The following is a 57671-nucleotide window of genomic DNA, read 5'->3' as shown; positions in this document are numbered from 1 at the left end:
CCACTTTGAATTTACAGCCTGGTGAGTACCGCCTGTACACCACTCAAAAAATTGAAGTGCAAAATGATGTGTCATTGGGTGAAAATCCACTCTTCACTGAGCAATTACTGGTATACCCAAATCCTGCTGAAGACCGCATCATCATCGAACTTAATGGTCGCGGAAAAGAAAATGCCCAATTAAGCATTTACGACCTCAGCGGAAATCTATTGCTTCAAAACAGTTTAGAAAAAACTGCGGTGGGCGAATACCTAGAATTAGAAGTAAGTCATCTCCCCAAGGGAATGTATCTGGTTCAGGTAGAACGAGACGGTGAAAGCTTCCACCAAAAGATTATGCTGCGTTAAGAACAGCCTACTAATGAGCGAAAAGCCCCGAGCCCATAGGTATCGGGGCTTTTTTATTGCCGCTAAACACCTCATGATCAGAGCTCTACCAAAGCCAGACTCCTGAAACTAATTATTGCAGCCAAAATTCTGATTGCCAATTACTTAGTAAAGCAATAGGTATTTTATACTACCGCATCAGTCTGATTGATAGTCGTTTTGTATGTGAAAAGCCTATATTTGTATCTGTATAGAGGGATTTTTTATGGTAATAGACAAGGAAGAAGCCTTGGAACTATTAACCGCAAGATTTGATCATGTGCAAGCAATACCAAAGCTTTCACGCCAGGAAAGAGAAGCGGAACTCATTGGAGGCAAAATGCCTCGCTACTCTTTTTATCAGGTGAAAGACCGCAGTGGTGATCAAACTTACGAGATGGTAGTTCGGCTCAGAGAATTCAGGAGTGGTGATCACCATTTTGAATTCAGCGTTTCACAAAATGAACCATTGTACCACCGTTTGGACATTGAAATGCCAGACCAGGACCTCGTGTTCCAGGTGCAAATGTTGCTGGATTCAATGAACCGCATCCTATTGCGTCCCGCAGTATAAAACTGCAGAAATACCTGGTCTGCCTTGTGCAGGCCTTGAATGTCGAGTTCGTTTAGTGGGTAATAGATAGTCGGACTTGAAAAAACATTCGAGGGGGTATTCTCTAAAAACGCGTCAGTTTACTGGCGCGTTTTCTTTTTAATTATAACCCGCCAACATCATCATTTTCTGATAAATGCTGTTGTTCTGATAAATCCCACTGAAGATTTGACTTCCAGGTCCATAAGCCAATACCGGAACCATGCTTGAAGAGTGTCCACCACTACCGAAGCTAAAGCGCAAGGAATCGTAATCATTTTGCTTGCCGCGGAAAGGCACTTCCACCTCTTCACTTACCATTGCGAAACCACCACATTCGTGATCAGCAGTTACAATAACGATCGTATTACCATCCTTCTCAGCGTAATCGAGAGCCACGCCAATTGCCTTATCAAAATCCAGCATTTCATTAACCAAATATTCGCCATTGTTAGCATGACCACCCCAGTCAATTTGAGAACCTTCTACCATCATAAAGAAAGGCTCATCCGCTGCCGTAGCATCAAAATAATCCAAAGCCATAGCAGTAGCATTTGGTAAAAATTCATCCCGACCTTGATAAACAGGAGTCATCCCATCTTGAGCCAACAAATAGGCATAACGCTTATCCTTCTGCCATTGCTTAGCCTCTAAAGCAGTGGTATCTACTTCGATTCCCACCTTGGCAAAATCTGGAAATAAATTGCGCTCATCCAAACGATTGAAGAAAAAGCGCTTCCCCCCTCCTGCTGCGAAATCAACCTGAGAGCTTAGGAACTGCTCCGCGATTTCAAATTCCTGCTTACGCATTGGAACATGGGCATAAAAAGAAGCCGGAGTTGCATGAGTTATAGAAGAAGTAGCAATTAGGCCTGTCTTCCAATTTTCTTTATCCAGATACTCTAAAATAGTTTCCAAGGCAGTGGTATCTGCCGCCATTCCAATAGATCCATTATAGGTTTTAACTCCGCAACTAAAGGCGGTTGCCCCGGCTGCCGAATCAGTAATCTTATGGCTGCTGCTGGAAGTACGACTTAAACCTACAATCGGAAAGCGTAGGTATTGCGGCTCCTTATTGCCATAAAATAGCGCCGTAGATAATTGTGCATGGCCCATACCATCTCCAATCATCAGGATAATATTAGGACGCTTGGCTTTGGGCTTCTTCGCCGATTTAGCTTGAGGCTGATTGCCATCTGCCACGAAAAACAAGGTCAGTAAGCTGAGGATAAGAGCATTGAAGTTCATCAATAGAGCTTTTTACGTTTAAGTAAGTAGGATTGTAAAACTTTAGAATATCCATCTTTCACATCCACCTCATGCAGGTCGATGCGATATTGCAAGCATTTCCGTCTTAAAAGATCGCGGAATGCATTCATTTGTTCTTGATAAGCCCCTTGAATATCGGCTGGATTGAGGCGCAGTTCTTGCCCGGTTTCCAGATCCACAAATTTGTGAGGGCCCGATTGAAAATCAAAGTCTGTTTCTGTCTCACGATCTAAGGTGTGAAACAGAACCACTTCGTGTTTGCCATGCTTCAAATGTTGCAGGGCATCTAAAAAAGCTTGGGGATCATCTTGCACCTCCAATAGATCACTGAAAATGATAATTAGAGAACGACGCTCTGTGCGCTCTGCCATTAAATGCAGTTGATCACTCAGGCTCACCTGCTCCTCTCCTTTTAACGATTTCTCCTCTAAAATTTGAGAAAGCTTGGTGGCTAAGGCCTTATGATGCTGATAGGTTGAACCTACCTGACTGTGAAAATCCTCTCTACCAAATAAACTCAGGGCAACGGCATCACGCTGACGCTTGAGCAAATTCATCAAGGCCAAAGTGGCGGTAGCACTAAACAGAAATTTGGAAGGATTTTCCACCTGGCGCATGCGCTCCCGAGGGTAGAACATACTCCCAGAAGTATCTAAGAGAATCCGACAGCGTAAATTGGTTTCCTCCTCATAGCGCTTGGTGTACAAACGATCGGTACGGGCAAAGAGCTTCCAGTCGATATTACGAATGGATTCGCCAGGATTGTAAATTCGATGTTCCGAAAATTCTACCGAGAAGCCATGAAAGGGACTTTTATGTAATCCGGTAATAAAACCTTCTACCACTTGCTTAGCCAGGAGCTCAAGCTGCTCAAAATCGCGGTAATGAAAAGGTTCTAATGATTGAATTTCAGCCACTTTACAGGATAAAAGGGTAGATAACAATGATACTAAAAAGCCTTCGATTGCCCATAAAAAAACCCCGCTAATAAGCGAGGTTCTTCTTCTGGTAGAATATCTTACATCTGAGCGTCCAGCTTAGCTGCCAAAGCAGTTTTAGGAGCTACTCCTACTTGCTTGTCTACTACTTCTCCGCCTTTAAACACCAATAAGGTTGGAATATTACGGATACCGTATTTCATGCTGATCTCGCCGTGTTGGTCTACATTCACTTTGCCGATTACTGCTTTACCGTCGTATTCTTGAGACAGTTCTTCTACAATCGGGCCTACCATACGACAGGGACCACACCATTCTGCCCAAAAATCAACCAATACGGGTTTGTCTGAGTTCAGTACCAATTCTTCGAAATTGGCTTCGGTAAATTCTAATGCCATTATTTAATCCTTTATTGAGGGTTACAAAATTAGTTTTTCATTCATAATACGAAGCAATCCCATTATCCTTAATCGGCCTTTAATTGCATTCGCGCAAAGGGTAAGGCTTTCAGAGCATCTAAACTCTGTTTATGCAATGCGATGCCAGCCTTGCTACGACGCGGCATACGCAGATTTATCTTCGGATTCTCTGCATCAAAAATCAAAAGATTCAGCGACTTCTCCCCTTGATATTCATTTATAATGGCATTGATTGCCTCTATATTTTCGGGGTTTACGGATTGCACTGCCAGCTGCAATTCTACTCCACGAGCATGGCGTTCCAATACATCCTGGATCAAGCTTACCTGGCTAATTTTCGCTTCGATCCTTTCGGTAGCGCCTTCCCAACGCGGCGTATAGCGAGAGATTTTACCACGAATTAAAACCAGCAAATTGGTTTCGATATAAGACTTGAATTTCAGGTAATCATCTCCAAAGAGCGCAAACTCATGCTTACCGCTATAATCTTCAATGGTAAATCGGCCGAAAGGTTTGCCACTACGCGCTGTGAGGTGCAAGGCATCCGAGATAATTCCGGCCACACAAAAATCATTCATCCGCTCCATCATTTGGAATTCCGACAAACGATTGGTCACCACATGATCCATCTCGTACTTAAAATCATCCAGGGGATGCGAGCTTAAGTAAAGACCATTCACCTCTTTCTCCTTACCCAATAAGAACATCCGTGGCCAGGGCTGCACCACCGGAACTTCGGGTTCGGGCATGTCTACTTCCTGGCTTTCGCCGAAAAGCGATACCTGCGCAGATTCTTCCTGAGCCTTATGCATTTGGGCATAACGGAGGGCACGTTCCAAAAAGGTCTTACCATCCTGTCCTTCGCTAAAGAAGGTAGCCCGGTGTACCTTGGGGAAATTATCAAAAGCCCCACCTAAGGCCAGGCTCTCCAAGGTTTTCTTGTTTACTGCTCTTAGGTCAATACGCTTTAATAAATCGAAGAAGGTATTAAAGGAACCGTTTTCAAAGCGCTCATTAACAATCGCCATTACCGCACCTTCACCAACGCCCTTCATTCCTCCTAAACCGAAGCGAATAGCGCCTTCATCGTTTACGGTAAACTTAAATTGGGATTCATTTACATCCGGACCCAAAACCGGAATTTCCATACGCTTACACTCCTCCATAAAAAAGGTCACCTTCTTTATGTCGTTCATGTTATGGGTAAGCACCGAGGCCATATACTCGGCCGGATAATTCGCTTTAAGATAACCCGTATGGAAGGCTACTACCGAATAACAAGTAGAGTGCGATTTGTTAAAGGCATAGGCCGCAAAAGCTTCCCAGTCCTTCCAAATCTTATTTAGTTTTTCTTCGTCGTGCCCACGTTCTTTCCCCTGATCAATAAACTGGGGCTTCATCTTATCCAGCACGTCTCGCTTCTTCTTACCCATGGCCTTCCGCAGTACGTCGGCCTCACCCTTGGTAAAGCCCGCCAGACTTTGGGAAAGAAGCATTACTTGCTCCTGATAAACGGTAATCCCATAAGTTTCCGCCAGGTACTCCTCCATTTCCGGGAGGTCGTAAGTGATTTCCTCGGTGCCGTGTTTACGGGCAATAAAGTTGGGAATGTATTCCAGAGGCCCCGGACGGTAAAGGGCGTTCATCGCAATAAGGTCTGCAAACTTATCCGGCTTTAAAGCCTTCAGGTGCTTTTGCATACCCGGACTTTCAAACTGGAAGGTACCATTGGTTTCACCCCGCTGGTAGAGCTCAAAGGTCTTGAGATCATCCAGTGGAATTTCGTCGGTATCAATCTCCACTCCATGCCGAGCTTTCACAATGGCAATGGCATCTTTGATGATACTCAGGGTTTTCAAGCCCAGGAAGTCCATCTTCAGCATCCCGGCGCTTTCTACCACCGAGTTATCAAACTGAGTTACATAGAGATCGGAGTCTTTGGCTACCGAAACCGGAATAAACTTGGTAATATCATCAGGGGTAATAATCACCCCACAGGCATGAATTCCGGTATTTCGTACCGAACCCTCTAATATACGGGCCTGGTTTACCACCTGAGCTTCCAGGCTATTTTGATTGGAAAGTTCCTTCAATTGTTTCCCCAAAGGCAAAAGATCGCCATTGAGGTTTTCGCTCATCTCCTTATCACTCCAGGCAAAGAGCTTATTGAGTTTTACATCGGGTACCAATTTGGCCACACGATCGGTTTCGGAGAGCGGTAATTGCAATACCCGACCGGCATCACGAATCGCCGACTTACCAGCCATGGTACCGTAGGTAATAATCTGCGCTACCTGGTTTTGACCGTATTTATTTACTACCCAATCGATAATCTTACCCCGACCTTCATCGTCAAAGTCGATATCAATATCCGGTAGCGACACCCGATCCGGATTCAGGAATCTCTCAAAAAGTAAATCGTACTTAATGGGATCCACATTGGTAATACCAATACAATAGGCCACCGCCGATCCAGCGGCCGAGCCCCGTCCAGGACCTACACTCACTCCCATTTCACGGGCCTGCGAAGTAAAATCCTGCACAATGAGGAAGTAGCCCGGGTATCCGGTATTGGCGATGGTATCCAGCTCAAAGTCGAGACGCTGCTTAATATCATCCGTAATCTCACCATAGCGAGATTTGGCTCCTACATAAGTAAGATGCCGCAGGTAATTATTCTCCCCGCGCTTACCTCCATCCTTTTCATCTTCCGGATCGCGAAATTCATCCGGGATATCAAAGGCGGGTAAGAGTACATCCCGAGCCAGGTCGTAAGCTTCAATTTTATCTACTATTTCTTGAGTGGTGGCAATGGCCTCCGGACGATCTGCGAAGAGCTGTTTCATCTCCGCGTCGGTCTTAAAATAGTATTGATCATTGGGGAAGCCGTAGCGATATCCACGTCCCCTTCCAATGGGTGTACTTTGGTATTCGCCCTCTTTTACGCAGAGCAAAATATCGTGGGCATTGGCATCACCCTCACCCAAATAGTACACATCATTCGATGCAAAATATTTTACGCCATGCTTTTGGGCAAAGCGAATCAAAGTTTGGTTTACCACTCGCTCTTCTTCCAAGCCATGGTCTACCAACTCTACATAAAAGTCCTCACCAAAATGCTCGAGGTACCACAAGAAGGCTTCCTCGGCTTGCTTCTCACCCACGTTCAAAATCAATCGTGGAATTTCGCCATTGAGGCTGCCTGTTGTTACAATGAGGTTTTCCTTGTATTGTAAAAGCAAATCACGATCAATACGGGGCACATAGTAATAGCCATCCGTAAAACCATGAGATGAAAGCTTGGCCAAATTATGGTAACCCGCCTTATTCTTGGCTATGGCAACTATTTGAAAACCATTATCCTTAACCGACTTATCCTTATGATCGCGGCAGAGGTAAAATTCTACACCCACAATGGGCTTTAAGCCTGCTGCTCTGGCGGCCGAAACGAATTTAAAGGCGCCGTATAAATTGGCAATATCGGTCATGGCCACCGCAGGCATTCCCTCCTCCTTGGCCTTATTTATTAAGGCATTCACATCGCAGGTAGCCTGCAAAATAGAATATTGGGTATGGACATGCAGGTGGGTAAATTTCAAATCGGCATCGAGAACGATGTCCTGGCTTTCGCCTGATCTGCCACCAGCGGCTTGCCGAGCTTCCAGTTCTCGGGCCAGTTCTTTAAAGCTTTGAACCTTGAGGCCAATCGGCTTTATCATGGCGGGATTTGCCGCTGCAAAAGCATCACGCTCCGCTTCAGTCCACTCTAAATGTTTATCGGTAAAAATCCCGAGGCGCACTGCTTCGAAGAAACAGCGTGTGGTAGCCTCCACATCAGCTGCGGCATTATGTGCCTCAGCGAATTTGTGTCCGAAGAGCTTTTCATGCAGCTCCTCCAAACGAGGCATTTTATAGCCCCCGCCTCGACCACCAGCCAATTGGCAATATTCACGGGTTTCCTCACCTGTATCCAGTACAGGAAGGCCTTCTAAGATATTCTCTTGCTCCAAGCGCAGGTATTCGCAACCCAGAATATTGTTATCGAATTGAAGGTTATGCCCTACCAGGAACTTGGCCTTTTTTACCGCCTCACTAAAGTGGTGCATGGCTTCTTCTAGGGGTACCCCGTATTCTTTGGCAACCGCGGTGGTAATACCGTGAACCTTGGCAGCATTAAAGGGAATATCAAAGCCATCCGGCTGAATCACAAAATCCTGGGCCTCCACCAGATTTCCCTGCTCATCATGCAACTGCCAAGCAATCTGAACCGCACGGGGCCAGTTCTCAAAATCACTTAAGGGCGCATCATCGCGGATGGGTAAACCGGTTGTTTCGGTATCAAAAATTAAAAACACTGGGCCTGAGAATTTTAAATGTCCTGCAATCGAAGCTTAAAAATACTAAGCTTTTCGAGGCAGCGCTATGCTTGTTTATAAGATTGGATAACTCCACAGATTAAGCAATAAATGTCTATCAATCAAAGCAATACCCTGAAATATCCACTGAATTTTGCTTGCTTGCAGAGCAAGAACGATTCGTCAACGCCTTAATCGAAAAACACCCTGATTTAGCCCTTAAAGTAGAAAAACGACTATTGAACCACTGTCTTCATTGAGATAACGAAAGACAGCCTTGATAAAAACTAAATCCTATCGGCTACTCATATAGCCATTGATTAGAATCACTTCCTATTTCAGAAAAATTATCCTTTTCTACTTTTAGGCAAAATCAACTTAACATGCTTAAAGGAACTGCCAAGCATAGACTTCTTCTTTTGCTTTCATTTTTATCGACCGGAATTCTAAATGCCTCACATAATGATGATGGCTGGATTCATTTTAAACACATCAGCGGCACCCAAAACGACTATGTAATTACCCTGTATCAGGTACTCATGTTGCCTCGAGACTCCAATACACTCTACATAAATGACATCCACATTTCGGATGGCAATCTCTACGATACCACTGTAACCCTTCCTTTAGTTAATCCCCCTGCTGCACTCACCCATTTTAAGGGACCACAAGCTTGGTGGGCAGCCAGTTACAACTGCCTTTCTATAAACGGCAGTGCGCAGCATTATGAAAACGATTACTATGTTTATCGCGACACCATAAGGCTACCACATAGTGCTCGCTTCACCCTAACTAAACTCTTAAACCCCACATCATCCAAAGCAAACATTGTTGACAATTCAGGGCATCAAATAATCACTGCGGTCATTGACAATCGATTCGGACCAGTGAGTTTGCCCTTAATGAGTCGCGATATGTTGGATCGATTCTTACCAGAAGATCAATGGCTATGGAAAGGCCATATAGACACTTCCTACCTTAGTCCAGGTGATAGCTTTTCGCAAGCGTTCTATCATGGCTATTTTGACGATGGAGGTTCCTACAATCCTTTACCCTACAAACCGGGCTTTACTGAGCAACAACCATTGGGTCCTAATCGTAGTTTGATCCAAAATAGAACCACCTTTCCCTTTCGGTTTAAAATCATAGATGACGAACGATACATGGTCATTGTGCGCATGAGTGTAAAACGCTTTTCTACTCAAAGTCAAACTTGGATTGAAGTGGGTTCCAGCGAGCATGATTTCACCTTCATAGGTCGGGATAGCACCAATAATATTTCGAATCAAGTTCAATTCTCAGATTTAAGTACCGGTGGTCTTAGTCCAATTTGTGGTGACTCATTGATCTACCTTAAAACCAATGCCACAATTTATCCTCCCAGCCTCGATAATCAGGGGACTCAGTTTTGGCTTCAAGGCGCAAATGGCCAGGTTCATCCGATAATTGAAGCGCAGCAATTGGGGCCAGATAGCATCCGCATTCGCACCTTACAAGCTTTGAATACCAATCAAAATTACAGCCTGCAAATTCGTCCAGATTTAAACTCTGGTCAGCAAATTCAATCCGTTTGTGGCATTGCCTTTCCACTCGACACCCTGAATTTCACCATTCAAGATTGCGCGCTTGGTTTAGAAACTGAGGAAGCACAATTAAAGCTCTACCCAAATCCTAGCCAGGGACTTCTCAAAATTGAAAATGCTCCCGTGGGTAGCCAATATGAAATATGGACCCTTAATGGGATGACAGTGGCAGAAGGCTTGGTAGAAAATCAACTAGACTTAAACTTAAAACCCGGTTTATACCTTATCCATATTAAAAAGGCATCAGGCGAAAGCCTCGCCAAAAAGAAGCTTCTGATTAGGAATTAAGAAGCCAGACTCGCTCTTTATATTGCGCTTATAATCAGTTACATTAGAGCCTCCATCAATTTAGGTAAATAACTTTGTGTATTTTGTACACTTAACTAAATTTGAGGCAAGCAATTGTCTATGAGCACAAAACCCAAACAAGGGCGCAGTCGCGTTCTGATTTCCGATATAAAGCCCCTGGTTGATTGCGGGCGCTACCCCATTAAACGAGTGGTTGACGAAGCCCTAAAGGTTGAAGCCACCCTAGTTGCTGACGGACACGATGTTTTATCCGGAGCCCTGGCTTGGCGTAAAAAAAATGCCGGTAAATGGCAAAGAGTAGCCCTTAAGCCCATTGAGAACGATCAGTATAGCGCCGAACTTTCCTTTTCGGAAATCGGTGCCTATGAATATAAAATTGAAGCTTGGATTGACTATGCCTTGACCTGGCTCCATGGCTTGGAGAAAAAATTTAAAGATGGTCAGGATGTAAGTGTGCATCTGGCAGATGGCATTCCTCATTTGGAATTCCTAAAAGCCAAAAAGCTCAAAGAAGCGGCCAGCCTTATTGAGCTTATAAGTAAGGATCCCAATGCCGCCGCCGAAAAAGCCTTGGAGCCATGGCTGGAAGAAGCCTTTCATAAACATCCGGAAAAGCAATTGCTCAGCGAATCGGATTTACTACCGGCCTATTGCGATCGTAAAAAAGCTAATTTCTCAGCTTGGTACGAGTTTTTCCCTCGTAGTGCTGCCGCCGAAGGACATGGTACTTTACAGGATGTAATTAAGCTTTTACCGCGCGTGGCCGATCTGGGTTTTGATGTGCTTTACTTACCGCCCATCCACCCAATTGGGGAAGTGAATCGCAAAGGCAAAAACAATAGCACCATTGCCGAGGAAGGAGATGTAGGCTCCCCCTGGGGTATTGGCTCCAAAGAAGGTGGACATAAAAGTGTGCATCCCGAATTAGGCACTTTAGACGATTATAAAGAGCTGATTCAAAAGGCAAATGCCCTCGATATTGAAATTGCTTTTGACCTCGCCTATCAGGCCGCTCCAGATCACCCTTGGGTTAAAGAACATCCGGAATGGTTTAAATGGCGCTCAGATGGTACTGTACAATACGCAGAAAATCCACCCAAGAAATACCAGGACATTTTACCGATCTATTTCGAAAGTGAGGACTGGGAAAATTTATGGGATGAGCTCCTCTCCGTAATCCTCTTTTGGGTCGATTGTGGAATAAAAATATTTAGGGTCGATAATCCTCACACCAAGTCCATTCGCTTTTGGGAATGGGCCATTGCCGAAACTCAGAAGCTTCATCCCGAGGTAATCTTCCTGGCAGAAGCCTTTACCAAACCCGCCTTAATGCATGCCCTGGCGAAAGCCGGATTCAGTCAGAGCTATAGCTATTTTACCTGGCGGAATTTCCGTCATGAATTAATGGACTATATGGAGGAAGTGAGTCAGGGCCCTGGTGCTGATTATTTCCGACCTAATTTCTGGCCTAATACTCCAGACATTCTTCCCTACGGTTTACAAAGTGGCAATGAATCCCTATTCATGACCCGCCTCTTTTTAGCTGGAACTCTGAGCTCCAATTACGGAGTTTACGGACCGGTATATGAGCAATTGGCCCATGAATCGGTACCTGGAAAAGAAGAGTATTTCAATTCTGAAAAATACGAGGTGCAGCATCACAATTGGGAAGCTGAAAACAAGATTACCTGGCTGATGCGTGTTTTGAATAAGGCCCGAAAGGAGGAAAAAGCCTTACAACAAAATCGGAATTTCCAAAGTTTGGAAATTGAAAACCAAAGCTTATTTGCCTACCTTAAATGGGATGGTGAGGAAAAAACAGTTTGCGTGGTAAATCTCGACCCCTACAATATGCAAGAAGGTTGGTTACAGCTACCTCATGATTTTATGCCTCTGAGCGAAGGTGGCTATCGTATGTATGATTACATTTCTGGAGCCGAGTATCGCTGGCGTGAAGAATGGAATTATGTGCGCCTCGATCCTGCTCGACCTTTCCACCTATTTAAAGTTATTGGCTAAAATGAATCTGCCGAAGTTGCAAAGTGCCCAAAGCTGGGATCAACTGCGAAAGGATGAATCCTTTTGGGAAGCGCTTCGTCAGGATATTCTACCTCAACATCTCTACCATTGTCGCTGGTTTGGAGGTAAGGCTTCAGTAGTTCAGCAGGTATTCTTCAGCCAAAAGCTTTTATTGAAAAGTGGCTTTCAGCATTATTACCTGCTCTTAATTGAGGTCTTCTTCCGCGAAAGCTATGCGCATAATTATTTCCTACCCCTGGCGATTGCCGAAAGCAGGGAAAAGCTGCCCGCCCAAGCCGTTTTAGCGGAAATTCAATTGGCAGACGGCTCCTTTTACCTGATTGATGCCGTTCATGATTCGGGCTTCCATGCCGCGCTTTTTCGAAAAATTGTGAACCACGAGATGCTGATGGAAGGAAACAATCGCGTTTTCTTTCGCGCCCATCAGGAATTGGAAATGGAGCCAGAAGGATTTCGCTCTCAATTGTTAAATGCCGAACAAAGCAATAGCACCCTGATTATTCAGGATCGCTATTACCTCAAGATCTTCCGTCGTCTGTTTCGGGATAAGAACCCCGATTTCGAGATGAATGAGTTTTTGGCCCAACAAAAGCTCTTCGAGAACTACCCCAAATTGGCCGGATTAATTTGGTGGGAACCCGGACCGGGAGTGAACATTTCGCTAGGCTTAATGCAGGAGAAAGTTCCCAATGAAGGCGATGCCTGGCCTTGGATGTTAAAGGAAGTAGAACAGTATTTTAAAAATGGGGATTTAGCAGGACTCAGTGCCATCGATAAATGGCCGCTGGTAAGTCCTTTAAAAATCAGCAAGCTCCCGGCAGCCCTGCAACAAAATCCGGGTCTCGACTTTTTTAAACGCATTCGCACCCTAGCGCAAAGGACAGCCGAAATGCATTTGGCCCTGGCTGCCGTTAAAAGAGACCGCCATTTTGCCCCGATCAATTACAATGGTGATTTTACCGTTTGGCTTAAAAACCGCTTGATCTATCAGTTTGATGCCCGCTATAATCTCCTCAATAAAAAACTGGAAAGCCTGCCCGAAAATGCCCGCCTTTTAGCGGAGAAGGTACTGGAACAGAAAGACCTAATTATAAATTTCATCTTGGGCTTTGATGAGGAACAATTGCGAAGCTTGCGCATCCGCATTCATGGCGATTACCATTTAGGGCAAATCTTGATTCAGGGCCACGATTTCTTCATCCTCGATTATGAGGGCGAACCCGAGAGCACCATTCGCGATCGTAAGGTGAAACAATCACCGCTTAAGGATGTTGCCGGGCTTTTACGCTCTTTTCATTATGCTATTCATGCGGTGCAGAAAAATCAAAATCTGCGTAGCTTAGAACATCAGGCCGCTGGCCAAAGTTTATATCAAGCTATCAGCGGGGTTTTCCTGCACAGCTATTTTAAGATCGCCTTTCAGCAGCAGCTGGATATTGGCTATCGCAAAGAAATTACCTATTTACTCCATTACTTCCTGCTCGAAAAAGCCATTTACGAATTGGGCTACGAGTTAAATGGGCGTCCGGATTGGGCGATTATTCCCCTGGAAGGAATTCTGGATATTACCGACGAAATAAAACGACATGCCTACTAAAACTCAAGCACACAGCCTTTTTAGTGATCAAGATATTCACCTTTTCCGCGAGGGTCGCCATTATCGACTCTACCAACATTTTGGCTCCCATCCGCTCGAGCTCAATGGTGAAGCAGGGGTTTATTTTGCGGTCTATGCTCCGGCTGCCGAAAAGGTAGAAGTGATTGGCAATTTTAATCATTGGCAGGGAGAAGATTACCCCCTAATGGTGCGCTGGGACTCTTCCGGTATTTGGGAAGGATTTATTCCCGGAGTAAAGGTGGGCGATTTGTATAAATACAAGATCAGTCATGCTGATTTAGTAGATCCTCTGGAAAAGGCCGACCCCTATGCTCGCCAAGCAGAACATCCACCCCGCACTGCTTCCATCATTTGCGATAATAAGGAGCATAAGTGGGGCGACAGCAAATGGATGAAGGCCCGCTACGAGCATAATAATCTGGAAGCCCCTATGAGCGTCTACGAAGTGCATTTAGCCAGTTGGAAACGCAAGGAAAATGGAGACGTGCTGGGCTATCGGGAATTGGCAGAAGACTTGGTGCCTTATGTTAAAAATGCCGGCTTTAGTCATGTAGAGTTTATGCCCATCATGGAGTATCCCTACGAACCATCCTGGGGCTATCAAATTACGGGCTATTTCGCGGCCAGCAGTCGCTTTGGTCCGGCAGAAGATTTAAAATATTTGATCGAAGCTTTCCATAAGGAAGGCATTGGAGTGATTCTCGATTGGGTACCCTCTCATTTCCCAGATGATTTACACGGACTCGGCAAATTTGATGGCTCCTGTGTTTACGAGCATCCCGATCCGCGCAAAGGTTATCATCCGGATTGGAAGAGCCTAATCTTTAATTATGGTCGACCAGAAGTGCGCTCCTTTTTAATTTCCAATGCTCTCTTTTGGCTGGATCAATACCATGTGGATGGCTTGCGGGTAGATGCCGTGGCTTCGATGCTGTATTTAGATTATTCACGCCAGGATGGTCAATGGGAGCCTAATCATTTAGGCGGGAATGAGAATTTGGATGCCATTGCCTTTATCAAGGATTTTAATGAGGCTGTTTATAAGAATTACCCGGATGTGCAGACCATTGCCGAAGAATCTACTTCCTTTAATCGCGTAAGCTACCCCACTTATGATGGTGGTTTAGGCTTTGGCCTGAAGTGGATGATGGGTTGGATGAATGATAATTTGGAATACTTCAAAAAGGATCCCATTTACCGTCGCTATCATCAGAATGAAATCACCTTTAGCCTAGCTTATGCTTTTACTGAGCACTTTATGCTACCGCTTTCGCATGATGAAGTGGTGTACGGGAAGAAATCACTCCTAAGCAAAATGCCCGGCGATGCTTGGAAGCAATTCGCTAATCTGCGCCTTTTACTTTCGTGGATGTATTTGCATCCCGGAGCGAAATTGCTCTTTATGGGAGGTGAATTTGGTCAGCGTAAAGAATGGCAATTCGAAGAAGGCCTGCAGTGGCAAGAGTTTGAAATGGAGTCCCATCAGGGCGTATTCCAAAGCTTAAAGGCCTTGAATGCTCTGTATCGCAAAGAGAAGCCTCTATACAAAAACAATTATGCCTACGAAAGCTTCGAATGGTTAGAGCATAATGATGCGAACAATTCTGTGCTCAGCTTTATCCGCAAGAGCGGCAAAGAAGAATTGGTATGTGTACTCAACTGTACTCCTCAGCCTCATGATGAATATCGCATCGGCGCCCCAGCCCCCGGACAATACGAACTCATATATAATAGCGACCAGGAAGAATTTTGGGGCAGTAATTATCCCTTAAAGCAATCTCTTAAAAGTGATAAGATTGCCTGGCAGGGACGAGAGCAATCTTTGGACTTGATTCTCCCACCATTGGCTGCAGTGGTTTATAAAAGGAAAGGCAAAGCCTAAAGTCGTACTACCGAATTATCGCCGGATATGCCATTAGGTATATAGGAATCAGCCGCCTCGTCATTCTCCCAAAGCTCGCCATCAAAGCGATAACGGAATTGATATTCGCTGCCGGTTTCCAAATCCAAAGTGCGGGTATAAGCCCCTTTTACTTTGCGCATCGGAATGGGCTCCCAATTACTAAAGGAACCTAAAAGTTCAACCGTCTTGGCATCTTCCGGTAAACGATTTTCAGCGAGGTCAAAACTTACTTTACAGAGGGGTTTCGACTTTAAAAACTTCTTTCGTAAGGCCATTTTCAAAAATTTTCAATCAAAGATAGTGTATTATTCACACTAAGCCTTAGCGCTTGATTAAGTTTTGATTATCAATTAATTGTAAGCATGACACTTAATAATTTTTAGTAGATAATCGTAAAAAATTCTAAGTGTACTTAATACACGAAGGTGAATTTTAGTACTTTCGTTCCCTTCATGCAATCCGATATGCAAACCCTCATTAACGAACAATTCCCAAATCACCTGCTCAAGGCAGATGTGAATGGCTCTTCTGTGGTTTTCCATAGCCACAATGGAGTGATGTTATGGGTAGAGGCTATCACCAATCATGTGATGCGCTTCCGTTACAGTGCCAAGGGTTATTTTTCGCCAGACTTCTCCTATGCCATGGCTAAAGACCACCGCAGTGGTTTCGCTTATTTTAAGGTAGAAGAGCTGGATAGCTATTATGAGTTGCGTACCCCCAAGCTTAGTTGCAGAGTTCAAAAAATTGACCTGAAAGTAAGTTTGTACAATGAAGAGGGTAAGCTGCTGAATGAGGATGAAAAAGGTTTTCATTGGGAAGAAGATTCACAGCGTGGCGATAACATCGTGAAGATGAGTAAGCGCTCCATTAACGGGGAGCATTACTTTGGTTTGGGCGACAAACCCAGCAACCTCAACTTACGCGATCACCGATTCCAGAATTGGGGAACGGATGAATACGGTTTTGCCAAAGACGCAGATCCCCTATACCGTAATATTCCCTTCTACTATGGTCTACATAAGGAAGGTTGCTACGGTGTATTCTTCGATAACAGCTATCGCACTTTTTTCGACTTTGCCTCCGAGCGTAAAAACGTTACCAGTTTTTGGGCCGAGGGTGGTGAAATCAACTATTACTTTATTGCAGGCTCCAGCCTGATGAATATTGCGCAACGTTATGCGCGCCTTACCGGTAAACCCGAGATGCCTCCCAAATGGAGCTTGGGCTACCATCAATGCAAATGGTCATACTCTTCGGAAGAAGAAGTAATGGAAATTGCGCATAAGCTACGTGAGCTAAAAATCCCGGCCGATGCCATTTACCTAGACATCGACTATATGGATGGCTTCCGCTGCTTTACCTGGAATAAGGAAAATTTCCCCGATCCCAAAGGCATGGTGCAAAGGCTCAAAGACATGGGCTTTAAGACTGTTGCCATTATTGATCCGGGTATTAAAATCGACATGGACTATTCGGTTTGCAAGGAAGGTTTCGAAAAGAACTATTTCTGCAAGCATGCCGATGGCCCCTTATACAAAGGCAAGGTATGGCCGGGCGATTGTTATTTCCCCGACTTTACCAATCCTGAGGTTCGCGAATGGTGGAGCGGACTTTTCAAAGAACTAATCGAAGACATTGGCCTGGCAGGTGTGTGGAACGATATGAATGAGCCGGCCATTATGGACGTGCCCACCAAGACCTTCCCTTTGGACATCCGCCATAATTACGATGGCAATTATTGCAGTCATCGCAAGGCCCACAATGTTTACGGCATGCAAATGAGCCGGGCGACCTACAAGGGGGTGAAGAAATTTGCCTTCCCCAATCGCCCCTTTATCATTACCCGCAGCACCTATGCCGGCGGTCAGCGCTACAGCTCTGTTTGGACCGGCGATAATATTGCCACCTGGGAGCACTTATGGGTTGCCAATGTGCAATGTCAGCGCTTAAGCATTAGCGGTTTCTCTTTTGTAGGAACCGATATTGGCGGCTTTACCGAGCATCCTACCATGGAACTTTATGTGCGTTGGATGCAGTTAGCGGTATTCCATCCTTTAATGCGTACCCATTCTTCGGGCGATCATGGTGATCAGGAGCCCTGGAGTTTTGGCGAAGAAGGAACTGATTTGGTACGCAAGGCAATTGAATTGCGTTATCAACTGCTCCCCTACCACTACACTAATTTCTACCAATACAGTCGCGACGGCAAACCGATGATTCGTCCGCTGTCCTTCTACGATCATCAGGATCCGCAAACCTGGTACCGTCAGGATGAATTCGTATTTGGAGATCATATTTTAGTTTGCCCGGTTTTGGAACCCGATCGTCAAGGTCGTCGGATGTACCTACCTAAAGGACATTGGTACGATTTCCATACTAAGGAATTAGTAGAAGGAGGCAAAGAGATTTACATTGAAACCAGCCTGGAGGAAATCCCTATGATGGTGAAAGCCGGAGCGATTATCCCCATGATCCCAGTAGAACAACATGTGAGCAATTCTTATTCTGAATTGGAACTGCATGTTTACCGTGGAGAAGAAAGTGTGGAGAGCTTACTCTATGATGATGCTGGCGATGGCTATAATCACAATCAAGGCTATTTCCTGAATCGCAATTTTACGGTTCTCCCATCCGACGCTAAATACCGCATCACGCAACATCAAGAAGGCCGGATGCCTAGCTCTGTTAAAGAAGTTACCTTGGTTTATCACGGCTTTAAGAGCCTACCAAAGGTGGTAGAGCTTGACTCAGATCCTTTTGAGGTGACTATACAAGAAGAAAAAAATGGAAGCTTCAGCTTTAAGGTAGCTGAAGACTTTAAACAGATAACCCTGCGCTGGGGTTAATTAGCGCGCTTTTTTGAGAGGTGAGGGCCGGTTCCGCAAGGGGCCGGCTTTTTTTTTACTTCTCAAATAAAGTAGCTAGAGCTTGATAACCGCTTTTGGATACAGGCAATTCTTCACCACCAATATCCACCGTACTGCGATTGTAACGCTTGATGATGCGGGTATTCACTACTCGGGCCCGATGAATCTTAAGAAAGTCCTTATCCGCCACCTGATCGTAAAACCAGCTAAGAGAATAGCGGATTAAATAGCTGCGTTCGGTGCTGAATAATTTGATGTAATTGCCATCGGCCTCTGCATAGCGAATGGATGCAATGGGCAGTTTAACAGTGGTCCAGCCATCTTTAAACACCAAATCTCCCAGACCTTCATCTTCATTTTTAAGTGCCAAGCCAACGGCCATGCTTACTTCAATATCCTTAAAAGGCTTAACCAGATAGGCTTTGGGATGTAGTTTTCGTGCTTCTTCCAGTACTCCTTTATCCGTTTGCGCGGTGAGGAAAAGATAATCGCCCCAGGCATATTCTTCAATTTCTGCTGCCAGCTCCAAACCACTGCGCTCACTTTCCAAGTTGATATCCACCAGGATCAAATCATAAGTCTTCTCCTGCAACATTTTACGCGCGGCTTTCGCCTTGTAAGCGATATCAGCATCAATCCCCAAATCCTTCGATAGAATTAAATGAAGGTGTTCAGCAATCAGCGCCTCATCCTCAACTATAAGTACTTTATTCATTTTCTACGTTCCCTGTTTATTAAATGTACTCAATCTTCCCAGTAAGCCAAATTAAAGTAAAAGCGATCTTTAGTATCCAAGGTGGATTCGCCTTCGAGTTGCCGCGTAAAGAGCATTATTAATCGATTTCCCATGCCCATTTTGCTATGATCATCGTAGCCCTTTCCATTGTCTTCATAACTAAACTCTACGCGATTGCGCCCTTCCAGAAATTCCTTGTGAACCTCAATTTTTATCTTGGGTTTACCTTGCATAACAAATGCATACTTCAATGAGTTCGCTACCAACTCAGAAAGTATCATCCCTAGTGCAATTCCCTGTGAAACCTCCAAGATAACATCCTCTGCAACAACCTCAATTTCGAGCGGATTACTGAAGGTACCTCCCAAAGTTTTAAGCTCTTCCATTAACTCCGAAAAATACTCACGGGCCCGCAATTGCGTAATATGTTGCTGAGCATAAAGCTTTTCGTGTACCACCGCCATGGCGCTTACGCGATTTAAAATCTCGTTCACCATTTGCCGCGACTCCTCCGTCATTTGATCCTGCTGCTGAAATTGCTGCACCCGAATTAGGGAAGTGATCAATTGCAAATTATTCTTAACCCGATGGTGTACTTCTTCAATTAAGCCATCCTTCTCCGAAAGGGTATTCAATAATTCCTGATTGGCACCAAAAAGAGCTTTCTGCGATTCCTCCAAATGGGATTTACTGCGACGCAATCGCGTAAAAAAGTAGTAAAGCCCGAAGAGCCCTAAAATCAAGATGATTAGTAGAATTAAAGAAAACCTCCGCACTTGGTCCTTAGCGCGTGACTCTTCCAGAATTTGCATGCGCTCACTTTCCAAACTTCGCAATCGGGAGGTCGCCATTTCAGTTTGAAAGCGCCGCGATTGCATAGCCATTTCATCCGAAAAGCGCTTTTGCAGTTCACTCCGATAGACGATGGCCGCTGAATCACGATATAGGTAGGCCTCTTCAAAGCGCCCCAACTTATACAAGATTAGCGCCTTGCGATTATATGCCAGATTGTAAAAACCCGGTAAATAATAAGGCGCCGCTAATCGCAAGGATGAATCGACAAAGACCAGGGCTTTTTCATATTGCTCTACGGTAACATAATAAGCACTAATCAAGCGTATCGAATTACACATATAGTGGATCCGCTCTTGCTTCTTAAATACTTCAAAAGCCTTTTCGAAATAAGATACCGCCCGAACCTCCTTCTTCTTGCGATAGGCATCTCCCAATTCCAAATAGGAAGTTCCCATTTCATCCAGCAAAGAATCCGGCTCAGAATAAGAGAGGGACTTTAAGGAAAGGAAAATAGCGCTATCCAAATCTTGTTTGGACTCATTTAGCACCGCGGCAAAACGATGATAGGCAATAGCCTTAACTAAATTGCTCAGATCTTCGAATTCTGGATGATTTATCAAATAGCTCAACTCCATTTGAGCCTGAGGATATTGACGAGCGCTGCGATAGAATTCGGCCAAATTCACCATTACATGCCCTTCCTGCTCCCAGTATCCAGCCCTTTGATAATAAACCAGAGCCCGACGGAAAAACACCAAAGCCTGGGTATAGCGATTCAAAATGGTGTACAAACGTGCTTTAACTCGCAGATGCTCAAAATAGCTTAGAGAATCACTTACTTTCTTGAGTAAGGGTTGTGCAACATCAGCCAAAGAGTCTGCTTCGTTATACAGGCCCAGATTTGTGGCCCCGTCAATAGCATTTGTGAAAGCGCTGAGGTCATCCGATTTATCCAATGATTCTATCAACTGCCTTTGATTTCGCTCGGCAGGACTCAGCTTAGCCCTGCCCGGCTTAATCGCTAAAAGCGGGAAGCTAATTAAGATGAAAAAGAAAAAGACGAATACGCGCTTCAAACTTTTTGGGGGCCTAATGGTTTGGTTCTTATCAAGTGGCGAAAGTACTGCCCTTTTTTCTGACGGCATACATTTCACTTAAAGCTACTAAAATGAGGCTTCCTAATCCGAAGCAGAGTATCTACCTTGCATCAAAATCAGAACCAAGCATGATCGAAAATCAAAAAGTTCACCTGGTATTAGCCTCAGGCGGAGCACGGGGTATTGCCCATATTGGCGTTATTGAAAGACTGGAAGCCGCTGGCAACGAAATTGTTGAAGTAGCCGGATGTTCCATGGGTGCCGTAGTGGGAGGCCTTTATGCGGCAGGCAAACTAAAAGAGTACACCGAGTGGTTGCTGGAGCTACAAAGGACGGATGTATTCCGACAGATGGACTTTACCCTGGCCAGACATGGTTTTGTGAAAGGGGAAAAGATTTTCAGCACCATCATGAACCTGATTGGTCCCCAAAAAATTGAAAACCTCAAAGTTCCTTTCACAGCGGTTGCCACCGATTTAAAAACCGGTGAAGAGGTCGTTTTCAAAAAGGGAGATCTCTACCAGGCCATGCGCGCCTCCGTTTCTATACCTGGTATTTTCACTCCGGTTTCTTATGAAGAGAGGAAAGGACACCTTTTGGTTGATGGCGGAGTGGTAAACCCGCTTCCCTTAAACCAGATAAAAGCCCCGGAAGGTCATGTGGTAGTGGCAGTAGACATTAATGCCACTGGCCCGAAACCCGCCATTATGAAAAAGGATGAGGAAGATCAAGACCGAGGCTGGCTCAATATTAACCTGAACTTTTTCAAGTCGAATTCCGGCAATCAGGATCCCGGTTTAATGGACATCATTTCTGCTAGTTATGAGCATATGCAAAACCAGCTCATCTTGCGGGATTTAGCCACCTATAAACCCGAATACCTCATCCGTATTCCACGCAGCACTTGTGGGGTTTTCGACTTCCATATGGCCGAAGATCTCATCGAAGTAGGTCGTAAAGCCTATGATGAACAAATCATAGAAAGTAATGATGCCCAAAGCTTCGCTTCCTAATTTTCCTTTCAGACCTTAAGGCACCATAAGCTTGTGCTCACTTGCACTTGCCCCTTGATTGAGGCGTAGCAGGTATAATCCTGAATTTAAATTCAGGTCGGCTAATTCGTACCTATAAGAACCTCTCAGGCTGCTCTGAAAAATCAAAGCGCCTTGCAGATTGAAAATTTGTACTTGGACTTCCTTATCATTCGGAAGCTCAAGATGCAAGCTTTGCCCTTGCCCCAAGGGATTAGGGTAAATGCTAGTCTGCAATTCACTCTGCTGCATTCCCAAGCTAGTTTTGGCAGATGCTCCGGCTTTAACTTCTATGGCCACCAACAAACTGTTGTCGACACTTGCCGCTGTATTTAAGGCCAATTCACCATCCAATACTTCCACTGGGAAGCTGGTGCTATAGGCGGTTGCTCCATCACCACTAAGGCTGTAAATATCAATATCATCCAGCACCAATTGCCCTTCGGCACTAATATCGAAAACCCTGCGAGCAGGACCCATCAGCCAACCTTGTAATTCGGCAAAATGGAGCGTAACCTCATACATCGCTGGCTCGGGCACCGGAATATAATAAGCCATGTTCCGACCAATTCTACATGTGCTGTACAGAGTAGAATCCTGAGTATTCGCCACTCCCTTAGTATAACTATGAGTATAACCCCCGATATTGTATTGATCTGCCAGGTAGCTAATGCCTGTAATCGGACTGATATGAGCCGGCCCGCCACAGTTTACATTAATGCTAAAAGCCTGATTAACGGGCTGGCCACTGCATCCACAATTACCATCGCTAATATCATTCTGGGTACTTGAATCGCCATCATCACAAGCCAGGCCTGCCGCCGGGCAGCTACTATTCAATAGTATATTTTGCTGAAGCATATCTCCAGCACTGTAATAGTATAATTCGGCTGAGGCCTGATTTAAATTCTGGCTCGGAGCCTGGAAATACATCCGCTGTAAAAGCGAATCGCCAGCCGAGATTACATGGCCGCTGATATCTGCAAATTGTAAATAAGAAAGAGCATTGCCGCTGGCTAAAACCGAATCGATTGTGCGAGCGACAGTATCCTTATTTACCACATAAAAATCAAGGGAATCGAGGGCTCCTGCTGCCATAGTAATGCTTAAGGCCGAATCACTGAGATACCAGTTACGACTTGCAACCGGCATAGTACTCGTTTTACGAATTTCAATCGCTACCAAGAGGCTATTATCTACACTGGCAGCGGTATTAATATCCAATTGACCATCGTTCACATTCACTTTAAAGGTTTCGGTATAAGCGCTTGCCCCTCCACCCGCAGCGGTGAAAATATCCAGATCATCAATAATTAAATTCCCTTCCACACTAATGTCGAACACTCGTCGGCCTGCCCCCATCAACCAACCTTGCAACTCAGCAAAGTGCAGGCTAATTTCATATTCACCGCTTTCGGGCAGGGGTACATGATAGCTCATATTACGACCAATGCGAGCGGTACTAAAGAGCGCCGAATCCTGAGTGTTAGCCACTCCATTGCTATAAGAATGGGTATAACCACCAATATTGTATTGATCGGCCAGATACACCTTTCCGGTGATGGGACTGGTTAGGGCCGCACCACCACAATTAATGTTTATGCTAAACTCGCTAGGGCCAGGATTAATAGGGGTACCGGCGCAATTACAATTCCCGTCTTCTATATCATTTTGGGTAGAGGCATCACCATCATCACAAGTGGTTCCGGCTGCCAAACACTGCGCCTGCACTGATAGATCTTGCTCCAGACTATCGCTATTACTGTAGTACCAAATTTTAGCAGATCCGCTAAAAGCTTGGCTGGGCGCCTGGAAATGCAAATAACCCAAAATAGAATCTCCGGCATTTACCAGCTGCCCAATTGCTATCTGACTTTGTACATAAGCCGCAGCATTGCCGGTAATACGCAAGGAATCAATTTGTCGACTTTGCCCATCGGCATTTAGCCAATAGAAACTGGCAGAATCCTGACCTCCTACAGTGGTACTTATGCTTAGTTGATCTTGCGACAGATAAGGATCCTGATAGCTAGGATTATAAGAACTCAAATCAATAGCCACCAAGACACTATTATCCACACTAGCCGCAGTTTGAATATTCAAAACTCCATCCGTCACCACAACTGTAGCGGTAGCCGAATAAGCCTTGGCTCCCCCACCAGCTAAATTGTAGATATCGAGATCATCAAATACCAATTGACCTTCCAGAGAAATATCAAATACCCTACGACCACTGCCCATGAGCCACTTTTGCAATTCAGCAAAATGCAAACGGACTTCATAAGTTCCTGCTTGAGGTACGGGAATATTATAACTCATATTGCGACCAATACGAGCGGTGCTGTACAATGCCGAATCTTGGGTATTGGCCACGCCATCGCTATAGCTATGCGTATAGCCCCCAATATTGTATTGATCGGCTAGATAGCTTTTACCGCTAACCGGACTTACTAAAGCACCTCCTCCACAATTGATGTTCAAACTGAAGGCGGGCGGTGTAATCACTTCTCCGGCACAATTGCAACTACCATCAGTAGTATCATTGAGGGTAGTAGGATTGCCATCATCACAGCTTAAGCCCGCTGCCGGACAAGCCGCTTCTCCAGATAAATTGAGGATTAAAGGCAATGCCTCACCACCATAGTAGATTTGCATTTGCGCACTGCGCACCACGGGCACAGAACCTTGAGGGTGGAAATACACTTTAATGTTCTGGCTGTAGGCCGATGGAATTGCGGTTCCAGCATTTAGATTATGACTAAAATCGCTGGCTTGCGCTCCCTGCACGCGAATAGAATCTATACTCAAAAGCTGACTGCTGGCATTGTTAATGCTCAAAGTTGCACTATCAATACTTCCCGTGGCTAAAGTTTGAAAATGATAGGAACTAGCGCTGAGTTCAAGTCCAGCTGCACTTGGCATCAATTCAATGGCCGAAAGTTTAGCATTATCGGCCAGGCCTACTAAACTTAAATCCAGGCTGCCATCATTAATCTCTACACTATAGCTTAAAATATGAGCCGTATAACCACCCACCGTATCGTATATATCCAAAGCGGCATCAATTAATTGCCCCTCGGCATTAATATCGAATACCCTGGCCCCGGTCACAAAATTAGGAGCATAGATTTCAGCAAAATGTAAATTCAGTTGATAGCGACCATTAGCCTCTACCGGAATGCTATAAGCTAGATTAGAAGCCCAACGTTCGGTTTGGTAGATTTGCTCATCTTGAGTTCCGCTAATGCTATTTTGGGTAGAATAATTACTGCCATTTAAGAAGTAATTATCCCCTTCGAAGAGATTCCCATTTTGTGCTTGATACTGCGGGCCACCGCAATTGATGCGAATGGCATCTACTGTTTCTACTTCTACCGAAACCGGAATGGAAAATTCTGAATTGCTGGCGGTGCTGTACACCTTCAAAGTATCAAAGCTAGTCTGATTAGCGACTGCACTTAAATTGATGGCCAGACTATCCCCTGCCGCCAAATGGATAGGGAAAGTGTAATTGCTTTGCCAATTGAAATCAGCCGTAGCTAAACTCAGGGAATCAATAATCAGGGCTTGGGTTCCATTTTTACTTTTTAGGTAAAAAGTGCTTTGTGCATTTTGCCCAGCCGCTAAGCTGCCGAAATCTATCGCTATTGGGCCACTCAAAACACTGCGAGTATCGGCCTGCAAGCTGGGACTTTGAACCGCTCCGAAGCTAAACACTTCATGACTTTCTAATTGACCACCACCCTGATTGGGAGAGCCACTGGCCAGATAAATCGCTTGTTGATTTACAATGGCTTGGGTACCATGGCGACCTACATTCAAGGTATCGAGATAGCGCCAACTGGCATCACTTAAGTTTAAGGCCTGACTTAAATTACTGGCCTGAGAACTGGAATTCTCCCCTCCTATCAAAATCAGCTCATTGCCTATTAAAGCCACAGAAGCTCCTGCTTGAGGATTGGGTAAATTATTAGGCAAGGTAGACCAAGTTGAAGAGGCAAAATCATACACATCTACCTCGGGAATGGTAGCGCCGAAAGTGCCACTAAATCCGGTTTTTCTACCGCCAGCGGCATAGAGTTTTCCATTGGCCACTAAAGCGTGGAAGTGATCTCTTTCCCGAGGGGCATCCGCCAAAGTGGACCAGGTATTAGTATGAGGATCATAGGCATCAAACCAGGGCACCCAGCCACTAATATGACCCTGCTGTATTCCTCCGAGCACATAAATTTTATCTTGATAAACCACTACCCCGGCGCTACCTCTCCTGCGGCTGGCCGGTATTTCAGCACCCTGATGCCAGGCATCGGCCAAAGGATCATAAATGTAAATATGGCTTAGGGGCTGTTCATTGGGGAAGGAACCTGTCATTCCAGCTACGGCATAAATTAAACCATCCAATTCTACCGCTTGATAATGATGCAAATTGAAAGGCGGGGCGGCCCCTTCCTTCCATAAACCGGTGCTGGGATCGTATAAATTCGCATTGGAACCATGCTCACGACCACCAATTAAAACAAAATATTTTCCAGCCTGAACATAAGAGGCTTCATGACGACCCTGGGGACAAGATCCGGTGCCGCCATTCCATTGGCAATTGCTGCCATCATGCACGAAGCTCCAATCTCCACTAAGGGTATTCGCTTGAAAATTAGCTTTGATGAAATCATAGGTAGCATTAAAGGATGCGGTTCCGCTTGATTTTCCAGCGGCGACTCCAATCGCTAAGGCTTCTTGATTTTGAAATAGGTTTTGCAAAAAGCTTGGGAAAGCTATAGCTGATCCTACATCTTGCTTGCCATTGCCTAAATTGATTTTCGCCTGAATACTTTGACTTAGAGGATTCAATTCCAAATAGAGGGAAATCTCCGCGGCAGAAGTCAGACCGCTAAGAGCATAATCCAAGCGACTAGTCCCGCCATTCTCCTCTATCCAAATGCTAAGCATGGGATTGCCATTATTGGCCCGGATTCCATAGAGGATAAAATTATCCTGATCCCCTTTTCCAATGTAAAAAGCATGGAACTGATCTCCCTGAGGATTGCCCTGAAAAATGGGTCCTACCAAGGCAGTTTCAATTTCAAAGGGCAATTGCGCCTGAGCCAGGTCCATTCCAAATTGAAAACCATTTTTCAAACTATTGGCAGGTCCTACCGGACTACCTTCTGGAACATCGTTAAAGGAGAGTAAGCCAACCGCCCCACCGGCAATAATCTCAGTGGCACTATTATCCTCATGATAATAAAGATCGAGGTAATCCTCTTGCTGATTGCTCATAAAACCAGTAAAGCCCAAACCGTAAAGTCCAAAGCCTGGATCGCCATTTAAAAGCGGATAATCAAAAGCCAGGCTAAGTCCGGCACCATTGCTGGCATCCAAAGCGAAATAATCGAGGCTATCGGCCAGGCCATCATCGTCATCATCAGGATCATTCAAATCGCTGACCTTATATCCACCAATTAAGCTCTGATCATTATCCGCCGGGAAACTGGCACCGCTACAAGGATTGGTGCCATTATCCATTTCATCGGCATTGCTGTAGCCATCATTATCCTCATCGAGGCTAGTGCTGTACACTCCGGTGCAGGAACTAAAATCCTGAGGTTCAAAAATGGTAATCGCATTCGAGCCATAAGTAGCAGCCCAAATGGTTCCGGGGAAAATCTCATCATCCGCCTGAGCGGTAACATCCAGCGGCACTGCCCCAAAACCGGTGGCTAAAACGCTAACATCGGAATTGCTATTTAGAGTTCCCTGGGCATTAAGCTTAACGCGATAAATATTCCCGTTAAAGCTGGCCGCCAGGAGATTATTCTCCATTTCACCATTAAAGTTGCTGGCGGGGTACCTCGCCAAACCATTGGTAGAAGCAGTTATCGTATAAAGTGAAGCATCATCCACTCCGGCATTTTGGAAATCACCCTCAATAGGATGTGCCAAACTGGGATCAACCGGAGGCCAATCTACAGGTAAAGTACTATCAACATTGGTTGTAATCTGGGTACGCCAAACACCATTCTGACCACCTGCTCCATCTGCATGATCGTGAGTGAATAAGCCCGCTCCCAGCGGATTGGCCCGAACAGGATTAGGGTGACCACCATAGTATCCGGCTCCGCTGATAAAATGCAGTCCGTCTTTATTATTCACCATGGCATCATTGGGTCCGGGACCGGTTGAACCTGGTTCTCCCACCACCCATTTATTGGTAGCAGTTCCCACCCCTTCATTATCGGGATGACCACCCCAGCCCTGGTTGGCGCCATTATCCCAGGTGTACATGCGGCCATCCTCCATCAATACAATATCATAGGCATTGCGGAAACCCGAAGCGTAAACTTGTACCGGTCCATTCACTACCCACTTGGCCTGATTTAGTCCATCATTACCACCAAAGGGGTCATTAATATCTATACCATCATAACCCGCTTGATTAGGATCATCAATACCATTGGCATTGGCACGAGTGGGGTCATCCAGGGTTGGTAAGTCGTAAACATATTGTGCACCTTGCGCATCGGTTAATACGGGCATGGCATCCAACACATTAAGATCTACGGATAAAATCGCCGCCGAAAGGGCGTATTCATTTAAAAAGGCAAAGTTGTTGGAAGGCGAGCCGGCATTGGTGTTACCACCCGCTGCGATATAGAGAATATTATTTTGCTTGTCTAATTGCAGACCATTGGTCGCATGGTTCTCCTCGGAACGCGCCAAACCTCGCACCAGATCAATGCGCTGCCAAGTAGTTCCATCCCAAATAAGTTTAGAAATCATACCCGAGTTGGAGTCCAAATTTTTATCCGAACCACCACCACCGCCGCCAATACGGTAATCGCTGCTGGCAACATAAATGATAGGCTGACCAGCTGTTCCATCCACCAATAAACCAGTGATTTGCCTTTGGACGGTAGCATGCAAGGTGCCATCATCATTGTGATTCTGAATTTGCTTAATGGCCAGAATCGTTTCAGTAGACAATACTTGATAAGTACCATTCGATTGGCGTTGCACGGTATAAGCATAGATTTCACCGCTTTGCACCGAAACGTAAAGGCGACCATCGGGACCAAAATCCAAAGATGTAGGATTGGTGATGGAAACTCCGCTTAAGCCACCGGAACTAAAGTTCACCTGAGCTGGCAGAGTAAATGTCATTAAAATTAGGCTGAGAATGGGGAGTATTCTTTGGAGTTTCATAGGCCTGGTAAAATGTGCTGAAAAGTCAGGCCATTTTAGGCAGCCACCAATTAATTTCGATTAATGGATTTAATAAGTAGTTGATTGGCAATAGTTAGCGAACTCACAAATTCAACGGCCATTTTGAACTAAGTATTTGAAGGCTATTGAAAAAGCCGCAAATTTGCATGCACTGGGAGCTAAAGGAAAATCTTTGTCTTTGCCGCGATTTAAAATTGCAAGCACCCACACAATCAATTAAATAAAGCCCTATCTTTGCCGCCCTTTTAAAATTAATTAATCGGGTCGCGAACCCTTTAACAATTAATCATGGCAACAAAAATTCGTTTGCAACGTCATGGCCGCAAAGGCCGCCCTATCTTCACAATTGTAGCAGCTGACTCTCGTGTAAAGCGTGATGGTAAATACATCGAGCGCTTAGGTCAGTACAATCCCAACACTAATCCTGCGACTATCGAAATCAATTTCGAGCGTGCTTTAGATTGGGTAATGAAAGGGGCTCAGCCTACCGATACGGCTCGAGCTATCTTACGCTACAAGGGTGTAATGATGAAAAAACACCTTTTAGAAGGTGTTAAGAAAGGTGCATTTGACGAAGCTGAAGCTGAAAAGCGTTTTGATGCTTGGATGGAAGAAAAAGCCACCAAGATCAATTCAAAAAAAGACGGCCTAACTAAAGCTCAAGAAGAAGCTAAAGCTAAAGCTCTGGAAGCTGAGCGCGTGGTGAATGAATCCCGCAAAGCTGCCGAAGCACAAGCTGCCGCTGAAGCTGAAGCCGAAGCTAGCGCTGAAGAAGCCGCTACCGAAGAAGCTCCTGCAGAGGAAGCTGCTTCTGAGGAAAAAGAAGGCTAAAAAAACTAAGCTGATGCGCATCGAAGATTGTTTTCAACTCGGTCACATCAGCCGTTTACATGGCTTTAAAGGCGAAGTCGTGGCCGTATTCGACACCGACCGACCCGAAGCCTACGAAAATTTGGAATCGGTTTTTCTCGAAGATCGAGGGGAACTGATTCCCTTTTTTATTGACGAAAGTAGCCGCAATTCCAAGGGGCATTTCATCTTGAAACTAGAAGATGTTGATGATGAACCCGCGGCCCGTCAATTAATAGGGAAAGAGCTTTGGCTTCCGCTGAGCGTGCTCCCACCTTTGGATGGAAAGAACTTCTACTTCCACGAGGTTATTGGCTTTCGCCTAATGCATCAAGGTCAGGAAATTGGGATCTGCGAAGATGTTCTCGACACCAGCGCCCAGCCTCTTTTTAAGGTGATTGATGCCGATGAAAAGGAAATTCTGATTCCGGCCATCGACCCATTTATACTGCGTATATCTCGCGAAGAGCAGCTCATAGAAATGGAGCTCCCTGAAGGCTTATTGGAGCTTTATCAGGACAATGCCTAAGTCCCCCACCCCTTTTCAATTTCAGAAATTCAGTTTGGCGCATGATCAATCGGCGCATAAAATTGGCACCGATTCGCTGGCTTTGGCCGGATGGGTAGAAGCTTCAAACCCCAATGCTATTTTAGATTTTGGTAGCGGCAGTGGTCTGCTCAGCATAATCATGGCCCAAAGGTTTACTGAGGCCAGCATTGTAGGTCTGGAGATCGATAAAGCATCTTGGCAACAGAGCTGCGAGAATGCCAAAAGCTGCCCTTGGTCGAAGCGTATTCAATTCCATCATCAGGATTTAAGGGACTGGAATACGGAAAGACGGTATGATCTGATCATCAGCAATCCACCTTACTTTTCAGAAAGTTTATTGGCTCCCGAAAAACGTCGTGCTCAGGCCCGCAGTGCCAGTGCTGAAACCTTTTTGCTGTGGATGCAAAAATTAAGGGATCTGCTTTCGGCAGATGGAAGTCTGGCCTTAGTGCTCCCCCCACTTCAATGGGAAAGCTATCAAGATCAATTCAGGGAGATGGAACTCTACCCTCGTCGCATGGCCTTGGTCCATCATCATGAATCGGCAGAAGCCAGTCGAGTGCTCATCCAACTTAGTAAGCAAGCTAGCTCCCTGGAAAAAGAGAAGCTCATTTTATACGCATCGGCGCAAAGCCATATTCGACATCCCCAGTACCAAATACTGGTGCAAGATTTTATGCTGCCCCAAAATGGCTAAATTGTCGCCAAAAGCTTAAAATGATGGGAACCTTCAGTTCGTATGAGATTGTATTAATCCTAATCCTCTTGATCACACCTCCGGTTTTAGCAGTACGTGATTTGAGAGAAAGACAAGATATTGAGCCCCAACAAAAATTGTTCTGGGCCCTCTTTATTGCTCTTTTCCTATTTTTTGGCTCCCTGATTTACGGTTTATACCGCTTTCGCGGAAACCGCAATAATCAATAACCGCGGTAAGGAACTTCTTTCTCAGTAAAGGAAATACCGTAATCGGCTAACTCATCCAACATAGGCATATAAATCTCCTTGGTAATGGGAATTTGCACACCTGGAGTACTAATATTTCCATTTAAGATATGACGAGTAGCAATTGCTAGAGGCAGACCTACGGTGCGAGCCATGGCCGTTTCACGACTATTCTTACCTAGGGCCACCATCGAAGATTCGATCATTTTTTTCTCTCCATTCAGCATATAGCCAAACTTGTGGAACATCACGATCATGTCCTTCTCATCTTTACCTAAGGTCCACTTGGTTTCTAAGATGCGTTGCAATACCTGAGCCGGAGTGGGACGATCCAAACCAATAGGAGTATCATCAAAAATCCCTAACCAGGTAAGCTTATCCATCAGCTCACTATCCTGAGGAATATTGAGGTAATGCATCAACTTAAGTTCCACAGAATCCTGCGGATTATAGGCCAGGAAGAGATTGGTGAAATCACGGAAAGTCATTTCGGGACTTACTTCCAATTGATAGGAATCATCGGTCATCCCTAATTTCACGAAAACATCCCAGGCCCGGCAAAAGCCCGGACGACGGAAAGTTCCGCGGTAAATAGTAGGAATGGATTTCAGACCGTATACATCGCGATATTTCAATGAATCGCGATTGGCATAGCCCTCAAATTTGCCATAGCCATCGATAGCGATGATCTCGGTACGGCGGAATAATTGATGGTATGGGATGTATTTGTATTTCCCTTCTTGAATAAATTTCACGGCACCACCACTACCGGCTAAAACCACATTGCGGGGGTTCCAGGTGAATTTATAGTTCCAGGGATTATCGTCGTTCTCAGGTGCAACCAATCCGCCAGTGAAGCTTTCAAAAAGCAGCATCTCGCCACCCTTGGCACGGATTTGATCCAGAACCTTCATGGCACTGAGGTGATCAATTCCCGGATCTACACCAATCTCATTAATCAGAATAACGCCAGCCTCCTTAGCTCTTTCATCCAGGGCCTTCATTTCGTCACTGATATAGGAGGCCGTAAGCATATGCTTACCCAGGGCTATGCAATCGCTGGCCACCGGAATATGCATATGGGCGGGCAACATGCTTACCACGATATCGGCCTTGGAAATAGCGCTTACCCGACTAATCTCATCCTTTACATCAAAGCTTACCGCTTCCATTCTCGGATGATCCCCCGCCTTTTCCTTGGCAAGCTCATAGTCTTGATCGGCAATAATCAGATGCCAATCTTCTTGCTCGCTATGTTGTTTGATATACTCGACAAATGAATAGGTGGAGCGGCCTGCCCCAATTAAAAGGATGTGTCGCATGAGGTGAATTTGGGCGACAAATTTATAATTATCGCTCTGCGCCCTACCTTTGATTAAATTTTTCTTTCATGGCGCTCGGGCGATTTGTTTTTATCCTGTTTCTTCTGCTATCGCAAGTGGCCCATGCTCAGACCATTCTGATGTTTGAAGACCAAACTAAGACTGGTTTTAAATTGGTGATGAATAATTACCTGCAAAATGAAACCGCTTTGCCGAAACTCAATTTGCAGAAATTCCCCGATGCCGAAAATGAAGTTTATCTGGTACTGGAGAACGGAATTCACATCAAGCGAAAGCTTCCTAAACTCCCCAAAGGCAATCATAAATACGTTATCTATAAAGACTTTAAAGGCAAGCACCAGCTGCGTTATCGTGGCATTTCAACCGAATTAAGTCAGTCGGCCCTGATGTTCGACTATAAAGAAAAGCTCATCTTCAATAAACCGGCCCTTGCAGCCATTAAACAAGCGGATACCTTATCGCATTTTCCGGATTGGAAAAAGAATCAATTAGCCCTAGCCCGCAAGGATTCGTTGCAAAAAGACAGCTTAAGATTAGCGCTGGTAGAACAAAAACAAGCCGAAGCCCTCCAAAGAAAAAAGGATAGCTTGAATAAGATCAGCTTAGCCACAGAGATTGCAAGTGCAGAGACGAAAGACAGTGCCAAAGTGGTGCTAGCGACAGTCCAAGAGGAAGCTGCCAAAGCAACTGAAATAAGCACAACAATCGATAGCAGTGCATTGAATACTGCGGAAGTTGAAACCCCTAAGGTTGGGGGCTTTGCAACTTTCATTTTGAGCTTTGAAAGCAGTGACTTTGAATTCGACAAATTAAGCATGGCCAAGGAGTTTGCCTCTACTGAAAAGCTAAAAGCAGAGGAAGCACAACAGGTATTAAAGGGCTTAAAGTATGATCAAAGTCGCCTGGATTTTCTGCAATTTCTGCTCACAAAGCAGGATGATCTAAAAGACTCACAAGCACTATTAATAGGCTGTTTAGACTTTGACTTAAGTAAAGAACAAGCCAAATCATTATTTAAAAAATGAAGCAACAATCCCTAATTCGGATCATTGGACTCTCTGGCGCTATTGCTGTTATACTGGGAGCTTTGGGCGCTCATGCTTTAAAAGAACACTTAAGCCCTGAACAAATTGCTAGTTTCCAAACTGGAGTTCGCTATCAAATGTGGCATACTATAGGCCTTTTCGCTTTGCTCCATATCGGGGATAAATTGAAGCTGAGCAAAGTGATAATTTGGCTATGGATTGCAGGTATAATCTTATTTTCTGGCAGTATTTATTTATTGAATCTGGATGACTTAATGGGACTGCAATTATCCTTTCTCGGCCCCATTACGCCATTGGGTGGATTATGCTTCATTGCGGGCTGGATACTTTTGGTAGTCGGTACTTTAAGAAAATAGCCATATTCAGTAAGTGTACTTTTTACGCTTATTAAAAAGTTCTTTTTTTGTGATAAAAATCAGAGTATGACCGCTGATTAGTCTTAATTTTGCCTCTAAATAATTGCTGATCAAAATTAAGCACTATGAGTTTCAAAGAAGTGAGACCAGCTCAGGATTCCTTGGAGCGCTACGGAATTAAAAATGCCGACGCCAAATGGAACCTCTCCCCTTCTGATCTTGAAAAAATCACCCTTGAAAAAGGATTAGGTGAGCTAGCCGACTCCGGAGCTTTAGCCATTGACACAGGCAAGTTTAAGGGTCGTTCTCCCCAAGATCGCTTTATCGTAAAAGACGAAATCACCCAAGACGCCGTATGGTGGGGTAATATCAACATTCCTTTCGAACCCAATCATTACAGCAGCCTTAAAGGCAAGGTAGGCGAATACCTCAGCGGTAAAGAGATTTATGTTCGGGATGTTTATGCCTGTGCGGATGATCGCTATCGTCTTAAAATTCGTGTTATCACCGAATTACCATGGTCGAATATTTTCGCCAACAACATGTTCTTACGTCCTAGCGAAGAAGAATTAAAAGACTTTGAACCCGACTGGGTAGTATTAAACGCTCCAGGATTTGAAGCAGATCCAGCGGTTGATCATACCCGTCAAGGAAACTTCGCCATCTTAAACTTCAGCGATCAAATGGCTGTAGTGGGTGGCACCGGATATACCGGAGAGATCAAAAAAGGAATCTTCTCGGCCCTCAACTTTATTTTACCTCATCAAAAAAATGTGCTCAGCATGCACTGTTCTGCGAATGTGGGACAGGATGGTGACACCGCGCTTTTCTTTGGGCTCTCCGGTACCGGTAAAACAACCTTAAGTGCAGATCCACAACGTAAACTTATCGGTGACGATGAGCATGGCTGGACTGCAGACGATGTTATCTTCAACTTCGAAGGTGGTTGCTATGCTAAGGTTATCGACCTGAGCGAAGAAAAAGAACCGGATATTTTCCGTGCCGTTAAACCAGGTGCTTTATTGGAAAACATCGTTTTCAAAAATGGTAGCAAAGAAGTGGATTACCATGATAGTAGCTTAACTGAAAACACTCGTGTAAGCTATCCTATCGAGCACATCGACAATATCCAGGTTCCTTCTAATGGTAAGAATCCTAAAAACGTATTCTTCCTTACCTGTGATGCTTACGGTGTATTACCTCCCATCTCCAAATTAACTCCAGGTCAGGCTGCCTTCCACTTTATCAGTGGCTACACTGCTAAGGTTGCTGGTACTGAAGAAGGTATTACTGAACCTCAAGTGGCATTCTCTGCTTGCTTTGGTGCGCCTTTCATGCCTTTACACCCTACCCGTTACGCTGATATGCTGAGCGAAAAAATGCAAAGCTCTAACGTAAACGTATGGTTAGTGAACACTGGCTGGTCTGGTGGTGCTTATGGAGTAGGTAACCGTATGAAATTGAAATACACTCGTGCCATGATTACCGCCGCTTTGGAAGGTAAATTGGACGATGTTGAATACCGCACTCACGAGGTATTTGGTTTGGCCATGCCTACCACTTGCCCTAATGTTCCTGAAGAAATTCTTTTCCCACGCAATACCTGGGAAGACAAGGACAAATACGATCAAACTGCCAATAATCTGGCGAAGAAGTTCTTAGCCAATTTTGAAAAATTCGCTGACTATGCCAGTGAAGAAATCATGGCTGGAGCTCCTAAAGTTTCAGAAAAGGTAGGTTAATCTTCAGACCTAAGTTCTTAGAGTCCCGACTTCTAAATTAGAAGTCGGGATTTTTTTTTTGACTAATTCACAAAGCTGCTGTATAAGCCTTGTGGAATTTTGTTTGGAATTAAAACGCTTGCGCTATTTTCGTGTACCGATAGGGATGAGTAGAACGGCACGTACAATTTTACACTCCGGATGGGTTCTGATGATTTCCGGACTAATCCTGATTTTTTTACCAGAGCAGGTAGCACTCTTTTTCTGGAAAGATACCGTGCCTGATTTTTGGCTCCGTACCCTGGGCTATTTCATGTTTATTGAAGGCCTCATCTCCTACAAAAGCAGCTATTACGAAGTAAGTGGACTCTACCGTTGGATCATTAATTATCGCATGCTCCAACCGGCCTTTTTCACTACTCTCTTGATTGTAGATTTCGCCAATCCGGGCTTGATGCTCTATTCTACCATAGAGCTAATCTTAGGCATTTACAGTTTCCTGGCCTTTAAGCAGGATAATCTTTAAGCGGCCTTAAAGTAAATCGTTCGCCAAATTAGCCAGCTCCGAGCGCTCTCCCTTCTCTAACAATACGTGAGCAAAGAGTTTATTCCCTTTGATTTTATCGATCAGATAGCTCAAGCCATTCGACTGTTCATCCAGATAAGGGGTATCAATCTGATTCACATCTCCGGTAAAGATGAATTTCGAATTTTCGCCAGCACGCGTAATAATGGTCTTCACTTCATGTGGAGTAAGATTTTGAGCCTCATCCACAATAAAGATCACATTCGATAAGCTACGACCACGGATATAGGCTAAGGGCGTTACCAAAAGCTTTTCGGAGTTCACCATCTCATCAATCTGCTTATACTCCTTGTCCTGCTCTCTAAACTGGTTTTTAATGAACTTCAAATTATCCCAAAGCGGCTGCATATAGGGATTAATCTTAGCCTTCATATCACCAGGCAAGAAGCCAATATCCTTATTGCTGAGTGGCACGATGGGCCGCGCCAGATAGATCTGTTTAAAATCGCGTCTTTGCTCCAAAGCACCGGCTAAGGCCAGCAAAGTTTTTCCGGTTCCAGCCACGCCACTCAGGGTAACCAATTTTACATCCGGATTAGCAATGGCATGCAAGGCAAAGGCCTGTTCTGCATTGCGAGGTTTAATACCGTAAAAGTTTTTCTTCTCAATCTGATCCAGGCTTTCTTGATGGGCATTGAAGAAGGAAAGGGTGCTACTCTTACTGGCTTTTAATATGTAGAAATGATTGTTCTGCTTCTTGAACTTGGGATAAGCATGTTCCACTTCTTCTACCGCCAGGCTCTTGGTTTTGTAGAGTTTGTCTATCAAATCCTGATCAAAGTCCTCCAGATTAGTCTTACCGGTATAAAGACTTTCAACATCCTTAATCTTACCGGTCTCATAATCTTCGGCAGTAATGTTTAGGGCCTTGGCTTTAAGCCGAAGGTTAATATCCTTGGTTACCAGAATTACCTTACGCTCGGGTTCCGCCAAACTCAAGTTAAGGGCCGCATTTAAAATCTTATGATCGTTCTTGGTTGCACCAAAAATGCTTTGCGCATCTTCAGCCTGACCGCGGGTATCCATAATCACTTTAAAGCTGCCTTTACTGCCGCCGTTTAGTGAAATCCAGTCATTGATATTCTGCTCACCGGCCTTGCGGTCGATCAGGCGAATAAACTGGCGCGCCTCATAATTCTTGGTATCGCTACCCTTTTTAAACTCATCCAATTCCTCTAATACCGTAATGGGGATGGCCACATCATGCTCATCAAAATTCATGATGGAATTGTGGTCATAGAGAATCACCGATGTATCCAAAACGAAGATTTTGGGATCTTTTTTCGCTCGGGTCTTTCGGGTGCTGGTTTTCGCTTTAGTGGCGGTTGTTTTGGTCGATTTTGAGGTCTTGCTGCTGGCAGCAGGGGCTTTCGCTTTAGCGGGCATAAATGAGATTTAGCAATTCGACATCTCTAATTTACTGAAGTGAAATAGCCTTTCGACCGCCTAACTTTAGCTTCTATCCACAAAATTCGCTTCTGCCTGTTGAAAAAATTAAAACACCTCTCGGGCAATACTCGCTATATTGTCAGGCCGTCCCATACTGTAAAAGTGAATAGCGGGTACTCCGGCAGCCTTTAATTCTTTAGCCTGCTGAATCCCCCACTCAACCCCAACTTGTCGCGCCGCAGCATTGTCCTTACAGTCTACAACTGCTTTCACCAATTCATCTGGTAAGTCCACCTTAAAGAAGTGCGGCAAGAAGCTTAAATGCTGTTTGGTTGACAAAGGCTTAATCCCCGGAATAATGGGAACCTCAATTCCGGCCTTGCGACAACGATCTACAAAATCGAAATACTTACGATTATCGAAAAAGAGCTGGGTAACAATATAATCGGCCCCGGCGTCTACTTTCTCTTTCAAATATTCAATGTCCTTATTTAAGCTGGGAGCCTCGAAGTGCTTTTCAGGATAGCCTGCCACCCCGATGGCAAAATCGGTGGGTGCTGAATTCTGAAGCTCATCATCCAAATATCGTCCTTGATTCATGGCCTTAATTTGCCCCACCAAATCCTTGGCATAGGTATGTCCATCGGCCTCCGGTGCAAAGAAGCGTTCGTTCTTCATACTATCTCCTCGCAGGGCCATGATATTCTTCACCCCTAAAAAATCGAGATCGATCAATGCATTTTCGGTATCCTCCTTCGAGAAACCCCCACAAAGCATATGCGGCACGGTATCTACCTTATAACGGTATTGCAAGGCGGCACAAATACCTACCGTCCCCGGACGCTTACGTACAGTCTTTTGCTCAAGTAATCCGTTAGACAAACGCTTATAAATTACCTCTTCCCGATGGTAGGTTACATTAATAAAAGGTGGCTTAAATTCCATCAAAGGATCAATCACCTTGTAGATATCTTCAATCTTCTGGCCTTTTAATGGAGGTAAGATTTCGAATGAAAACAAGCTTCCTTCCGCCTGTGCAATATGTTCGGTTACTTTCATAAGTTGTAATTCAAATTAGGACGCAGCCATTTTTCGGCTTCCTCTTGGCTAATTCCTCTTCTCCGGGCATAATCCACCACCTGATCCTGATCAAGCTTGCCTAAACCAAAATAGCGCGCTTCTGGATGGGCGAAATAATAGCCCGATACGCTGGCCGCCGGATTCATGGCCAAACTCTCGGTTAAGCTCATGCCTATTTCTTCGGCCTCCAATATTTCGAAGAGGGTGTTTTTCTCTAAGTGATCTGGGCATGCAGGGTAGCCTGGCGCCGGACGAATGCCTTGATATTTCTCGGCAATTAATTCATCATTATTTAAGGCTTCCTCTTTAGCATAGCCCCAATGCTTTATCCGTACTTCACGATGTAAATACTCAGCTGCTGCTTCGGCCAGACGATCGGCCAATGCTTTCAATAAAATGGAAGAATAATCATCGTGATTCTCCTTGAATTCTGCCAGCTTGCTTTCAATTCCCAGACCCGCACAAACGGCAAAGGCTCCCACATAATCCCTTCGATCTTCCGCTACAAAATCGGCCAAAGCCATATTGGAGGCTCCCTTTGCTTTTAAACTTTGCTGGCGCAAGCTAAGCAGCAAGGCCTTTTCCTGTCCATTCTCATAGAGCTGAATATCATCAGCCCCTTTGCGCTTCGCTTCCCAAATTCCAAAAACCCCTTTGGCTTCAATCCAGCTTTCGCTGATGATCTGATCCAACATGGCTTGAGCATCGGCAAAGAGCTTTTGCGCTTCGGCACCTACCAACTCATCTTCTAATATTCGAGGGTATTTACCATGCAATTGCCAGGTCTGAAAAAATGGGGTCCAATCAATATACTCACGCAGTACTGCCAAATCAAAGGTCAAGGCCGCTTGTCGACCTAACTTCGCCGATTTATAAATGGTATCTGCACTAAATTCCAGTTTGAGATGATTAGCTCTGGCCTCGGCAATACTTAAAAGATTACGCTCCTTTGCACGATTCAAATAGCCTTCCCGAACCTTGGCGTATTCGGCTTTCAATTGAGCACCCAGCACTTCTCTGCTACTTTTTCGGGTAAGGCTCTGTGCAATGGGCACACTGCGACTGGCATCATTTACATGCACTACAATATTGGAATATTCGGGTACAATCTTCACGGCAGTATGAGCACGAGAAGTTGTTGCGCCACCAATCATCAAAGGGATATCCAAAGATTGGCGTTCCATCTCCTTGGCCACCTCAATCATCTCATCCAAAGAAGGGGTAATCAATCCGCTTAGCCCAATTAAATCCACCTCTTCCGCTTTGGCCTTTTCGATAATTTCATGCAGGGGAACCATTACCCCCAGGTCGATAATATCAAAGTTATTACAGGCTAAAACCACCCCTACAATGTTCTTACCGATATCATGCACATCGCCCTTCACTGTGGCCATTAAGATTTTACCACGTTTAGACTGATCCGCATTCGCTGCTTTCTCCGCTTCCAAATAAGGTTCGAGATAAGCCACGGCTTTTTTCATTACTCGTGCCGACTTCACTACCTGTGGCAGAAACATTTTTCCTGATCCGAAGAGATCACCAACCACATTCATCCCATCCATTAAAGGGCCTTCGATTAAGCCTAATACCCGATCGAAATTGGGACGCGCTTCTTCTACATCCGCTTCAATAAAATCAACAATCCCTTTTACCAGGGCGTGCTCAATCCGTTTAGCCACCGGAGCATCGCGCCAAGCTAAATCCTTTTCCTTGCTGCGAGCTTCGCCTTTTACGGTTTCCGCAAAATCCAGCAATCGTTCCGTGGCATCATCCCGGCGATCGAGCAACACATCCTCCACCCTTTCCATTAGGTCTTTGGGCACCTCCTCATATACCTCCAACATACTGGGGTTTACAATGCCCATGTCCATTCCATGCTGTATACCATGGTAAAGAAAGGCGGCATGCATGGCTTCGCGCACCAATTGATTTCCGCGAAAGCTGAAAGAAACATTACTTACACCGCCACTTACCTTGGCACCGGGCAGGTTTTCCTTGATCCATTGCGTAGCCTGGAAGAAGTCCAATGCATTTTTTCGATGTTCCTCAATGCCGGTTGCTACCGGAAAAATATTAGGGTCGAAGATGATATCCTCCGCTGGGAATTTTACCCGATCTACTAATATGCGATAGGAGCGCTCGCAAATTTCAATACGACGTTGATAGGTATCAGCCTGACCTTTTTCATCGAAGGCCATTACTATTACCGCCGCCCCATAGCGACGTACCAATTTGGCCTGGCGAATAAACTCTGCTTCTCCGCCTTTAAGGCTGATGGAGTTCACCACCGATTTGCCTTGCACGCATTTTAAACCCGCCTCAATGATCTCCCATTTTGAGGAGTCAATCATAATAGGAATACGAGCAATATCTGGCTCTGCCGCAATTAAATGAAGGAACTTGACCATGGCTTCCTTGCCATCAAGCATGCCCTCATCCATATTAACATCCAAAATCTGCGCTCCGCCCTCTACCTGATCCCGAGCTACTTCCAAGGCTTCATCATAGAGATCTTCCTTAATGAGTCGCAAGAATTTCCGCGATCCGGTAACATTGGTCCGTTCTCCAACATTCACAAAATTGGAGGCTGGCGATATCGATAAAGGTTCTAATCCTGACAATCTCATAGCTGATGCTGAATTTTTCGGGGTTCGAAATTCTTTACCAATTCAGCAATCGCCTGAATATGCTCCGGGTTAGTTCCGCAACATCCACCCACCACATTGAGTAAATTCTGTTCCAGATATACTTGCAGCAAAACTTTCATTTCTTCGGGCCCCTGATCATATTCTCCAAAGGCATTGGGCAAGCCTGCATTGGGATGCGCCGATACCGGGAAAGGTGAATTACGATCCAAAATTTGGACATAAGGCCGTAATTGATCCGCGCCTAAAGCACAATTCAGTCCAATTGACATCAAGGGAACATGACTTAGGCTGGTTAAAAAAGCTTCGGTGGTTTGGCCGGATAAAGTTCGTCCCGATGCATCGGTAATCGTCCCGGAAACCATAATTGGATATTCCTTTCCCAAATCTTCAAAGAGTTCTTCCAAAGCAAAAAGGGCGGCCTTGGCATTAAGGGTATCAAATACTGTTTCCACCAATAAAATATCTACCCCTCCACGAATTAAAGCCTCAGCCTGTTCACGATAATCGCGAGCCAAAGTATCGAAGTCAATCGCTCTAAACCCGGGATTATTCACATCCGGACTTAGACTGGTGGTTTTATTAGTAGGCCCCATGGAGCCAGCTACTAAGCGAGGTTTATGTGGTTCCCTGGCCGTAAATTCATCGGCGGCCTCCCGCGCCAATCGTGCAGCGGCTTCATTAATCTCCGGCACCAAATCCTCCATATGGTAATCGGCCATGGAAACACGCGTACTATTGAAGGTATTGGTTTCAATAATATCCGCTCCCGCCGCTAGATAAGCCCGGTGTATATCCTTAATAATTTCGGCTTGAGTTAGACTGAGGAGATCATTATTCCCTTTCAAATCATAGGGATAGTCTTTAAAGCGCTCGCCACGGTAATCCGCTTCTTGCAATTTATGCCGCTGAATCATCGTGCCCATCGCACCATCCAGCACCAAAATGCGCTCCTCAAGAATCTTAAAAATATCGTCTTTGGTCATAGTTCTTTTACTATCACCTATCCCGAAAGCCCGAATGTTGTGGAATTGTTTGTTTAGAAACGCCTCTCATCTTTCCTCCGCAAATTGCTGAGGTGGGAAGTAGCACCCGCCCTAAGGGGTTGCTAAGACATCACAGGGCCCAATCCCTCCGTCTTTCTGGATAAGTACGGCAGCAAATGTAATCGCCAGAATTTACTGTTGCAAATCTTTGGGACGAATGATCCATTCCTTGGGTATTTGACGCGCCTTTTTATAATGATAACGATAGCGATATGCCGTTCCATTTGGGCCTTGCCATTCCTGCCTTAAGGTGCGATCCAAAAAATCGGATTGTATAATCGGCTGCCATTGCTTACCATGCTTAATAGACTGAAGTTGCCAACGTCCTTTTGAATTTTGTGCTAATTGTAAATCCCAATGCGATTTCCCAATCCAAAAACGATATTGCTGCCCATAATCCATGGGCGAATATTGTATGAGACCAAATGCTCCTTGATAACGACGATAGGGCATATTCAACCAGTTCTGACTTTGATCTTCCAACCAGGCCTCTCCCATCTGCTCCAGAAAAAACCAAGGTTGCACCAGCAGGGCCAATTGATCCTCTTGATTTAAATAGGGTAAACTATCAATTTGACCTTGCCAATTGAAATGAATTTCGAAGTTGCTGCTTTCGCCGGATGCGTCTTGCACTTCTATCTCTATCCAATCCAAATAATCCCGCTCCTCCATCCGATCCAGATAGATAAAAGGCAGGTATTCCAATTGATGCTTCTCGTAAGTATAAGTCTTGTAGTTCGGCTCGTAAACATAACTGGTATCCGTAGCCAGCAGAATCACATCCAAAACATTAGGGCCTGCATCTTTGGTTTCCTCCGTTTGGATGATATGATGGTCCATAATTACTAAACCATCGTAGTTGCGCTTGGCAGCCAAACGCTTTAATTCCGACCAGGGCACTTCTTTTGATTGATAACCTTCTCGCATCCCTACTACGATAGCCCGTTCCGGAGATTCTCCTAATTTGAGAATCGTCTCAGCTGAGGGATATGGGGGACTTACCAAAGCATTGGTGGGAGGCGCGAGGGTGGCCTGATAATTTCGGCAAGCACCAGCAAAGAGGCTGATTAAAAGAATTAAAATAGAGCTGAACAAGAATCGCATAGCAGAGAATTTTGCCTAAAACGATCCATGCAAAGTCGATGCCATGAAAATTGAATTGCGCCTCCTAAATCAGGAGGAAAATTTTCTACATTTGCCGCCTTAGTGGAGAAATTTGGCTGATTGCGACCACCTTAAAAAATGCTAAAACAGTTTAAGTTTTAAGCAGTGGCCTTCTTTAATCTCTCCTCTTCTAACCTTTTTAAAGAAGCATATGTCTTACTTATTCACCTCAGAGTCCGTTTCTGAAGGACATCCCGATAAAATTGCTGATCAGATTTCTGATTCCATCCTGGATCATTTCTTGGCTTTTGATCCTAACTCTAAAGTAGCCTGTGAAACTTTGGTTACTACCGGCCAGGTTGTTTTGGCGGGTGAGGTAAAATCCCAAACCTATCTCGACCTCCAGCAGATTGCCCGTAATGTGATCAACAAAATTGGTTACACCAAAAGCGAATACATGTTCGAGGGTAATTCTTGTGGTATCCTGTCGGCTATTCACGAGCAAAGTCAGGATATTAACCAAGGCGTTGACCGTGGCAATATTGAAGAGCAAGGTGCAGGAGATCAGGGTATGATGTTCGGTTACGCCACCAATGAAACTGAAAACTACATGCCTTTGGCATTGGATTTAAGTCATCGCATTTTACAAACCCTGGCCGACCTTCGTCGCGATGCCAGTGAAATCGCCTACCTCCGTCCAGATGCAAAGGCTCAGGTAACCATCGAATACGATGATGACCACAAACCTCAACGCATTGATGCCATTGTGGTATCTACCCAACACGACGATTTTGTAAAAGCGGGCAATGGTCTTAGTCAGGAGGATGCCGACATCCAAATGCTGAATAAAATTCGTGAAGACATTATCTCTATCCTTATCCCTAAAGTAAAAGCTCAGCTTAGCCCCGAATTGCAAGCTTTGTTTGGTGAGGATATTAAATACCATATTAACCCTACCGGTAAATTCGTAATTGGCGGACCACATGGCGACACGGGTCTTACCGGACGTAAGATTATCGTAGACACCTACGGAGGTAAGGGTGCTCACGGCGGTGGTGCATTTAGCGGTAAAGATCCCAGTAAGGTAGACCGCAGTGCTGCTTATGCTGCGCGTCATATTGCCAAGAACTTGGTAGCTGCTGGTGTTGCCGATCAAATTTTAGTGCAGGTATCCTACGCCATTGGTGTAGTAGAACCGATGGGTGTTTTTGTAGACACCTATGGCAGTGCAAAAGTTGATTTGAATGACGGTCAGATTGCCGCTAAGGTGATTGAACTCTTTGACCTGCGTCCAGGTTTGATCGAGAAAAACCTAAAGCTGCGTAATCCTATTTATTCGGCCTCTGCTGCCTATGGCCACATGGGACGTAAGAATGAGACCGTAAAAATGACTTTCGAACGTCCGGATGGAATTGGCACCGAAAGCAAGGAAATGGAAGTAGAACTCTTTACCTGGGAAAAACTAGACCGGGTAGCGGATGTTAAAGAAGCCTTCGGACTTTAGGACTGAATGGTTATAATATGAGAAAGCCTCCTGGATAAGGGGGCTTTTTTTTTGTTTGCGGTTTTTACCGCTTCGCTACTTACTTCACCGCCCGCTTCGCTCGAGGCACAAAGGACGCGGAGGTGCACAGAGACCAATTGTAGGGCAGGAAGTTTCATTGTTAAATAATGAGAGAGGCTTTGCGGACCTTCCAGCCTACCGGCAGGCAGGTGCTTCTTGGCGTCTTTGCGGTTAGCCTCACCGCCCGCTTCGCTCGAGAATCAGAGAGCACAGAGGGTCGCAGAGGCCTATCGGTTATTAGTGAGATACTTTGCGAAACTTTGCGAAACTTTGCTTCTTTGCGGTTAGATTCACAACTCCTTATAAATGGATGAAAAACATCTTTTATCCTCCGTCTAACCAACGACTAGCTACTGTTTCGATCAATTCTATCGTCTATAGTCTATATACTATCGTCTCAAACAATCTACCAACGACCAACTACAATCTACCAATTACTCTTCTTAATCTCCCGGCAGGCTTGAAAATACAAAGGCACTTTAATTGACCTCTGGTTCAAATTTCACCTAAACATCCTAACTCATTCTACTCCGAACTTCTTCTTCCTCACGGAAGTAATATTCATCCAGAGCATCTTCATTACTGAGACTAATGGTTTTCTGCCGCTTAGAATCTGCCAGCAACAAATTCCATTTCTTACCCAAATCCAATAAGACAGGCTTCATTTTAGGATAAACAGAAGCCAAGTCTCCAGCAATCCAAATTTCGTTAACCAGGTTTTCTTTATTAAAAGTAAAACAGATGCCCTGGCCGTTCCATCCATAGCCATGGCTCTTTTTAAGCATAAAATCCCCTGCTTGATCGCCAGTAGAGCATTCGAACCGCACTGGCAAATTAGCTTGACCTAAAACTTTCGACAGACTATCCTTTGTTATTTTTCGATCCAAAATTGGATGGCTAGGCTCAGGAAATCGAAAACCCGCTTCGCTTAAATAAGGCTTAGAACCTTTACCAGAGTTTAAATGCAGCTGGCGAAACTCCTCCTTTAAGTCCATTCGATTTTCTACCGGAAGCAGGCGTAGGATAGAATTTGGATCGGGGTTAAAATAAAATGATTGACGCTCCTTGGCTTCCCGTGCCTGTTCCCTTCTCCAGAAATAGACGAAGATGGCTATTCCAAAAAAAACAATTTTTATAAGGTAAAAATTCATGGCCTAGGTTTTAAGGCTGTGAAAATAATCAGTTTAACAGAAGTAATTAACATCGGGCCTAATACTATCTACAAGAAAAAGGCCCCCTTTCGGAGGCCTCTAATATCTAAAGTCTATTGTCTATCGTCTAAATCTATCCTTAGAACTTCAGCATCCATCCATAAGGATCTTCAGCCGCTCCACTACGGAGATCGGTAAGTTCCTTTTTGATACGCATCGCATAACCATCTTGTGGCGTTGCAATTGCATAGTCTGTTCCACGGAAACCGATTGAAGTAATGGGGCTGATTACAGCGGCCGTTCCCATACCAAAGGCTTCTTGCAAACGACCTTCTTTAGCGGCATTCACTACCTCTTCCACTTTAACCGGACGCTCTTCCACCTTCACTATACCACGATCGCGCAATAAGGTAAGGATGCTATCGCGGGTAATACCGGCCAGGATACGGTCGCTTAAGGGAGGAGTGATAAATGTATCATCAATAATAAAGGCCACATTCATGGTACCACTTTCTTCTACCAATTCATGATTGGCATGATCGGTCCAAATAACCTGAGTATAGCCTTCTTTACGAGCTTGATCGGTGGCAAAAAATGCACCTCCATAATTTCCAGCACACTTGGTAGAACCCACCCCGCCACTGGCGCTACGGGTAAAGGTTTCTTCTACTTTCACCTTCACATCCCCAGAATAATAAGGACCAACAGGTGAACAGATAATACAGAAGATGTATTTCTCGGAAGGACGAGCGGCTACAAATTCGGAGCTACCGAACATAAAAGGACGCAAGTATAAAGAGTGGTTCTCAGCTTTAGGCACCCACTGGCGATCTAAATCCACCAAGGCTTGAATCCCTTCCATGAATAAATCCTCCGGAAGCTCGGGCATAAACATACGGCGAGCAGAATGATTCAATCGCTTGGCATTGGCCTCTGGACGGAAAATCCCGATCTTACCATCTTCCATATAATAGGCTTTCTGCCCTTCGAAGATTGCCTGACCGTAGTGCAAAGTATGCATGGCTGGGGTAAAACTCAGTGGACCATAAGGTTTGATCTCCGGCTCTGACCAGGACCCATTGCTGTATTCAGCAATCAACATGTGATCGCTAAACTGAGTCCCAAATACCAGATTTGAAAAGTCCACATCGTTTATTCGGGACTGCTTGGTTTTGGTGATCTTCATACTTAAATTTTATTGGAACGAAATCAGTTCCATTATTTTGCGCTTTTGAGAGAATGCTATCTTTGCTACTCTAATTCAGAAAGAATCCATGAAAAAGTTCGCATTTTTCCTATCTGCTGTAGCCCTTCTTAGCGCTTGCAAAAATACAACAAACGAAGGTGACAGCGAAACCTCCGCTAGCTCCGATAGCACCGCAGTAGAAGCCAGCACGGAAGCTATTGAAAATCACTACTATGGCGACACTATTAATGAAGATGATGCTGTAGATGTTAGCCAATTATTGGCCATGATGAATGGAAATGACTCCATCGACGTGAAATTATCCGGTACCGTAAACTCCTCTTGTCAGAAGAAAGGTTGTTGGATGAAAATGGATATGGGTGATGGTAAAGAATTACGTGTAAGTTTCCGTGACTATTCTTTCTTCGTACCTAAAAACTTAAATGGTGAGCATGCGGTAGTTCAAGGAACTGCTTATGTTGATACCTTAGACATTGACTTCTTGAAGCACCTCGCTGAAGATGCCGGTAAAACCGAAGAAGAAATTGCTCAAATCACTGAGCCTGAAATCAGTGTAAACTTCACCGCTAACGGTGTGATCATTAAGAGCTAATGAATCGTTTTAGCAAATTATTTATAGGAGGATGCCTCATTGGGGCATCCTTTTTTGTGGCCTGCCAACAAGAGTCTAATTCCGAAACTCAAGCTGCTGAAGCCGCTACCAAGGACCAGGCACCGCAGCCTAAAAAAGAGCTCGAAATGAACGAGCCCAGCGAATTGGCTCTCTTAATGCGCAGTATGTACGACCGTAATCTTGCCCTTAAAAAGCAGATTATGGAAGGGGATATTCCGGAAAGTTTCCCTGAGGACTTCCTAACTATCCACACCGCCAAAGCCAACGAAAAGCTGAATGAAACTTTCGATGCGTTGGCTAAGGAGTACATCAAAAATATGGAAGCGATTACCAAAGCGGAAAATCGTGAAGAAGGCATCAAAGCTTATAACAATATGGTAGGCACTTGTGCCAGTTGCCACACGATTTACTGTCAGGGCCCCCTTCCCAAAATTCGTAAAATGCGCATTCAAGAAGGCGAATCATGAATCGGCATTGGGTAAAAACCAAAGATGGTAGTCCCAGCCTTTATGTTCCTGAACTTCAACAAAATTATCACTCCCTACATGGCGCGCTCCAGGAGTCGCGCCATGTTTTTATAGAGGCAGGCCTAAAACTCTTTGCCGATCAAAAGGAAGTTCGCATACTGGAAGTAGGATTCGGCACTGGTTTAAATGCACTACTCAGCCATTTTGAAAAGCAGAAGCCAAGCCAATCGATCTATTACCACAGCATGGAAAAATATCCCCTGCAGGAAGAAGAATGGCAAGCTTTAGAATGGCCTGAGCTCTTTTCTGAAAAACCGGAATATCAAGAATTTTACCTCGATTTACATAAAGCAGCCTGGGAGCAGGAAGTGTGCTTACGACCTGATTTCACCCTTCTGAAAAACTGCACCGACCTAAGGACCTATTCCGCGAAAGCGGCCCAATACGACCTAATCTATTTTGATGCCTTTTCGCCTGAAGCCCAACCAGAACTTTGGAGCGAATCAGTTTTCGCTGAAATGCACAAAGCCTTAAAAGCAGGGGGGCGATTGGTCACCTATTGTGTTAAAGGCTCTGTACGTCGAGCCATGAAAGCAGCTGAATTAGAGGTGGAAAAGATCCCCGGACCGCCGGGAAAACGGGAAATGGCGCGAGCACTCAAGGAAGTATAGCTCAGCATCAATCAGCAAGTTAAATTCAACCGAGGCCAATATTTTCGCGTTATTAGAGTAATGACCTCAAGCCATGCGCATTAAGCCTCAAATTTGTCTTTTCTTGCTATGCACTGCCTTTTATATGCAGGGGCAGGAAAAAATTATTACCGGTTATAATGCCAGTCTCAATACAGAAAGCACTGCCTTTAGCGATGGCTCCATTGCTCTTTGCGCCACTTCCACTCCTATTAATGGTCCACGATCTTCTTTAGTTATCCGCTTTGACGCTTGTGGTGATACGCTTTGGGCGCGGAAGTTTTTCGAAGGCACCAACTTTACTCGCATTCTTCGGATTCAGAATGATGATACGAATTTATGGCTGGCCGCTGCCATTGGTGCTAGCCACGACAGTGCCGTAGCCCTAATTAAAATTGATGGAAACACGGGCCAAGTGCTAATCAGCAAGCGCATTTCGGCACCCATTAACTTCGTTTGGTATCAGTTTCATATTGATGTAGATGGCAACCTGATTTTCACGGGAAATGCCACTACGAATAATGGTCCGGCCAATACCATTCTAAAGCTCAATCCCCAAGCACAGGAAATTCATGCCTTTCAGTATAGTGATGTGCGCATATGGGGAATGTCGACCCCTGCCCTTTCCGGTGGTGTTCTCAATATCGTGGGACGAATGGTTTTTAAGGTCGATCGAAATGGCAATATTGAATGGATCAAACGCTATGATAATTCCTACCAAAGCAACCTTCCTCCTATCTCCCTCCCGGATGGCTATTTGATTTTCGGGAAATTCGTAGGTGCTCTGGATCGTACGAATGTCTTTAAAATTGACCTTCAAGGTAATGTTGTTTGGAGCAGCGAAAACTTCTTAAATATTAATGCAGGAGCCTGCGTGATAAACGATGAAGGTCATTTGCTAATCCCCTATACTGATTTTTCGGTGGGTAATGGTCAATGGGGTATTATAGAAATAGACGAAAATGGCCAGTACCTTAGTTCCTATCGATTGCCATTTAATCTTGGTTACAGCCTATCGGCCCGTGATCTTGAGGTTCTGCCAAATGGTAGATTGGTCATTAGCGGAATGCTCACCTTCGACCTCAACCCCAATATTGCTCAAAGCATTCGCTGGTTAGATGAAGACCTTAGTAATTTGGCAACCTGCCCTGCTACTTTCAGCCCAATAAGTACAGAACCTGCAACCGTATCCGCAGACCCTGTTTCTCCGGTATTCAGTCCGGATCGTTATGGAGATTTCACCATCGTAAATAAAGCTTACCCCAATAGCGGTCTGCCTTTAAACATTGCCGATTTCTGCACCATTGACGATCCTTTGGTATTTGATTTGGGACAAGATCGAAGCATCTGCCCCGGCGACACGAATTATCTGGGCATTGATTTGGGTGGCGAAGACTATGATATCCTTTGGAGCACCGGAGCTACTTCAGATAGCATTCAAATTATTAAGCCTGGTTTATACTGGTGTGAAATTAGCCAACCTTGTGGTGGCGATTCTTTTAGGGATTCTATTTACCTCGACTTTTTCCCTGCTCAGCCCATTGAAGCTCGCTTTAGTCCAGAAATCCCCATCCTTGGAGACAGCATACTATTTGAAGCCCCCGGCGTAGGAGAAATGGTTCAGTGGACCTATGGCAGCACGGTTATTATGGGAAACCCCGTGCGGGTAGCCTCGGAAGCCCAAATGGCGGAGGGCGTAATTGTATCCTATATCGACACCAATTCCTGTACTCAAAGAGATACTCTTTTTCCGCGCTTTCGCGAATTGGAATTGGTAATGCCGAATGCCTTTACTCCAAATGGTGATGGTTTAAATGATGTATTTGGGCCCCATCCTAGTGCCGTATATTTCTTTCGCATGGAAATATTTGATCGCTATGGCAAAAGGCAAGCCCAATTAGAGAACCAAAGTTGGGATGGTGAGGGTATGTCGGCCGGAGCCTATACCTATTTCATGATCTATCAAATTCAACCGGGAGGTGAAGAGCGAATCCATCGTGGAATCGTAAATTTGGTACGATGAGTACCGGAAAAAGTATTGAAGCCTTCACCATTCGCGTTTATGGATTATTAATTCACGATGGGCAAATTCTGCTTTCACGCGAAAACATCTATGGTGGGGTTTATCTAAAATTCCCAGGGGGTGGTTTAGAATTTGGCGAAGGAACCCTCGAATGCTTGCGCAGAGAATTTCAAGAAGAATGTCAGCTCAACATTCAGGTGGATGAGCACTTTTATACCACCGAAGATTTTGTTCCTTCCGCCTTTTCCAATCGAATGCAGGTTATGAGCATTTACTATAAAGTGAGCTGTTCCGACCTCAGCCCGCTCTTACATCGCAGTGATCGTGAGGCACTAAACCAACATGGGGATCAAGAACTCATTTGGAAAAGCATCGATGAATTGAATCCCAACGAGCTAAATTTACCCATCGATCGATTGGTAGCCAAAAAGCTTTTAGCCGAATGACTTATGTCACCCATTAGGCCATTTTGATATTCTAGATTTGGCGGAAATACCATCCAAATGTTCCGTCGTTTAAGCCTTTTATTTTTAAGCCTCCTCAGCCTAGTTGGAATCGCTCAATCCGAACTGATTCTGGAGAGCATTAATTTACCTCTAAGTGGAGGTTTACAATCCTTTGCCCATGCCGAGTATCAGGGCAAGTTTTACTTGGTAGGCGGTCGCCTCGATGGTCTGCATCAAAGGCAACCTTTCGCTTCTTTTGATGCCGCCGGGCATAATGATGAGATCTGGGTAATTGAACCCGATACAGGCTTTTATAAACTTAGCTTAGGACAACTAAGCAGCAGTATCGTAGATCCATTAAAATCCACCAACCTGAACTATTATCAAGAAGGGGATTATCTCTTTTTAGTAGGAGGTTATGGAATCTCGGGCGGCAGCCATATTACCCATGCTACCCTTACCATCATCGACCTCAGTCAACTTCATAATTTAAGCAGTGGCATGTCGGTTCCAACTTCGGCCATTCAGCAAATCAGCCATCCTGACTTTGCAGTTTGCGGGGGACAATTAGAACGTATAGACAGCACCTTCTATCTGGTAGGAGGCCATGAGTTTACCGGACGGTATAATCCGCATAATGGCCCCAGCTTTACCCAAACTTATACCAATGCTGTGCGACGTTTTCGCATTAATGGCAGCTTTCCTCAATTTCAGGTAAGCTGGGAAAACAGCATCAGCGATCCCCAACTTTTGCACCGCCGCGACTATAATGTTGGTCCAGAAATTCGCGAGGATGGCAGCTTTGGGCTAATCGCCTATTCGGGCGTTTTTCAGCCTAATGTTGACCTACCCTATCTCAATGCGGTGCGCATCAACAGCAGTGGAGCGACCGAAATCCCAAATTTCAATCAGTACTACAATCATTACCATTGCGCTAATGTGGCTCTTTATGATGCCCAGAACAAAGCGATGCACAATCTCTTTTTCGGGGGTATTGCGCAGTACTTCGAGCAAAATGGAGTGCGTACTCAGGATAATAATGTACCCTTCGTAAAAACTATTGCCAGTGTAAGTCGCGATAGCATGGGTAATTTCTGGGAGCATAAATTTCAAGCGGAAATGCCCGCCTTGCTGGGAGCTGGTTCCGAATTCTTTATCGACCCTTCTATTCCATTGGCTGCACCTGGCATTATCGATTACAATCAATTAACTGGCGATACCGTTTTTATCGGCTATATTTTTGGTGGGATTGAAAGCAGTGCTGCTAATATCTTTCTCAGTAATACGGGTAATGAAAGTAGTGCCAGCAGCAATTTCTTTAAAGTTTCCCTGATTAAGTCCCAATTAAACTTAGGACAAAAAGAATTGGAAAACCCTAAATCAGGATTCAACTGGCAATTAGCGCCTAACCCCGGTAAGCATGCCCAAATTTGGTATCAGGAACCGGAACAATCAGGTGTATTTAAGCTTGCCTTCCGGGATGAAAGCGGTAGACTCATCAGCGAAGAAAGCTGGACTCAGATGGCAGGTCAAAGACATCGTGACCTCGATCTTAATGACCTTCCCAAAGGCAGCTATTTAGTGGAGTTATACTTCAATAAGGAGTTTATTTCACTACAGCGCTGGATTTATCACGGTCATTGAACAAGCATAGCTTAGGGCGGTTAATTAGCTTTACCTTGAACCCAAATTCCAGGTTTAGCTAATGAATGTATTAATCAGCGGCGGCAGTGGCCTTATTGGCCGGGAGATCACAAAACTACTTTTAGAAAAAGGACATCAAGTCGCTTGGCTCAGTCGCAGTACTAAGTCGGAGATAGCATCCGTTCAAGTATTCCAATGGGATCCAGATCTGGATCAAATCGATTCGGAGGCTTTGGCTTTCGCCGATGCGATCATTAATCTGGCTGGTGCTAATATTGCTCAGAGGTGGACCCCGCATTTCAAGAATACCATTATCCGCAGTCGGGTGGATGGAACCCGCTTACTGTATAATGCCGTTCGGAAAAGTCCTAAGAAAATCCAGGCCTTTATCAGTGCCAGCGCCTCTGGATATTATCCCAATCACCCTGATAAAATATACCAGGAAACGGATGCACCTGGCAATGATTTCTTAAGCTTGGTTTGCCAAAAATGGGAGCAGGAAGCCCAGCTTTTTGAAGATCTCAAGATCCGCACCATACGCCTGCGAATTGGTATTGTGCTGGATGCCAAGGAAGGGGCTTTGGCAAAAATTGCGGAACCAATCAAATGGGGCCTAGGTGCTCCATTAGGGGATGGCAAACAATGGATGCCCTGGATACATCGTAGTGATCTTGCCCGCATATTTGTTCATGCCTTGGAAAATGAAAATTTAAGCACGGGTGTCTACAATGCCGTTGGGCCGGAATCCGTGCAAAACAAAGCGCTTAGTCAAAAAGTAGCAGGGGTATTAAATCGTCCCTTTTGGCTCCCTCCTATCCCTTCCGGCTTACTTAAATTAATCTTAGGTGAGATGGCTGCCATAACCCTGGCCAGCACTCGCTGTAGCAGTGAAAAAATCCAAAATTCAGGATTTGAATATCAATTCCCTGACCTGGAAGCTGCACTCAAAGACTTATATCCCAATTAGATTCCTATTTTTGGGCCTTTCCAAAAAAACACGCTCTTTATGAAACGAGGACTGTTACTGACCTTCATCTTACTAACAGCAGGCCTTAGAGGCCAAAGTCCAAATGTCAACACCAGCCATTTCAGGCAGATGAAGGACTTACTCCCGACCCCCAATATGTATCGCACCGGTGGTGGTGCTCCGGGAGCCTTTTATTATCAGCAGCAGGCGAACTATAAAATGAAGATTCGCCTCGATGATGAAAATCAACGCATTTATGGTGAGCAAACTATTACCTATATCAATAATGCACCTGAGTCATTAGAATATCTCTGGGTGCAATTGGATCAGAACATGCGCGCTCAAAACAGTCTCACTCAGCAAACAAAAACTGGTGATGTAGGCTCAAGTATGAGCACCTATGAGATCGAAAAGCTATTCTACGATTTTGATGGCGGTTTTAAAATTGATCAGGTTAAAGATCAATCGGGTCAAGACCAATCTTATAAAATCAATTATACCATGATGCGCATTAATCTGGATGCGCCTTTACAAAGTGGCGATAGCGTAAGCTTCAGCATTAAATGGTGGTATAATATTAATGATCGCGCCAAATTGGGTGGTCGTTCTGGCCTGGAGTATTTTGAGGATGAAGACAATTACCTCTATACCATTGCTCAGTTCTTTCCCCGCATGGCAGTGTATAATGATGTGGAAGGCTGGCAGAACAAACAGTTTTTAGGTCGAGGTGAATTTGCCCTGCCCTTTGGTAATTATGATGTTGAAATCACTGCTCCGGCCGATCATATAGTTGGAGCTACCGGCACCCTTCAAAATAGTGAAGAGGTACTAAGCAAAGAACAACTAGAGCGTTTGGAAGAAGCCCGCAATAATACCGAAGATCCGGTTTTTATTGTGAATGAAATGGAAGCCCGTAAAGCCGAAGGCAAAAAGGAAAAGGGTGAAAAAACCTGGCATTTCAAAGCCCATAATGTGCGTGACTTCGCCTTTTGCTCCAGTCGTAAATTTATCTGGGATGCCATGGCAGTTAAGTTTGGCGATCGCACGGTTTTAGCTATGAGCTATTATCCTAAAGAGGGTAATCCATTGTGGGAGCGCTACTCTACTCGCGTGGTTGCTCACACCATTAAAACCTATTCCAAATTCACCTTCGACTATCCTTATCCGGTAGCCATCTCAGTACATACCGACCGCATCGGAATGGAATACCCCATGATCTGCTTTAATGGCGGTCGCCCCCAAGCGGATGGCACCTATAGCAAGAATACCAAATACGGTATGATTGGAGTAATCATTCATGAAGTAGGGCATAATTTCTTCCCCATGATTGTGAACAGCGACGAGCGTCAGTGGACCTGGATGGATGAAGGACTCAACACCTTTGTACAATATTTAACCGAACAAGAATGGGAAGAGAACTATCCCAGCCGCCGTGGCCCAGCTTATAAGATTGCCGATTATATGCGCTCCGAAAAACAGGATATGGTGCCTATTATGACCAATTCGGAAAGCATCCTTCAATTTGGTAATAATGCCTATGGCAAGCCTGCCACCGCCCTCAATATTCTGCGGGAAACGGTAATGGGTCGTGAGCTCTTTGATTATTCCTTTAAGACCTATTGCCAACGCTGGATGTTTAAGCATCCTACCCCGGCTGATTTCTTCCGCACTATGGAAGATGCCTCTGCCACCGATCTGGATTGGTTCTTCCGCGGATGGTTCTATACCACCGATAATGTGGACATCGCCCTGAAGGAAGTAAAATGGTATCGCTTCGATACTAAAAACCCGGATATTGAAAAGGCGCGCGAACGCAAAGAGGCCCAAAATGAGTTTATTGGCGATAGCCGAAATAGCAAGGAATTAAAAGGCAAGCACTACAGTGATGCCCATCCAGAAATGGCTGACTTCTACAATAAGAATGACGATTTTACGGTGCTTCCCTACGATCGTGAGCAGTACAAGAAATACCGCGAGAGCCTTAGTGAGGAGCAAAAGAAATACCTCGATGCGGGATGGAATTTCTATGAAATTGAATTTGAAAATCAAGGTGGCCTGGTAATGCCGGTAATCCTCCGTTTCACCTTTGCCGATGGCAGCACCGAAGTGAGCCGTCATCCGGCGGAAATTTGGATCCAAAATGAACTACGCTTTAAAAAGGTTTTTGTTTTCGAAAAAGAAGTGGTGAAAATAGAGCTGGATCCTTTCCTAGAAACCGCAGATACCGACTTAGAAGACAATGTTTGGCCCGAAGAACGCAAGGCCAGTCGTTTCGAAATCTACCGTTCTCGCAATTACGGTGAATCGAAAAACCGTATGCAGCAAGCCGGTAAATAAGGCAAATGACCTATTTCCTTTAAAGGCGACAGATACGTACTTTGAATAAGGAAATAGTGAAAACTATTGGAACCTTCCCCCTCTATAAACCCCGTGCAAACGGGGTTTTTTAGTTCATATCAGCCTGTCAATAACAATTCAGACTCAGGACCGCAGATCTCATTTCCTTCCCGAAATTTGACCTATGATTTGGCGCTATTCGAAATACCTTTTGGCCCTAAGCTTTATACTCCTGCTTTCTTCCTGTGGAAGTTTGCAGCGCAGTCCTGCTAAATCCAAACCCAAGTCGGCACCGCAGTTTGAGCATGAAATCCTGAATTCAAAAAAGGATAAAACTACTAAGCCAAAAAGCAAATCCGAAGAGATCGATGAAGCGCCCGCCCTCGATGCTAAGGAAAGTGATTTAGAAAGCTTTATTGATGATTGGTATGGCACTCCGCACCGTATGGGAGGCATGACTAAAAAAGGAGTGGATTGCAGTGGCTTTGTGATTATCGCCTATCAGGAGGTTTTTGAACGCGAATTCCAAGGCAGGCGGGCCGAGGATATCTTTTCTGAGATGGAAGCCTTAAATCAGGATGAATTGGAGTTTGGCGACCTGGTTTTCTTTAAGGTGCGAGGCCGTCGAATCGATCACGTTGGTATATACCTTGGTGATGGTCAATTTGCGCATACCAGCTCTAGCAGAGGAGTGATGATTTCGTCTTTAAGCAATGCTTACTGGTCTAAGCGCTTCTTTAAAGGCGGACGCTACAAAGGCTA

Annotated in this window: 43 protein-coding genes and 1 riboswitch (3 of these 44 cut by a window edge); of the genes, 26 read left to right on the top strand and 17 right to left on the bottom strand. The window is 44.9% G+C overall.

The window, feature by feature from the left end; translation table 11 throughout:
• Both H4K34_RS13650 and H4K34_RS13645 read left to right on the top strand, forming a co-directional pair.
• Positions 1-347 carry the final stretch of a DUF4961 domain-containing protein gene (locus H4K34_RS13650; RefSeq protein ID WP_210757945.1) on the top strand. The gene continues 2443 nt to the left of window position 1, outside the view, so 347 of the gene's 2790 nt are visible here — the last part of the coding sequence; the start codon falls outside the window, past its left edge; the stop codon is at positions 345-347.
• A gap of 244 nt (positions 348-591) precedes the next feature.
• Positions 592-939, top strand: coding sequence for a hypothetical protein (locus H4K34_RS13645; RefSeq protein WP_210757944.1), 348 nt, complete (start codon positions 592-594; stop codon positions 937-939).
• 138 nt (positions 940-1077) lie between these two features.
• Here H4K34_RS13645 and H4K34_RS13640 read toward each other — a convergent pair whose 3' ends face one another.
• From H4K34_RS13640 to dnaE, 4 genes are all read right to left on the bottom strand, one after another.
• Positions 1078-2205: an alkaline phosphatase gene (locus H4K34_RS13640; RefSeq protein WP_210757943.1), complete on the bottom strand. Its 1128-nt coding sequence runs from the start codon at positions 2203-2205 to the stop codon at positions 1078-1080.
• Positions 2205-3143 (bottom strand): DUF58 domain-containing protein, encoded by a 939-nt coding sequence (locus H4K34_RS13635; protein WP_246452123.1) that lies wholly within the window; start codon positions 3141-3143, stop codon positions 2205-2207. Before H4K34_RS13635 ends, H4K34_RS13640 begins: the two co-directional genes overlap by 1 nt.
• A 101-nt stretch (positions 3144-3244) precedes the next feature.
• The gene (gene trxA / locus H4K34_RS13630) at positions 3245-3562 is read right to left on the bottom strand and encodes a thioredoxin (RefSeq protein WP_210757942.1); all 318 of its coding nucleotides are present in this window, start codon (positions 3560-3562) and stop codon (positions 3245-3247) included.
• Positions 3563-3630: 68 nt separating this feature from the next.
• A complete protein-coding gene (gene dnaE / locus H4K34_RS13625) occupies positions 3631-7938 on the bottom strand; it encodes a DNA polymerase III subunit alpha (RefSeq protein ID WP_210757941.1) in 4308 nt (1435 codons plus the stop codon).
• A 383-nt stretch (positions 7939-8321) separates the two neighbouring features.
• Here dnaE and H4K34_RS13620 point away from each other — a divergent pair, with 383 nt between their 5' ends.
• The 4 genes from H4K34_RS13620 to glgB all read left to right on the top strand — a co-directional run bounded on the left by H4K34_RS13620 (position 8322) and on the right by glgB (position 15370).
• On the top strand, positions 8322-9809 hold the full coding sequence (locus H4K34_RS13620; RefSeq protein ID WP_210757940.1) for a T9SS type A sorting domain-containing protein: 1488 nt from the start codon (positions 8322-8324) through the stop codon (positions 9807-9809).
• Between the two features lie 120 nt (positions 9810-9929).
• Positions 9930-11849, top strand: a complete 1920-nt coding sequence (locus H4K34_RS13615) for an alpha-1,4-glucan--maltose-1-phosphate maltosyltransferase (RefSeq protein ID WP_210757939.1) — start codon at positions 9930-9932, stop codon at positions 11847-11849.
• Between the two features lies 1 nt (position 11850).
• The gene (locus H4K34_RS13610) at positions 11851-13467 is read left to right on the top strand and encodes a maltokinase N-terminal cap-like domain-containing protein (RefSeq protein WP_210757938.1); all 1617 of its coding nucleotides are present in this window, start codon (positions 11851-11853) and stop codon (positions 13465-13467) included.
• Positions 13457-15370, top strand: a complete 1914-nt coding sequence (gene glgB / locus H4K34_RS13605) for a 1,4-alpha-glucan branching protein GlgB (protein WP_210757937.1) — start codon at positions 13457-13459, stop codon at positions 15368-15370. The genes H4K34_RS13610 and glgB overlap by 11 nt, the downstream gene beginning before the upstream one ends.
• Here glgB and H4K34_RS13600 read toward each other — a convergent pair.
• Positions 15367-15666, bottom strand: coding sequence for an isoamylase early set domain-containing protein (locus H4K34_RS13600; protein ID WP_210757936.1), 300 nt, complete (start codon positions 15664-15666; stop codon positions 15367-15369). The genes glgB and H4K34_RS13600 overlap by 4 nt on opposite strands.
• A 150-nt stretch (positions 15667-15816) precedes the next feature.
• Between H4K34_RS13600 and H4K34_RS13595 the strand changes: the two genes are divergently transcribed.
• Positions 15817-18240, top strand: coding sequence for a glycoside hydrolase family 31 protein (locus H4K34_RS13595; RefSeq protein ID WP_322107630.1), 2424 nt, complete (start codon positions 15817-15819; stop codon positions 18238-18240).
• Positions 18241-18295: 55 nt separating this feature from the next.
• Here H4K34_RS13595 and H4K34_RS13590 read toward each other — a convergent pair whose 3' ends face one another.
• Entirely contained in the window at positions 18296-18976 is a 681-nt protein-coding gene (locus tag H4K34_RS13590) for a LytR/AlgR family response regulator transcription factor (RefSeq protein WP_210757935.1), read from the bottom strand.
• A 29-nt stretch (positions 18977-19005) separates the two neighbouring features.
• Positions 19006-20868, bottom strand: coding sequence for a tetratricopeptide repeat-containing sensor histidine kinase (locus H4K34_RS13585; protein ID WP_210757934.1), 1863 nt, complete (start codon positions 20866-20868; stop codon positions 19006-19008).
• Positions 20869-21017: 149 nt separating this feature from the next.
• On the opposite strand from H4K34_RS13585, the gene H4K34_RS13580 reads away from it, so the two are divergent.
• Positions 21018-21902, top strand: a complete 885-nt coding sequence (locus tag H4K34_RS13580; RefSeq protein ID WP_210757933.1) for a patatin-like phospholipase family protein — start codon at positions 21018-21020, stop codon at positions 21900-21902.
• A 15-nt stretch (positions 21903-21917) separates the two neighbouring features.
• Here the strand turns inward: H4K34_RS13580 and H4K34_RS13575 are convergent, their stop codons facing one another.
• Positions 21918-29078 carry a malectin domain-containing carbohydrate-binding protein gene (locus H4K34_RS13575; RefSeq protein ID WP_210757932.1) on the bottom strand — a complete coding sequence of 2387 codons (7161 nt, stop codon included), beginning with the start codon at positions 29076-29078 and terminating at the stop codon, positions 21918-21920.
• 351 nt (positions 29079-29429) lie between these two features.
• Here H4K34_RS13575 and H4K34_RS13570 point away from each other — a divergent pair, with 351 nt between their 5' ends.
• The 4 genes from H4K34_RS13570 to H4K34_RS13555 are packed head-to-tail and all read left to right on the top strand — an operon-like array spanning position 29430 to position 31467.
• Positions 29430-29972 carry a 30S ribosomal protein S16 gene (locus tag H4K34_RS13570; protein WP_210757931.1) on the top strand — a complete coding sequence of 181 codons (543 nt, stop codon included), beginning with the start codon at positions 29430-29432 and terminating at the stop codon, positions 29970-29972.
• A gap of 13 nt (positions 29973-29985) precedes the next feature.
• Complete coding sequence (rimM, locus tag H4K34_RS13565) at positions 29986-30519, top strand: ribosome maturation factor RimM (RefSeq protein WP_210757930.1); 534 nt, start codon at positions 29986-29988, stop codon at positions 30517-30519.
• Complete coding sequence (locus H4K34_RS13560; RefSeq protein WP_210757929.1) at positions 30512-31237, top strand: tRNA1(Val) (adenine(37)-N6)-methyltransferase; 726 nt, start codon at positions 30512-30514, stop codon at positions 31235-31237. The genes rimM and H4K34_RS13560 overlap by 8 nt, the downstream gene beginning before the upstream one ends.
• A gap of 20 nt (positions 31238-31257) precedes the next feature.
• A complete protein-coding gene (locus tag H4K34_RS13555; protein ID WP_210757928.1) occupies positions 31258-31467 on the top strand; it encodes a hypothetical protein in 210 nt (69 codons plus the stop codon).
• On the opposite strand, the gene H4K34_RS13550 is transcribed toward H4K34_RS13555, so the two are convergent.
• Positions 31461-32807 carry a saccharopine dehydrogenase family protein gene (locus H4K34_RS13550; protein WP_210757927.1) on the bottom strand — a complete coding sequence of 449 codons (1347 nt, stop codon included), beginning with the start codon at positions 32805-32807 and terminating at the stop codon, positions 31461-31463. The genes H4K34_RS13555 and H4K34_RS13550 overlap by 7 nt on opposite strands.
• Before the next feature lie 68 nt (positions 32808-32875).
• Here H4K34_RS13550 and H4K34_RS13545 point away from each other — a divergent pair, with 68 nt between their 5' ends.
• The 4 genes from H4K34_RS13545 to H4K34_RS13530 all read left to right on the top strand — a co-directional run bounded on the left by H4K34_RS13545 (position 32876) and on the right by H4K34_RS13530 (position 36477).
• Entirely contained in the window at positions 32876-33853 is a 978-nt protein-coding gene (locus H4K34_RS13545; RefSeq protein ID WP_210757926.1) for a DUF4476 domain-containing protein, read from the top strand.
• Positions 33850-34230 (top strand): DUF423 domain-containing protein, encoded by a 381-nt coding sequence (locus H4K34_RS13540; RefSeq protein ID WP_210757925.1) that lies wholly within the window; start codon positions 33850-33852, stop codon positions 34228-34230. Before H4K34_RS13545 ends, H4K34_RS13540 begins: the two co-directional genes overlap by 4 nt.
• A 125-nt stretch (positions 34231-34355) precedes the next feature.
• Positions 34356-35972, top strand: coding sequence for a phosphoenolpyruvate carboxykinase (ATP) (gene pckA / locus H4K34_RS13535; RefSeq protein ID WP_210757924.1), 1617 nt, complete (start codon positions 34356-34358; stop codon positions 35970-35972).
• Positions 35973-36117: 145 nt separating this feature from the next.
• Entirely contained in the window at positions 36118-36477 is a 360-nt protein-coding gene (locus H4K34_RS13530; protein WP_210757923.1) for a hypothetical protein, read from the top strand.
• 6 nt (positions 36478-36483) lie between these two features.
• Here the strand turns inward: H4K34_RS13530 and H4K34_RS13525 are convergent, their stop codons facing one another.
• The 5 genes from H4K34_RS13525 to H4K34_RS13505 form a co-directional block, all read right to left on the bottom strand.
• A complete protein-coding gene (locus H4K34_RS13525; protein WP_210757922.1) occupies positions 36484-37923 on the bottom strand; it encodes a PhoH family protein in 1440 nt (479 codons plus the stop codon).
• A 108-nt stretch (positions 37924-38031) separates the two neighbouring features.
• Entirely contained in the window at positions 38032-38985 is a 954-nt protein-coding gene (metF, locus tag H4K34_RS13520) for a methylenetetrahydrofolate reductase [NAD(P)H] (protein WP_210757921.1), read from the bottom strand.
• Positions 38982-41633 (bottom strand): methionine synthase, encoded by a 2652-nt coding sequence (gene metH / locus H4K34_RS13515; protein ID WP_210757920.1) that lies wholly within the window; start codon positions 41631-41633, stop codon positions 38982-38984. The genes metF and metH overlap by 4 nt, the downstream gene beginning before the upstream one ends.
• Complete coding sequence (locus tag H4K34_RS13510) at positions 41630-42637, bottom strand: homocysteine S-methyltransferase family protein (protein WP_210757919.1); 1008 nt, start codon at positions 42635-42637, stop codon at positions 41630-41632. Before H4K34_RS13510 ends, metH begins: the two co-directional genes overlap by 4 nt.
• Positions 42638-42700: 63 nt before the next feature.
• A riboswitch (SAM riboswitch) is annotated at positions 42701-42804 on the bottom strand.
• Positions 42805-42829: 25 nt separating this feature from the next.
• Positions 42830-43801: a hypothetical protein gene (locus H4K34_RS13505; RefSeq protein WP_210757918.1), complete on the bottom strand. Its 972-nt coding sequence runs from the start codon at positions 43799-43801 to the stop codon at positions 42830-42832.
• 211 nt (positions 43802-44012) lie between these two features.
• Between H4K34_RS13505 and metK the strand changes: the two genes are divergently transcribed.
• Positions 44013-45305: a methionine adenosyltransferase gene (metK, locus tag H4K34_RS13500; RefSeq protein ID WP_210757917.1), complete on the top strand. Its 1293-nt coding sequence runs from the start codon at positions 44013-44015 to the stop codon at positions 45303-45305.
• Positions 45306-45880: 575 nt separating this feature from the next.
• Here metK and H4K34_RS13495 read toward each other — a convergent pair.
• On the bottom strand, positions 45881-46516 hold the full coding sequence (locus H4K34_RS13495; RefSeq protein ID WP_210757916.1) for a hypothetical protein: 636 nt from the start codon (positions 46514-46516) through the stop codon (positions 45881-45883).
• A 139-nt stretch (positions 46517-46655) separates the two neighbouring features.
• On the bottom strand, positions 46656-47702 hold the full coding sequence (locus H4K34_RS13490; RefSeq protein WP_210757915.1) for a branched-chain amino acid aminotransferase: 1047 nt from the start codon (positions 47700-47702) through the stop codon (positions 46656-46658).
• A gap of 88 nt (positions 47703-47790) precedes the next feature.
• Between H4K34_RS13490 and H4K34_RS13485 the strand changes: the two genes are divergently transcribed.
• The 9 genes from H4K34_RS13485 to H4K34_RS13445 all read left to right on the top strand — a co-directional run.
• Positions 47791-48315: a DUF4920 domain-containing protein gene (locus H4K34_RS13485; RefSeq protein WP_210757914.1), complete on the top strand. Its 525-nt coding sequence runs from the start codon at positions 47791-47793 to the stop codon at positions 48313-48315.
• Positions 48315-48803, top strand: coding sequence for a hypothetical protein (locus tag H4K34_RS13480; protein ID WP_210757913.1), 489 nt, complete (start codon positions 48315-48317; stop codon positions 48801-48803). Before H4K34_RS13485 ends, H4K34_RS13480 begins: the two co-directional genes overlap by 1 nt.
• The gene (mnmD, locus tag H4K34_RS13475) at positions 48800-49474 is read left to right on the top strand and encodes a tRNA (5-methylaminomethyl-2-thiouridine)(34)-methyltransferase MnmD (protein WP_210757912.1); all 675 of its coding nucleotides are present in this window, start codon (positions 48800-48802) and stop codon (positions 49472-49474) included. Before H4K34_RS13480 ends, mnmD begins: the two co-directional genes overlap by 4 nt.
• A gap of 73 nt (positions 49475-49547) precedes the next feature.
• A complete protein-coding gene (locus H4K34_RS13470; protein ID WP_210757911.1) occupies positions 49548-51515 on the top strand; it encodes a T9SS type B sorting domain-containing protein in 1968 nt (655 codons plus the stop codon).
• Positions 51512-51961 carry an NUDIX domain-containing protein gene (locus H4K34_RS13465; RefSeq protein WP_210757910.1) on the top strand — a complete coding sequence of 150 codons (450 nt, stop codon included), beginning with the start codon at positions 51512-51514 and terminating at the stop codon, positions 51959-51961. The genes H4K34_RS13470 and H4K34_RS13465 overlap by 4 nt, the downstream gene beginning before the upstream one ends.
• 57 nt (positions 51962-52018) lie before the next feature.
• Positions 52019-53605: a hypothetical protein gene (locus H4K34_RS13460; protein ID WP_210757909.1), complete on the top strand. Its 1587-nt coding sequence runs from the start codon at positions 52019-52021 to the stop codon at positions 53603-53605.
• A gap of 61 nt (positions 53606-53666) precedes the next feature.
• Entirely contained in the window at positions 53667-54572 is a 906-nt protein-coding gene (locus H4K34_RS13455; protein WP_210757908.1) for a TIGR01777 family oxidoreductase, read from the top strand.
• Positions 54573-54611: 39 nt separating this feature from the next.
• A complete protein-coding gene (locus tag H4K34_RS13450; RefSeq protein WP_210757907.1) occupies positions 54612-56909 on the top strand; it encodes a M1 family metallopeptidase in 2298 nt (765 codons plus the stop codon).
• A 184-nt stretch (positions 56910-57093) separates the two neighbouring features.
• A protein-coding gene (locus H4K34_RS13445) for a C40 family peptidase (RefSeq protein ID WP_210757906.1) crosses the window boundary here: on the top strand, positions 57094-57671 show its 5' portion. Its footprint extends 1 nt past the window's final position; only the first 578 of its 579 coding nucleotides appear in the window; it begins with the start codon at positions 57094-57096; only part of the stop codon is in view: it crosses the right edge, with 2 bases visible at positions 57670-57671.
• On the bottom strand, positions 57669-57671 hold the 3' end of the coding sequence (locus H4K34_RS13440) for a YciI family protein (RefSeq protein ID WP_210757905.1). It continues 420 nt past the right edge of the window; the window shows 3 of its 423 coding nt (coding positions 421-423); its start codon lies off the right edge, out of view; it ends in the stop codon at positions 57669-57671. The genes H4K34_RS13445 and H4K34_RS13440 overlap by 4 nt on opposite strands.

The organism is Croceimicrobium hydrocarbonivorans, from assembly GCF_014524565.1.
GTDB lineage: Bacteria > Bacteroidota > Bacteroidia > Flavobacteriales > Schleiferiaceae > Croceimicrobium > Croceimicrobium hydrocarbonivorans.
Note: the sequence above shows the minus strand (reverse complement) of the source record. Positions and strands in the feature narration are given on the sequence as shown.

Coding starts and splice junctions, on each gene's coding strand:
- H4K34_RS13645 (WP_210757944.1), top strand. CDS start 592: ATGGTAATAGACAAGGAAGAAGCCTTGGAACTATTAACCGCAAGATTT.
- H4K34_RS13640 (WP_210757943.1), bottom strand. CDS start 2,205: ATGAACTTCAATGCTCTTATCCTCAGCTTACTGACCTTGTTTTTCGTG.
- trxA (WP_210757942.1), bottom strand. CDS start 3,562: ATGGCATTAGAATTTACCGAAGCCAATTTCGAAGAATTGGTACTGAAC.
- H4K34_RS13620 (WP_210757940.1), top strand. CDS start 8,322: ATGCTTAAAGGAACTGCCAAGCATAGACTTCTTCTTTTGCTTTCATTT.
- H4K34_RS13615 (WP_210757939.1), top strand. CDS start 9,930: ATGAGCACAAAACCCAAACAAGGGCGCAGTCGCGTTCTGATTTCCGAT.
- H4K34_RS13610 (WP_210757938.1), top strand. CDS start 11,851: ATGAATCTGCCGAAGTTGCAAAGTGCCCAAAGCTGGGATCAACTGCGA.
- glgB (WP_210757937.1), top strand. CDS start 13,457: ATGCCTACTAAAACTCAAGCACACAGCCTTTTTAGTGATCAAGATATT.
- H4K34_RS13600 (WP_210757936.1), bottom strand. CDS start 15,666: ATGGCCTTACGAAAGAAGTTTTTAAAGTCGAAACCCCTCTGTAAAGTA.
- H4K34_RS13590 (WP_210757935.1), bottom strand. CDS start 18,976: ATGAATAAAGTACTTATAGTTGAGGATGAGGCGCTGATTGCTGAACAC.
- H4K34_RS13580 (WP_210757933.1), top strand. CDS start 21,018: ATGATCGAAAATCAAAAAGTTCACCTGGTATTAGCCTCAGGCGGAGCA.
- H4K34_RS13575 (WP_210757932.1), bottom strand. CDS start 29,078: ATGACATTTACTCTGCCAGCTCAGGTGAACTTTAGTTCCGGTGGCTTA.
- H4K34_RS13570 (WP_210757931.1), top strand. CDS start 29,430: ATGGCAACAAAAATTCGTTTGCAACGTCATGGCCGCAAAGGCCGCCCT.
- rimM (WP_210757930.1), top strand. CDS start 29,986: ATGCGCATCGAAGATTGTTTTCAACTCGGTCACATCAGCCGTTTACAT.
- H4K34_RS13560 (WP_210757929.1), top strand. CDS start 30,512: ATGCCTAAGTCCCCCACCCCTTTTCAATTTCAGAAATTCAGTTTGGCG.
- H4K34_RS13555 (WP_210757928.1), top strand. CDS start 31,258: ATGATGGGAACCTTCAGTTCGTATGAGATTGTATTAATCCTAATCCTC.
- H4K34_RS13550 (WP_210757927.1), bottom strand. CDS start 32,807: ATGCGACACATCCTTTTAATTGGGGCAGGCCGCTCCACCTATTCATTT.
- H4K34_RS13545 (WP_210757926.1), top strand. CDS start 32,876: ATGGCGCTCGGGCGATTTGTTTTTATCCTGTTTCTTCTGCTATCGCAA.
- H4K34_RS13540 (WP_210757925.1), top strand. CDS start 33,850: ATGAAGCAACAATCCCTAATTCGGATCATTGGACTCTCTGGCGCTATT.
- pckA (WP_210757924.1), top strand. CDS start 34,356: ATGAGTTTCAAAGAAGTGAGACCAGCTCAGGATTCCTTGGAGCGCTAC.
- H4K34_RS13530 (WP_210757923.1), top strand. CDS start 36,118: ATGAGTAGAACGGCACGTACAATTTTACACTCCGGATGGGTTCTGATG.
- H4K34_RS13525 (WP_210757922.1), bottom strand. CDS start 37,923: ATGCCCGCTAAAGCGAAAGCCCCTGCTGCCAGCAGCAAGACCTCAAAA.
- metF (WP_210757921.1), bottom strand. CDS start 38,985: ATGAAAGTAACCGAACATATTGCACAGGCGGAAGGAAGCTTGTTTTCA.
- metH (WP_210757920.1), bottom strand. CDS start 41,633: ATGAGATTGTCAGGATTAGAACCTTTATCGATATCGCCAGCCTCCAAT.
- H4K34_RS13510 (WP_210757919.1), bottom strand. CDS start 42,637: ATGACCAAAGACGATATTTTTAAGATTCTTGAGGAGCGCATTTTGGTG.
- H4K34_RS13505 (WP_210757918.1), bottom strand. CDS start 43,801: ATGCGATTCTTGTTCAGCTCTATTTTAATTCTTTTAATCAGCCTCTTT.
- metK (WP_210757917.1), top strand. CDS start 44,013: ATGTCTTACTTATTCACCTCAGAGTCCGTTTCTGAAGGACATCCCGAT.
- H4K34_RS13495 (WP_210757916.1), bottom strand. CDS start 46,516: ATGAATTTTTACCTTATAAAAATTGTTTTTTTTGGAATAGCCATCTTC.
- H4K34_RS13490 (WP_210757915.1), bottom strand. CDS start 47,702: ATGAAGATCACCAAAACCAAGCAGTCCCGAATAAACGATGTGGACTTT.
- H4K34_RS13485 (WP_210757914.1), top strand. CDS start 47,791: ATGAAAAAGTTCGCATTTTTCCTATCTGCTGTAGCCCTTCTTAGCGCT.
- H4K34_RS13480 (WP_210757913.1), top strand. CDS start 48,315: ATGAATCGTTTTAGCAAATTATTTATAGGAGGATGCCTCATTGGGGCA.
- mnmD (WP_210757912.1), top strand. CDS start 48,800: ATGAATCGGCATTGGGTAAAAACCAAAGATGGTAGTCCCAGCCTTTAT.
- H4K34_RS13470 (WP_210757911.1), top strand. CDS start 49,548: ATGCGCATTAAGCCTCAAATTTGTCTTTTCTTGCTATGCACTGCCTTT.
- H4K34_RS13465 (WP_210757910.1), top strand. CDS start 51,512: ATGAGTACCGGAAAAAGTATTGAAGCCTTCACCATTCGCGTTTATGGA.
- H4K34_RS13460 (WP_210757909.1), top strand. CDS start 52,019: ATGTTCCGTCGTTTAAGCCTTTTATTTTTAAGCCTCCTCAGCCTAGTT.
- H4K34_RS13455 (WP_210757908.1), top strand. CDS start 53,667: ATGAATGTATTAATCAGCGGCGGCAGTGGCCTTATTGGCCGGGAGATC.
- H4K34_RS13450 (WP_210757907.1), top strand. CDS start 54,612: ATGAAACGAGGACTGTTACTGACCTTCATCTTACTAACAGCAGGCCTT.